The organism is Ruegeria sp. L12 (genome assembly GCF_056531745.1).
Window position 1 is genome coordinate 1 of the sequence record NZ_JBQFMH010000004.1, and the last position, 57,671, is coordinate 57,671.

Annotated in this window: 50 protein-coding genes (1 of these 50 running past the window's edge); 15 read left to right on the forward strand and 35 right to left on the reverse strand. The window is 59.3% G+C overall.

The features are described from left to right. Nucleotides 1-444: 444 nt before the first annotated feature. Genes ACR0K9_RS07780 through ACR0K9_RS07790 form a run of 3 tightly spaced genes read right to left on the reverse strand, consistent with a single transcriptional unit; the run spans nucleotide 445 to nucleotide 3,487 of the window. The gene (locus ACR0K9_RS07780) at nucleotides 445-1,515 is read right to left on the reverse strand and encodes a glycosyltransferase family 2 protein (RefSeq protein ID WP_480822094.1); all 1,071 of its coding nucleotides are present in this window, start codon (nucleotides 1,513-1,515) and stop codon (nucleotides 445-447) included. 1 nt (nucleotide 1,516) lies between these two features. After that, nucleotides 1,517-2,323, reverse strand: a complete 807-nt coding sequence (locus ACR0K9_RS07785; RefSeq protein WP_480535727.1) for a class I SAM-dependent methyltransferase — start codon at nucleotides 2,321-2,323, stop codon at nucleotides 1,517-1,519. 12 nt (nucleotides 2,324-2,335) lie between these two features. Continuing rightward, entirely contained in the window at nucleotides 2,336-3,487 is a 1,152-nt protein-coding gene (locus tag ACR0K9_RS07790; RefSeq protein WP_480535728.1) for a GSCFA domain-containing protein, read from the reverse strand. 220 nt (nucleotides 3,488-3,707) lie between these two features. Here ACR0K9_RS07790 and ACR0K9_RS07795 point away from each other — a divergent pair, with 220 nt between their 5' ends. After that, nucleotides 3,708-6,890 carry a glycosyltransferase family 2 protein gene (locus ACR0K9_RS07795; RefSeq protein ID WP_480822096.1) on the forward strand — a complete coding sequence of 1,061 codons (3,183 nt, stop codon included), beginning with the start codon at nucleotides 3,708-3,710 and terminating at the stop codon, nucleotides 6,888-6,890. Here the strand turns inward: ACR0K9_RS07795 and ACR0K9_RS07800 are convergent. From ACR0K9_RS07800 to ACR0K9_RS07835, 8 genes are all read right to left on the reverse strand, one after another. Beyond that, entirely contained in the window at nucleotides 6,887-7,942 is a 1,056-nt protein-coding gene (locus ACR0K9_RS07800) for a glycosyltransferase family 2 protein (protein WP_480822098.1), read from the reverse strand. The two genes, ACR0K9_RS07795 and ACR0K9_RS07800, sit on opposite strands and share 4 nt — an antisense overlap. Before the next feature lie 103 nt (nucleotides 7,943-8,045). Continuing rightward, complete coding sequence (locus ACR0K9_RS07805) at nucleotides 8,046-9,035, reverse strand: C45 family autoproteolytic acyltransferase/hydolase (RefSeq protein ID WP_480822100.1); 990 nt, start codon at nucleotides 9,033-9,035, stop codon at nucleotides 8,046-8,048. 8 nt (nucleotides 9,036-9,043) lie between these two features. Continuing rightward, nucleotides 9,044-10,492 (reverse strand): biotin carboxylase, encoded by a 1,449-nt coding sequence (locus ACR0K9_RS07810; protein WP_480822102.1) that lies wholly within the window; start codon nucleotides 10,490-10,492, stop codon nucleotides 9,044-9,046. A gap of 17 nt (nucleotides 10,493-10,509) precedes the next feature. Continuing rightward, the gene (locus ACR0K9_RS07815) at nucleotides 10,510-13,242 is read right to left on the reverse strand and encodes an aminotransferase class I/II-fold pyridoxal phosphate-dependent enzyme (protein ID WP_480822104.1); all 2,733 of its coding nucleotides are present in this window, start codon (nucleotides 13,240-13,242) and stop codon (nucleotides 10,510-10,512) included. A 42-nt stretch (nucleotides 13,243-13,284) separates the two neighbouring features. Further along, a complete protein-coding gene (locus tag ACR0K9_RS07820) occupies nucleotides 13,285-14,253 on the reverse strand; it encodes a carbon-nitrogen hydrolase family protein (RefSeq protein ID WP_480822106.1) in 969 nt (322 codons plus the stop codon). Nucleotides 14,254-14,383: 130 nt separating this feature from the next. Then, nucleotides 14,384-14,734: a hypothetical protein gene (locus tag ACR0K9_RS07825; RefSeq protein WP_480535738.1), complete on the reverse strand. Its 351-nt coding sequence runs from the start codon at nucleotides 14,732-14,734 to the stop codon at nucleotides 14,384-14,386. After that, a complete protein-coding gene (locus ACR0K9_RS07830; protein WP_480822108.1) occupies nucleotides 14,731-15,204 on the reverse strand; it encodes a VOC family protein in 474 nt (157 codons plus the stop codon). Before ACR0K9_RS07830 ends, ACR0K9_RS07825 begins: the two co-directional genes overlap by 4 nt. Nucleotides 15,205-15,341: 137 nt before the next feature. Continuing rightward, on the reverse strand, nucleotides 15,342-15,908 hold the full coding sequence (locus tag ACR0K9_RS07835) for a cupin domain-containing protein (RefSeq protein ID WP_480822110.1): 567 nt from the start codon (nucleotides 15,906-15,908) through the stop codon (nucleotides 15,342-15,344). Nucleotides 15,909-16,058: 150 nt separating this feature from the next. Between ACR0K9_RS07835 and ACR0K9_RS07840 the strand changes: the two genes are divergently transcribed. Continuing rightward, a complete protein-coding gene (locus ACR0K9_RS07840) occupies nucleotides 16,059-17,336 on the forward strand; it encodes a 4-aminobutyrate--2-oxoglutarate transaminase (RefSeq protein WP_480822112.1) in 1,278 nt (425 codons plus the stop codon). A gap of 2 nt (nucleotides 17,337-17,338) precedes the next feature. Beyond that, nucleotides 17,339-18,814, forward strand: coding sequence for an NAD-dependent succinate-semialdehyde dehydrogenase (locus tag ACR0K9_RS07845; protein WP_480822114.1), 1,476 nt, complete (start codon nucleotides 17,339-17,341; stop codon nucleotides 18,812-18,814). A 53-nt stretch (nucleotides 18,815-18,867) separates the two neighbouring features. Here the strand turns inward: ACR0K9_RS07845 and ACR0K9_RS07850 are convergent, their stop codons facing one another. The 5 genes from ACR0K9_RS07850 to ACR0K9_RS07870 form a co-directional block, all read right to left on the reverse strand. Further along, complete coding sequence (locus ACR0K9_RS07850; RefSeq protein ID WP_480822116.1) at nucleotides 18,868-20,073, reverse strand: MFS transporter; 1,206 nt, start codon at nucleotides 20,071-20,073, stop codon at nucleotides 18,868-18,870. 81 nt (nucleotides 20,074-20,154) lie between these two features. Continuing rightward, the gene (gene ggt / locus ACR0K9_RS07855) at nucleotides 20,155-21,903 is read right to left on the reverse strand and encodes a gamma-glutamyltransferase (RefSeq protein WP_480822118.1); all 1,749 of its coding nucleotides are present in this window, start codon (nucleotides 21,901-21,903) and stop codon (nucleotides 20,155-20,157) included. A 73-nt stretch (nucleotides 21,904-21,976) separates the two neighbouring features. Then, nucleotides 21,977-22,408 carry a universal stress protein gene (locus ACR0K9_RS07860; protein WP_480535747.1) on the reverse strand — a complete coding sequence of 144 codons (432 nt, stop codon included), beginning with the start codon at nucleotides 22,406-22,408 and terminating at the stop codon, nucleotides 21,977-21,979. Then, the gene (locus tag ACR0K9_RS07865; protein ID WP_480535748.1) at nucleotides 22,405-25,026 is read right to left on the reverse strand and encodes a TRAP transporter permease; all 2,622 of its coding nucleotides are present in this window, start codon (nucleotides 25,024-25,026) and stop codon (nucleotides 22,405-22,407) included. The genes ACR0K9_RS07860 and ACR0K9_RS07865 overlap by 4 nt, the downstream gene beginning before the upstream one ends. 108 nt (nucleotides 25,027-25,134) lie before the next feature. Beyond that, nucleotides 25,135-26,097: a TAXI family TRAP transporter solute-binding subunit gene (locus ACR0K9_RS07870; protein ID WP_480535750.1), complete on the reverse strand. Its 963-nt coding sequence runs from the start codon at nucleotides 26,095-26,097 to the stop codon at nucleotides 25,135-25,137. Nucleotides 26,098-26,316: 219 nt separating this feature from the next. On the opposite strand from ACR0K9_RS07870, the gene ACR0K9_RS07875 reads away from it, so the two are divergent. The 3 genes from ACR0K9_RS07875 to ACR0K9_RS07885 are packed head-to-tail and all read left to right on the forward strand — an operon-like array spanning nucleotide 26,317 to nucleotide 30,076. Next, complete coding sequence (locus tag ACR0K9_RS07875; RefSeq protein WP_480822120.1) at nucleotides 26,317-28,707, forward strand: ATP-binding protein; 2,391 nt, start codon at nucleotides 26,317-26,319, stop codon at nucleotides 28,705-28,707. After that, nucleotides 28,704-29,321: a response regulator transcription factor gene (locus tag ACR0K9_RS07880; RefSeq protein ID WP_480822122.1), complete on the forward strand. Its 618-nt coding sequence runs from the start codon at nucleotides 28,704-28,706 to the stop codon at nucleotides 29,319-29,321. The genes ACR0K9_RS07875 and ACR0K9_RS07880 overlap by 4 nt, the downstream gene beginning before the upstream one ends. Then, nucleotides 29,318-30,076, forward strand: coding sequence for a phosphate/phosphite/phosphonate ABC transporter substrate-binding protein (locus tag ACR0K9_RS07885; RefSeq protein ID WP_480822124.1), 759 nt, complete (start codon nucleotides 29,318-29,320; stop codon nucleotides 30,074-30,076). The genes ACR0K9_RS07880 and ACR0K9_RS07885 overlap by 4 nt, the downstream gene beginning before the upstream one ends. 4 nt (nucleotides 30,077-30,080) lie before the next feature. On the opposite strand, the gene ACR0K9_RS07890 is transcribed toward ACR0K9_RS07885, so the two are convergent. The 11 genes from ACR0K9_RS07890 to ACR0K9_RS07940 form a co-directional block, all read right to left on the reverse strand. Continuing rightward, entirely contained in the window at nucleotides 30,081-30,533 is a 453-nt protein-coding gene (locus tag ACR0K9_RS07890) for an SRPBCC family protein (protein WP_480822126.1), read from the reverse strand. Between the two features lie 107 nt (nucleotides 30,534-30,640). Then, nucleotides 30,641-31,450 (reverse strand): XdhC family protein, encoded by an 810-nt coding sequence (locus ACR0K9_RS07895; protein WP_480822128.1) that lies wholly within the window; start codon nucleotides 31,448-31,450, stop codon nucleotides 30,641-30,643. 11 nt (nucleotides 31,451-31,461) lie between these two features. After that, nucleotides 31,462-32,652: a vWA domain-containing protein gene (locus tag ACR0K9_RS07900; RefSeq protein WP_480822657.1), complete on the reverse strand. Its 1,191-nt coding sequence runs from the start codon at nucleotides 32,650-32,652 to the stop codon at nucleotides 31,462-31,464. Beyond that, nucleotides 32,652-33,518: an AAA family ATPase gene (locus ACR0K9_RS07905; RefSeq protein ID WP_480822130.1), complete on the reverse strand. Its 867-nt coding sequence runs from the start codon at nucleotides 33,516-33,518 to the stop codon at nucleotides 32,652-32,654. The genes ACR0K9_RS07900 and ACR0K9_RS07905 overlap by 1 nt, the downstream gene beginning before the upstream one ends. Nucleotides 33,519-33,623: 105 nt before the next feature. Further along, nucleotides 33,624-36,041, reverse strand: a complete 2,418-nt coding sequence (locus tag ACR0K9_RS07910) for an aerobic carbon-monoxide dehydrogenase large subunit (RefSeq protein ID WP_480822132.1) — start codon at nucleotides 36,039-36,041, stop codon at nucleotides 33,624-33,626. Further along, entirely contained in the window at nucleotides 36,038-36,568 is a 531-nt protein-coding gene (locus tag ACR0K9_RS07915; protein WP_480822134.1) for a (2Fe-2S)-binding protein, read from the reverse strand. The genes ACR0K9_RS07910 and ACR0K9_RS07915 overlap by 4 nt, the downstream gene beginning before the upstream one ends. A gap of 12 nt (nucleotides 36,569-36,580) precedes the next feature. Continuing rightward, complete coding sequence (locus ACR0K9_RS07920) at nucleotides 36,581-37,414, reverse strand: FAD binding domain-containing protein (RefSeq protein WP_480822136.1); 834 nt, start codon at nucleotides 37,412-37,414, stop codon at nucleotides 36,581-36,583. 140 nt (nucleotides 37,415-37,554) lie between these two features. Continuing rightward, a complete protein-coding gene (locus ACR0K9_RS07925; protein ID WP_480822138.1) occupies nucleotides 37,555-38,637 on the reverse strand; it encodes an MHYT domain-containing protein in 1,083 nt (360 codons plus the stop codon). 77 nt (nucleotides 38,638-38,714) lie between these two features. Continuing rightward, nucleotides 38,715-39,713: an ABC transporter substrate-binding protein gene (locus tag ACR0K9_RS07930; RefSeq protein ID WP_480822140.1), complete on the reverse strand. Its 999-nt coding sequence runs from the start codon at nucleotides 39,711-39,713 to the stop codon at nucleotides 38,715-38,717. Next, a complete protein-coding gene (locus ACR0K9_RS07935; protein ID WP_480822142.1) occupies nucleotides 39,692-41,059 on the reverse strand; it encodes a sensor histidine kinase in 1,368 nt (455 codons plus the stop codon). The genes ACR0K9_RS07930 and ACR0K9_RS07935 overlap by 22 nt, the downstream gene beginning before the upstream one ends. After that, nucleotides 41,049-41,717 (reverse strand): response regulator transcription factor, encoded by a 669-nt coding sequence (locus ACR0K9_RS07940; RefSeq protein ID WP_480822144.1) that lies wholly within the window; start codon nucleotides 41,715-41,717, stop codon nucleotides 41,049-41,051. The genes ACR0K9_RS07935 and ACR0K9_RS07940 overlap by 11 nt, the downstream gene beginning before the upstream one ends. A gap of 109 nt (nucleotides 41,718-41,826) precedes the next feature. Here ACR0K9_RS07940 and ACR0K9_RS07945 point away from each other — a divergent pair, with 109 nt between their 5' ends. The 4 genes from ACR0K9_RS07945 (at nucleotide 41,827) to ACR0K9_RS07960 (ending at nucleotide 46,047) form a co-directional block, all read left to right on the forward strand. Continuing rightward, entirely contained in the window at nucleotides 41,827-42,807 is a 981-nt protein-coding gene (locus tag ACR0K9_RS07945; protein WP_480822146.1) for a Bug family tripartite tricarboxylate transporter substrate binding protein, read from the forward strand. A gap of 67 nt (nucleotides 42,808-42,874) precedes the next feature. Then, entirely contained in the window at nucleotides 42,875-43,357 is a 483-nt protein-coding gene (locus ACR0K9_RS07950; RefSeq protein WP_480822148.1) for a tripartite tricarboxylate transporter TctB family protein, read from the forward strand. A gap of 1 nt (nucleotide 43,358) precedes the next feature. Beyond that, nucleotides 43,359-44,870, forward strand: coding sequence for a tripartite tricarboxylate transporter permease (locus ACR0K9_RS07955; protein ID WP_480822150.1), 1,512 nt, complete (start codon nucleotides 43,359-43,361; stop codon nucleotides 44,868-44,870). Further along, entirely contained in the window at nucleotides 44,860-46,047 is a 1,188-nt protein-coding gene (locus tag ACR0K9_RS07960) for a CaiB/BaiF CoA transferase family protein (RefSeq protein WP_480822152.1), read from the forward strand. Before ACR0K9_RS07955 ends, ACR0K9_RS07960 begins: the two co-directional genes overlap by 11 nt. Nucleotides 46,048-46,066: 19 nt before the next feature. Here ACR0K9_RS07960 and ACR0K9_RS07965 read toward each other — a convergent pair whose 3' ends face one another. The 3 genes from ACR0K9_RS07965 to ACR0K9_RS07975 are packed head-to-tail and all read right to left on the reverse strand — an operon-like array spanning nucleotide 46,067 to nucleotide 49,574. Further along, nucleotides 46,067-47,557 carry a heme biosynthesis HemY N-terminal domain-containing protein gene (locus ACR0K9_RS07965; RefSeq protein ID WP_480822154.1) on the reverse strand — a complete coding sequence of 497 codons (1,491 nt, stop codon included), beginning with the start codon at nucleotides 47,555-47,557 and terminating at the stop codon, nucleotides 46,067-46,069. Nucleotides 47,558-47,567: 10 nt separating this feature from the next. After that, nucleotides 47,568-48,806 (reverse strand): COG4223 family protein, encoded by a 1,239-nt coding sequence (locus ACR0K9_RS07970; protein WP_480822156.1) that lies wholly within the window; start codon nucleotides 48,804-48,806, stop codon nucleotides 47,568-47,570. Between the two features lie 54 nt (nucleotides 48,807-48,860). Beyond that, nucleotides 48,861-49,574 carry a uroporphyrinogen-III synthase gene (locus tag ACR0K9_RS07975; protein ID WP_480822158.1) on the reverse strand — a complete coding sequence of 238 codons (714 nt, stop codon included), beginning with the start codon at nucleotides 49,572-49,574 and terminating at the stop codon, nucleotides 48,861-48,863. Between the two features lie 97 nt (nucleotides 49,575-49,671). Between ACR0K9_RS07975 and tsaD the strand changes: the two genes are divergently transcribed. From tsaD to ACR0K9_RS07995, 4 genes are read left to right on the forward strand one after another with little or no spacing between them, the layout of a single operon-like run. Next, entirely contained in the window at nucleotides 49,672-50,769 is a 1,098-nt protein-coding gene (gene tsaD, locus ACR0K9_RS07980) for a tRNA (adenosine(37)-N6)-threonylcarbamoyltransferase complex transferase subunit TsaD (protein ID WP_480822160.1), read from the forward strand. Continuing rightward, nucleotides 50,766-51,728 (forward strand): NAD(P)H-dependent glycerol-3-phosphate dehydrogenase, encoded by a 963-nt coding sequence (locus tag ACR0K9_RS07985; protein ID WP_480822162.1) that lies wholly within the window; start codon nucleotides 50,766-50,768, stop codon nucleotides 51,726-51,728. The genes tsaD and ACR0K9_RS07985 overlap by 4 nt, the downstream gene beginning before the upstream one ends. Nucleotide 51,729: 1 nt before the next feature. Next, nucleotides 51,730-51,999: a YciI family protein gene (locus ACR0K9_RS07990; RefSeq protein WP_480822164.1), complete on the forward strand. Its 270-nt coding sequence runs from the start codon at nucleotides 51,730-51,732 to the stop codon at nucleotides 51,997-51,999. Then, the gene (locus tag ACR0K9_RS07995) at nucleotides 51,999-52,421 is read left to right on the forward strand and encodes an EVE domain-containing protein (RefSeq protein ID WP_480822166.1); all 423 of its coding nucleotides are present in this window, start codon (nucleotides 51,999-52,001) and stop codon (nucleotides 52,419-52,421) included. The genes ACR0K9_RS07990 and ACR0K9_RS07995 overlap by 1 nt, the downstream gene beginning before the upstream one ends. Before the next feature lie 225 nt (nucleotides 52,422-52,646). Here ACR0K9_RS07995 and ACR0K9_RS08000 read toward each other — a convergent pair whose 3' ends face one another. From ACR0K9_RS08000 to ACR0K9_RS08015, 4 genes are all read right to left on the reverse strand, one after another. After that, nucleotides 52,647-52,988: a DUF2853 family protein gene (locus ACR0K9_RS08000; RefSeq protein WP_480534848.1), complete on the reverse strand. Its 342-nt coding sequence runs from the start codon at nucleotides 52,986-52,988 to the stop codon at nucleotides 52,647-52,649. Between the two features lie 145 nt (nucleotides 52,989-53,133). Next, nucleotides 53,134-53,880 carry an extensin-like domain-containing protein gene (locus ACR0K9_RS08005; protein ID WP_480822168.1) on the reverse strand — a complete coding sequence of 249 codons (747 nt, stop codon included), beginning with the start codon at nucleotides 53,878-53,880 and terminating at the stop codon, nucleotides 53,134-53,136. Between the two features lie 14 nt (nucleotides 53,881-53,894). Then, on the reverse strand, nucleotides 53,895-55,283 hold the full coding sequence (ahcY, locus tag ACR0K9_RS08010) for an adenosylhomocysteinase (protein ID WP_480822170.1): 1,389 nt from the start codon (nucleotides 55,281-55,283) through the stop codon (nucleotides 53,895-53,897). A gap of 102 nt (nucleotides 55,284-55,385) precedes the next feature. Next, nucleotides 55,386-55,703 (reverse strand): hypothetical protein, encoded by a 318-nt coding sequence (locus tag ACR0K9_RS08015; protein WP_480534854.1) that lies wholly within the window; start codon nucleotides 55,701-55,703, stop codon nucleotides 55,386-55,388. Between the two features lie 207 nt (nucleotides 55,704-55,910). On the opposite strand from ACR0K9_RS08015, the gene ACR0K9_RS08020 reads away from it, so the two are divergent. Next, nucleotides 55,911-56,504 (forward strand): HD domain-containing protein, encoded by a 594-nt coding sequence (locus ACR0K9_RS08020; protein ID WP_480822172.1) that lies wholly within the window; start codon nucleotides 55,911-55,913, stop codon nucleotides 56,502-56,504. 451 nt (nucleotides 56,505-56,955) lie between these two features. Here ACR0K9_RS08020 and ACR0K9_RS08025 read toward each other — a convergent pair whose 3' ends face one another. Further along, on the reverse strand, nucleotides 56,956-57,671 hold the 3' end of the coding sequence (locus ACR0K9_RS08025; RefSeq protein ID WP_480822174.1) for a reductive dehalogenase. Its footprint extends 2,494 nt past the window's final position; only the last 716 of its 3,210 coding nucleotides appear in the window; its start codon lies beyond the right edge, outside the window; it ends in the stop codon at nucleotides 56,956-56,958.

Sequence of the window (57,671 nt, forward strand, 5' to 3'; positions counted from 1 at the left end):
CATCAAAACGCGGCGTAAATTGAAACTACAGCGAGCCTGAGCCTCCAAAGCCAATCAACCGCTCGTGTTCCAAATCATTTGATGACAGACAAGCGTCGATGCGCTGAGCTTGTTCAATGGGCGAGACACTCATCCACCTCTCTATCCACCCTCCATATATAGTATACGGTGGGGCGTGGTGGAACACGGTGAAACAGTTAAATCACTGAAAAACAATCATCCTGTGAAATTCTGGTACATGATGAAACACCCTGAAACAAGGATTAGATGCCTCTCCTGGGCACCAAATCCCCAAAAGAGAATAACGACCGGTTTTCCGAATGCTTGACTTCAACAGGCAACACATCGGGATTGGTTGTGCATCTGTTTGGCAATACATCGCTATCGCAAAATACTCTTAGAAATCTGGAGCTTGGAAAAATCAATGACGCGCGACGCCAAGCTTTAAGCGTCGCTGTCTTCCGAAAAATATTTGTCGTCAATCCATTCCCGCAACTCGCGCACTTCCGGCTGATCCGCGATTTCGGCGATCCGCGCCTTGTGGCGCGCCACACACAGCTGATGCAGTCGCGCTGTTTCCGGATCGCTGAGCAATTCGGCCCCGGCAGTGCGCGCGGCAGGCAGTTGAGGTGCGATCCAGTTTTCCGATGACCCGCCCCGCATCCGAACGCGGTAATATTTGCGGTTCACTTTGCGCCATTTGGCGACCGCGTCGCCACGATCCATCTTGACCATGAACGAATCCACAGATCGCAAAGCATGGTGGTTCAGCGCAACCAGATCATAAGCGCCCCGGCAATCGTAGCTTTTGAGCTTTTCATCCGTCATGAACTCTTCCGGCACGGGGCGGGCCGATCCGTCCAGCCAGATCACGTCATTCTCTGTCCCGGGTCGCAATAAAGGGCGATGGTTCGTGGGGCGTTCGAACGCCCCGGTGCCGTTCAGAATGGTCTTTACGCCGCGCACAGCTTTCCATCGCCCGGGCCGGGGATTTTCGTGCACTTTGAAGTTCTCGGTTATCCAGTGATCTTCAAACTTCTGGTGGCCGCTTGAGGTGAAGTTCAGTTCGCTCATCGACAGGGCGTGAAACGGACCGGCGGCGCGCAGCAAGTCGGTGAAATGCCCTTGGCCCACGCGAATATTGACGAACTCATCGACGTCCATTGAGATGATATAATCGGACCGCCTGACCACTGGCATTTGCAACGCGTATTTGATCGCGATGGGATGATAGTATGTCTTTTCCATCATCACAGCGGGGTTCTGCAGATGGGTAACCACACCCCTCTCATCCAACCGGTCGAGCAACAGATCGGTACCATCGGTGCAGTGATTGGTGAAAATCACAAAGTTCTTAATGCCGATGGATTTGTGAAACGCGAGCCACTCGAGAATGAAGGGGCCCTCGTTCTTCATCACGGTAAAAACCGTAACTTCGGGGTCATCCAACTTGTGCGAAGGGTCGGGCATATCGCGGTTAGCTATGGGCACGGGGGCTGAGCTGTCTGCTGCCATCCTAACCCTCCTCGGGTGCGGCAATCCGGTATCCCAGATTGCGTAGGCAACGGGCAGCTTTGCTACGCAGATCGGGGCTCTGCCGCAAGAAGCGCGTCATGCTGCGCGTCATATGGCTGCTGGCAAGCACCTCGTCATACTTCGCCTCCAGCACATCAAGCGGCATTCGATTGCTGTCCTTGAACAGCGCAGCCCGGCCTTCAGCATCGGGGCCGATGAAGATCGGAGTGATGTGCCCGCCCCCAAAGGCCACCGCGTGTTCGGTTCCGCAGCTCTCAAGATAGGACAGGGCGTTCTGGACGGCCGGATAGATGATATGGGTATCGTCGAACACCACGATGCATTGCGCATTCGTCACCGTCAGCACATTCAGAAAATCTGCAAAAGCCGCGGTGATCGTGTGCTCTCCGTCGATGAAGGCCAGATCAAACCGATCCACAGGCGGGTCCGAGCGCAGCGACGCAGAGGTTGTCTCACGCGTGGACAATTTCTGCATCTGGCTGTCGCTTGCATATTGCCTCAGCCCGTCCAGCATATGCTGGGTGGTAACATGCTGATACTGGTCCAGCGCCCCCCGCTCATCCGGGGTCATGTCGGGCCGCAGGTCGATCGACAGCGCGCTGAGGCAATCGTCGTCCATCACATGCGGCTGAAGGGATTTACCCAGATACGAGCCAATCTCGAGATACCGGTATGGACCATCTTTGGATGCAATTTCTTGCACGTTGATCAGAGTGCGCGTGCCGCGAATACCGACCTGTCCGCGCAGTTTGAAATCGTCAATCGACAGCGTGTTCGGCGCAACCATCGTCAGCGTACCTCAGCTTTCATCCGCAGCATCGACCAGTTCCTGCGCAAGCTTCAAAAGCGCTGTGTTGATGGCAGGCTCGCTGTCGAATTCGCCCTTGTCGATCAGGGTCTGCAACCTGCCCCAGCGTTTGGCCAGGATGCAGCGCGACATGGCAGGCGGGAACAGCTCGGCCTCGGCACCGGCTTGCGCCCAGGCTTGCAGCAACGAAGGTTTGGGGGCATCCCCGTCCACGCACCAGGTGTGCTCGAACAGGGTCATGATAAAGCGCAGAGGGGCCTGTTTCGGATGCCTCCGGTCGGCGACATAGGGCAGTTTGAAGACGTCAGTGACGATCTCATAGGACGGCCAGTAATGCAGAACGCCCTCGTCTTTGAACTCGCGCACGACTTCATCCAAAGCCACGCGCAGAACACTTTTCGAGACCGAGTTCGATGTCAGGCACGAGTTATCCCGGAATGTCGCAATCAGCGGGATCGGTGACAGGGTGAACAGGATCTTGGCATCCGGGCGATGCTTTCGGATCAGATGGTAGATTGCGCGCAGATTGTCCTTGTTCTCTTCAACGGTCGAGACGCGAAACTTATGCCGTGACGGGTCATAGACATCCTTGGGAATGGTGCGCCAGAACACATTTCCGGTGACCTCATCATACCAGATTTCCGACAATCCGAACGTCAGGATAAATACATCGGTTTCGTCAAAAATACGTTTGGTTTCCGCCTGAACCTCTGGGTCATAGCCATAAGATTCAGCCTTGTAGCCATGCCAAAGCTCTCCTTCGAAAACCTTGTTTTCCCACGCCCACTCGAATTGCTGACGGATCACAAAGGAATTCACCATACCTTCGCCACAGGTCACCACATAGGCGTCCTTGGCTTCTTCGTCCTTGTTCAGGACCCGGTAGTTCCGGCGCGACAGCCATTCCGAGATATTTGCGGCAAAGCAGCTGCCAAATGCCGTGATCTGCGTGTCCGGGGTGATAAACGGCTCTTTCGGGGTCCAGCCCTTCAACACGTATTTTCCCACCGCTTCTGCCGGGATCATCCGCGCCACGGTCGGATTGGCATTTGTGTGTTCACCCCGAAACCATGTTCTGAACTCGGGCGTGTCTTTGTTCGTGCGTTGAAAGTTGAAATGCCGCGCACGGTTCGATCTTGCCATATCACCCTCAGGTCGGTTGCTCTGGCGCTTATCGTTGGCTGAAACTGCACCTTCTTGTCGCAGCCATATCTACCCACAACACCACGCGAATTCTAGCAATGTTTTGTTGCCCGCCTTTTCCCTGAGGCTTGCTGGACGCACCCGGTCTGATCCAATAGAGTTGTCAAAAATCCGGTCGGTGGACACCCATGACGACCAAGGCGAGGTTTCAGAGCGGAACATGACAGACCTTCACCAAATCGGCATGCTCTGGATGCGCGGATCGCTGAGCTTTCTTGAGCAGCTCTGCGTTCAGTCCTTCTTAGATGCCGGGCATCACACCATCCTTTACACATACGAGGATGTCGACCGCGTGCCCGATGGAGTCGAGTTCCGCGATGCCGCCGATATCCTGCCCGAAACCGGGTTCCTGGTGCATGAGCGCACCGGTTCTCCGGCGCTGCATTCCGATCTGTTCAGATATCATATGCTGTGCGGTGCGGACCGGATGATCTGGGCCGATACGGACGCCTATTGCCGCAAGCCTTTCGTCACCGAGACCGGCCATTTCTTTGGCTGGGAAAGCAAGAAACACATCAATGGCGGCGTGCTGGGCCTGCCCCGCGACAGCGAAGCGCTGCAATTGCTGCTGGACCATTGCTCGGATGAATTTGCCATCCCCACATGGTATGGCAAGAAATACGTCCGGGAACTGGAAGAGAAGAAGGCCGCGGGCAACCCGGTTCATGCGGGCGAACAGCCATGGGGTGTCTGGGGGCCGCACGCGGTGTCGCATTTCCTGCACAAGACCGGCGAACACCGCTATGCCTTCCCGCAGGAGGGGCTGTATCCCTATACATTCAAGGACCGGCGCAAGATCGTCAAACCCAACAACAAGATCAGCGATTACGTCACCGACAACACCTATTCGGTGCATCTGTACGGTCGACGGATGCGCAAGTTTCTGGCGGAACACTACAAGGGAGTGCCTGATCCGACCGGCCTGCTGGGGCAATTGCTGATCAAGCACAAGATCAACCCGTTGAACGCGCCCTTGCGGGACTATCCCAACCCCGACCCCAACAGCGCCTTCGCAAAAGTGTTCAGGGAAGAGATCGACGGTAAACAATATACGGCGGCCACGCCCGCATCCGACGACGCTGCCCCCCTGAAATCTGTTATCGGTGTGACGACCATGAAGAACGAAGGGCCCTATATTCTGGACTGGGTGGCCTATCACCTGTGGCTGGGCTTCACTCATTTCCTGATCTACACCAACGATTGCTCGGACGGCACGGATGAGATTCTGGACCTGCTGGCGGAACGTGGGCTCGTCACCCGCGTCGACAACCCGGCGCGCATAGACAAGGGCGAGCGACCGCAACGTGTGGCGCTGGCGCTGGCGCAGGATCATTCGATCATTCAGGCCGCAGATGCCTATATGGTGTTTGACGTGGATGAATACATCGACATCCACACGCCCGAGGGCACTTTGCGGTCCCTGATGGAGGCAACCGGGAACCCCGAATTGATCGCAATGACCTGGCGGTTTTTTGGCTGTTCCGGCGTGGCCGATTTCGACGACAGCCCGGTGCCGCAGCAGTTTGACCGTTGCGCGCCGCAGAAAGTGCGGGTGCCGCATCACAACTGGGGCTTCAAGACCTTCGCCCGCAGGCCGTCGAGCTATTCGAAATTCGGTATCCACCGCCCGCTGGAACCGGTCTCCGGCGCCATGCCTCATTGGGTCAACGGATCGGGGCGCCAGATGCCTGATCGCTATCGCGAAAAGGGCTGGCGGTCGTCACTGGAAAGCTGGGGCTATGATCTGGTGACGCTGAACCACTACTCGATCCGCTCGCTTGACAGCTATCTGGTCAAACGCGACCGGGGCCGCACCAACCACATCAACCGCGAGCAGGGCATCGGGTATTGGAACATCCACAACCGCAATGATGAACAGGACGACTCGATTCAGGCGCACTTCGAGAAATCCAGACCGATGCGCGATGATCTGCTGTCGGACCCACGGCTGGCCAAATTGCATGAGGCAAGCTGCAACTGGCATCGTGCCAAGATCAATGCACTGAAGGATCAGCCCGAGTACAACCGGCTTTACCAGACTCTGGCGCAGGATATCCTGTCCCACAGTGTCTCGGACGAGGTGCAGCCGGACTTTGCGTCGCTGTCCCATACCGCACTGACCGGTGAACCCTTTGTCAGCGACAAACCCGAACCCGCACTGCCTGAGGATACGCCGCCAGAGGAACAACCGGTTCTGCAATCCTCGGGCCATCCCATCCTGCTGGGGGATGACGCGCAAGAGGCGTATGAGAGCATCCGGAAACGGGTCGAGACGCTGTTCTCGCCGCTCAAACCCGCCGCCCCACTGTCACGTGACAAGATCACGCTGGTGACGACGATGCGGAATGAGGCCCCCTTCCTGCTGGAATGGGTTGCCTATCATCGCTCAATCGGGGTGACGGATTTTCTGATCTATACCAACGACTGCGCCGACGAGACGGTCGAGCTGCTGGACCGATTGCAGGCGCTGGGATATGTGACGCGGCTGGATAATCCGTTCAAGGCGGACAAAGGGCAAAAGCCGCAGCGCGGCGCGTTGAACCACGCAATCACCCATCCTTTGATCTCGGATGCTGATTGGTACATGTGCATGGATTGCGACGAGTTCATCAATATCCATGTGGGCGACGGTACCCTGCCCGAGCTGTTTTCAGCGATGAATGAACCGAACCTGATCTCGATGACATGGAAGCTGTTCGGGAACGCCGGCGTCACTGATTTCGAAGACGCCTGGGTCATCGAAACCTTTGATCGCTGTGCGCCGCAGTTCATCCCAAAGCCCCGTATGGGGTGGGGATTCAAGACGATGGTCCACAAATCCGCGCCCTACGGCAAGATCGGCGTACACAGGCCGCTGGACCTGGATCAGGACCGTTTGTCCGAGGTGCGCTGGGTCAACGGATCGGGGCGCGAGATGCCGGAACAGGTGCATGCCTCGAACAGCTGGCGGTCGACCAAGCGGTCGCTGGGCTACGATCTGGTCACGCTGAACCACTATACCTTGCGCTCTGCCGACAGCTATCTGGTCAAGCGGGATCGCGGCCGGGTGAACCATGTCGATGAGGATATGGGCGGTTACTACTGGGATCGCCGGAACTATAACAGTGAACGCGACGCCCGCATCCTGCAACGGGTGCCTCGGGCCCGAGACGAACTGGACCAGATGATGGCGGATGCCGAGATTGCGGCGCTGCACAAAGCGGCGGTTGAGACGCACAAACGCAAAGTGGCCGAGTTGAAGGCCCTGCCCGAATATGCGCACCTTTATGAAAAGATTTCGGCGCCGGATCAGCCGGATGCGATTTTCATGCCCGAACGGACCGAAGCCGAAGTGGCGGACTAGCCATCCCGCTTGCGTGCCTGTTTCTCGGCATGGATGGCGCGGCGGATCGACATGAGCTGGCTCCACATCTGACGCTGGGCAGTCATCGGCAGGACCTGCGTGGGGCCGATCTGACACAGGCGCGCGTGGGTGTAGAACATCTCTGAATCCTGCATCAGCGTTTTGATGCGTTGGTGCCGCCACGCGACGGATCGGGTATGCAGCTGATCCAGTTCGGGGTCGGCGCGCAGCTCGGCCATGCCTTGCGCAATTGCATCGGCATGGCGCAGGATCGCGGTGTCTTCAACCTGATTGAAATCGCGGTCGATCCAATAGGCCAGATCAATCGGGTCTTCGCTGTGATTGGGACGGCCCCGTTCGGCCTTGACCAGATAGTTCTCGACCGAACCCAGAGCGTAATGGTTCAACTGTGCCATCCCATATCTGGGCACGACGCTGGGAATGACGGTGCCGGGTATGGCCGGGGCCGGATCGCCATTGCCGTCGACCAGATTGAAGTCCGCGCCGTCCTGCAGCCGGGGCCGGTGCACGCCCAGCCGATCCAACCGCTGGTCGGCCTTAAACAGGGTCTTGAACTGCACCGCGCGCCACGGCCACAGCAGCGTGTCGGGGGCTGCTCGGGTGAACAATCCGGTTACCGGTTGATCCTGAAAAGCAACTTGCCGGTTATGCCCGAACATGCGCCACGGCACCGCAAACCCGTCCGCATCGGGCCGTGCGGCAATCAGATCGGCGATCTGCCCGCTGCCTTCGTGAATGCAAAGAAACTCGTCCACGTCCGAAACGAGTATCCAATCGGCCTGCTCCACCAGCCGGTGGTTCAACGCACGGTTCAGCGCCCGCCACTGCACCGTCTTCTTGCCTTTGCGCGGGTTGGGCTTGTGGCAGACGATTTTTAGCGTGTGCAACCGATCCAGAATCGCGTCGGTGCCATCCTCGCAATCATTGCTGAAAATCAGGAAATCCGTCACGCCGATGGCACGGTGATAGGCGATCCATTCCAGAATGAACGGCCCTTCGTTGCGCATGGAGGTCACGATCAGGCAGCGCATGGGTCACATTCCGTTCAGCAAGTTAAAATCGCCGAAAATCAAGGACTTTCGACGCTCGATCCCAAGGATTGCACAATCGGGCACATTCGGCCAGAGGCGCAGGTCAATACGCGGCTTCTGCCGTGTCCGGCAGCAACAGGCTCAGCTCACCTTCGGGAAATTCATCGAACGACAGGTCCCACGATGCCCCGGGCCACAGCAATTGAAGCTGCTTTCGTGTGGGGCGATAAACAGCCGTATAAAGCGTTCCAAAACCGGATTTGAAAGCGGTCGAATACAGCGGCGGGCGTAGGAAGGCGTCGATAAAGCGCCTTTCGCTTTCCGGGTACTGGTTCAGGCGGTTCAGCAGAAACCGTTCACGTTCCACCGTTGCCGTAAACCGTGCATGTTTGGACCATTCAACATGGCCCTGATGATTGGTCGCCACCGGCACGTCCGAAATTTGCGGGTGCCGGTCAGGTGCCAGATAGACCGTGCTGTGATTGTGTTTCGCATCCAGCACGGTGACGTTATAGCTCATGTGGCAGGGAATGCGGCACAGGCAATCAACCGCCTCGGCCGTGGTTTCGCAGGTTTGCAGCACATAGCGCAGGATCAGCGGAACACCGAACCCGTCCCCCACCTCGCGCCGCCCGCCGAAGGTAAGCGAGACGGTCAGACCCGCATCGTTGATCCCATCGAGCAGGCCCAGAACACCGTCACTCATCCCGATGATCCCGCGCCCGTCCCAATGGGTCTTCAGCAGCGCCGCATCGAAGGTCTTCGGGTGGTAGTCGTAGTTGCGCACCAGAATCGGCGTCTTGCCGCGCCAGATCGCCTGACTGCAGCCAGACAGGTATTTCGGCGGGCAGTAGAAGCTGAGAAACCGCGCCTGACTGTCCTTGCCTCCGACCAGCTCGACCACTTCTTCGTAAAGCGGCAGGATCTCGGGCATATGCTTTTGCAGCGCGCGCAGGCATTCGCGATAGGTAGGGCGGGCCGAATACCCCTCTTGCGCCCACCATGTGCGGTAGGCGGGCCAGTATTCGGCAAACAGCCCGGCCAGCTTGGGACCGGGCTGCGCCTCGTCGATTGAGCGAAAAACAAGCGCCATGGGGCTTTCTACATGATTTTAAAGGCGGGGTCTTGCATCGGCTGCGCGGCGGGCAGCGGTTCAGCGGTATAGGCCGAGGTGATGCCGTGAATCCACTTCTTCGACTTGTCTGTCAGTTTGAAGCCCTTGGTCATCGACCGCCCACGCGTCACCAGAATGCCCAGATCGGCCCCTTCATAGCGGTAGTCACCGGCATTCGAAATGCGCAGGAAGAACGCCTCATTCTCGCCCACCGCGCGGCGGTGATAGTCGAACCGGTCGAACACCACACGGCCATCTTCGAGCATCTTGTAGATGCCCGATTGTGGGGCCTGCGTAATCCTGTCGACACTGTCATCGGTGTGTTTGATCACCATCTGCGACCAACTGTCGATCATGTCCGGGTCGGCCCAGCGCGCATTGAGTTCCTCGACATCCAGCTCGAAGGGTTTCTTGGAGAACTCCAAAAGGTGGAACAGGAACAGCGGCGCATCGGCATGGGCAAAGGCCGCGTGGTTGGTCATGGAACTTGCCCCGGTGATGCGCGGGTTCAATTCACCCAGCCACAGCTCATCCGTTTTCTTGTCGATCAGGAAGTCGAGCTCGAAATAACCGCGATAGCCGGATTTGCGCAGCTCTTCCCCGAACTGAAAGGTCAATTGCCGCGCTTGTTCGCGGGCCTTGGGCGGGAAGGCGGTCGAGAAGATTTCATTCCCGCACCAGCCGCCGCGATAAGGGGTAAGTTCCTTGAAGCCCACAAGCTCGGTCATCAGCGGGCCCACGATGGTGCCTTCGGATGTGGCGCAGGCCTCGATCGCCGCCCCGCGACAGTCGATCCGCTTCATGATCTTGATCTCGCCTTCGCCGACGATCTCGTCTTTGTGCTTGTTGAAATCGGCCTCGGACTTGATGAAGAACGTGGTGTGACCACTGTCACCAAAGGCGGATTGCAGCACCAGATCATGACCCAGCCCGGCCTTGTCGCAGATCTTTTTCAGATGATCATAGCTTTTGACCACACTCAGCGTGTTGGGCACGGACGGCACGCCCGCCTTGTTGCCGATGCGGACGGTTTCGATCTTGTTGTCGCATTTGGTACGCAGCTTGGCCTTGGGGAACCACAGTTGCCCGCCCAGTTCCTTGACCAGCTTCTCGGTCGTTTCATCAAACATCAGGAAGACAAACTTGGGCTTGCCGCCGCGCCGTTTGACCAGATCGATGATCTCTTTGTGCTGCAGCAGATAGTTGTTGATGTCTTCGATGGACTGGAATTCATCATGCGGCATTTCAGAAGGCACAAACACGTTCGGATGTCGCCCGTCAAAGCAGTCCATGTAGCAAATGTAGGTGAAATTCATCACCCATTCATCCAGCCCCAACAGGTTGAAATTGGTCGCCGATACAAAATAGATCGGGTCCGTGTTGGTATGAAAATACCGGCGGATTTCCGAGATGTTCTTCAGCACCTTCTTTGGCATATGGTCCTCCCAGTCCCTTATGTTTTCTTGACTGATTTCAAAGCGTCTTCTGTAAAGATGCGCAGGCCCAGATCAGCGCGGAATCCGTGGATTTCCGAGACGTCCAGTTCCTGCATGAATTTGAGGATTTCGGGGCTGATCACCTGCCCCGGCACCAGAATGGGAAAGCCCGGCGGATAAGGGATCACGAAGGTGGCCGAGACCATCTCCTCGCCCGCTTCCAGCCGGTTCAGCATGTCCTTGTCGGGCTCAACGTAATCACAATTGTCTTCGTCATAGGACAGGAAGAACGCGGTGCGGATATCCCCTGCCTCGGTGCCCTGTTCGCAGCGGAACGCGTCGTGGAAGCGGCTGAAGTCAGGCAGCGGCGGGACATGCTCGCTGAGGTTCCTGACGCGTTTCTCAAAGGCGCGCTTTTCCATCTTGGACGCGTCGTCCATCAGGTCGTCCAGTTCCTTGGCGATCTCGACCAGCACCTCGATCAAATATGCGACCGAACTGCGCGTGGTGCCGATATTCGTCATGAACAGCACGGTATTGCGCGAGGTCTTGTTGATCTGGATGCCGTATTTATCCATCAGGATCTTGGTCTTGAACGTATCGCCATCCCAACCGGTCGCACCCACATGCAGGGTGATGCGGGTGGCATCCAGAACGAATTCGTCCTTGGCCCAGCAATCCCAGACGTCGGCCCAGCCCTGATCGGGATCGAAATAGCTGGTCATGCCGCTTTCGCGATACTGTTCGGGGATCATATCGCCCGCCGTGACCAGCTTGAAATACTTCCTCAGCAACGGATGCGTCGTCACCGCCCGGCGGATCGCCATGGCGCTTTCGACCTGCCGCTGGACGAACTCGTATCCTTCAATCTCGACCTGCCTGCGTCCCACATCCAGCGAGGCGATGATCTGATAGTTGGGCGAAGTCGAGGTGTGGGTCATGTAAGCCTCATGAAAGGCCTCCTCTACCGCGCCCTTGAACTGCTGATCGTTGACGTGAATCATCGAGCCCTGCCGCAATGCGGTCAGCGTCTTATGGGTCGATTGCGTCGCATAGACCCGCACCCGCGCATCCGGTGGCGCGATCAGACGGGTATCGAGCCAGGCGTCATCACCCTTGCCTTCCAATTCCTTTTGCTGCGCCGCGTAAGCCTCGGCATGTTCGGTGGTGCGGAATTCCTCTCGCAGAATATTCGCTGAACGCATCGCGGTGCGCACGCGGGTGTTCGGGGCAAAGCGCGCATAGCCAAACCAGGCTTCGTCCCACAGGAACACGAGGTCCTTCTTGATCGCCAGACATTCCTGCATCACCCGCTGCACGTTGTAGACGATGCCGTCGAAGGTGCAGTTGGTCAGCAAAACCATGCGCACCCGGTCCAGTTTGCCTTCAGCGCGCAGGGCCAGCAGTTTATGTTTGATTTCACGGATCGGTACCGCGCCGTACATCGAGTAATCGTGCAGCGGATAGCTGTCCATGTAGACCACGCTCGCCCCCGCCAGCACCATACCGTAATGGTGTGATTTATGGCAGTCACGGTCGACCAGCACGATGTCACCGGGCCGGACCAGCGCCTGCACTACGATCTTGTTGCAGGTCGATGTTCCGTTGGTGGCAAAGAAGGTCTGTTTAGAGCCAAAGGCGCGAGCGGCGGCTTCTTGCGCCTCCTTTATCGGACCTTTGGGTTCCAGCAGCGAATCCAGCCCACCCGAAGTGGCAGAAGTTTCAGCCATGAAGATGTTCGATCCGTAGAACGCCCCCATGTCCTGAATCCAATGGCTGCGGCTGATCGACTTGCCCCGGCTGATCGGCATCGCGTGGAACACGCCGGTGGGCTGTTTGGAGTATTCCTTGAGCGCCGTAAAAAACGGCGTCTTATAGCGCCGCTGCACTCCGCGCAGGATGTTCAGGTGCAGTTCCAGGAAATCTTCCTGATTGTAGAACACCCGCCGGCACAGACCCAAATCAAGCCCGGCGATATCTTCGGCCGAACGATCAGTGATCAGATAAGCGTCCAGTTCCGGGCGCAGCATTCCGATCCGGCGGCAGGTCTCTGGCCCAAATTCCGAGGGTGACAGCGCATCAAGATCAGCGCCTTCTCCATAAAGGCTGATATACCGGCCCAGAACATTGGTTTCGTTCTTGGATTTCAGACTCAGGCCCGGGCGGACGATGACCGCCTGCACATTCTGGTTGAACAGAACCCCGATCAGCGCGTCCTCGACACTGGGAACCACAACGGTTTCATAGATGAACTGGTCCTCGCTGCGGCGCATCCGTTGCAGGCTGGATTGCAGGAACCGCTCCTGATGCTCGTTGACATTGTCGACGATCATTACTTCGAAATAAGGACGGCCCAGCGCCCGGGCTTCGTGGCTTTGGGTGGACTCGTCCTCGAACTCGTCAACCTCTGTCTCATCCGCAATCAGCGGGATCGAGCGGCGACGATACGCCCCCGATGTCAGCGCCCGCGACACCCGGCGCACGGCGGTCGAGAAATCGCCAAAGTTGCCATGGTCCAGCAACCGGCGCAGATAGTCGAACGCCGATCCGCCCGGAAAGGCAAAATACATCTCGATCGGGGCCAGCGCTTGTAGCAATTGACGCGCCCGGTCCCGATCCTTTTCGCCGGCACCCTGATCAAGGGACTCGGCCGTTTCCCGCAGCACGCTCCATCGGTCTGCCCTCAGCTGTGAGGCGCTGTAGTAATCCGAGATAGTGTGGAGCTTTTCGCTGTCGGAAATGCCGTGCATGAAATTTTTTCCTTTCTGCCGATACCGAAAAGCTGCCCGGTATCAGTCTGTGCCAGAGCGCCCTTTGTAGAGATACAGGTTATCGGGCTTGGTCGCGGCGTCTTCAGTATATCCCAGCGCCGTTCTGGGGTCGGATGCGGCAACGCCCGCGACGTCACCTTTTTGCGGAATGCGCAACGGGCCCAGCGTGTGCAGATACGCATCCGCCCCACTGGTGCGGTCATAGACCGGGAACTCCGCCTCACGGTCGCGGAAGCTTTTGAGAACCTGCCCCAGACCTTTCAGCCCGACCTCACGCTGGCGGCGAACCTGATCCAGATCGATCTCGATGGGGAAGATATCCTCTTGCCCCGCGGATTGGTGCAGCACAGTGGCCGATGGATCAACGACCAGCGAGCGGCCAACGCCCCCAGCGGCCAGACCGTTCACGTCGAAGACGTAACACTGGAACTGTGCAGCGGTGGCCTTGGCGATCGACAGCTCGGCCTCGCGGTCAGTGGTGCCGGTCAGGACCGGATGCAAAAGAACCTCAACCCCCTGAGAAGTCAGGTGCCGCGTTGTTTCGGGGAACCAGATATCATAGCAGATCGACAGGCCGAACCGACCCACATCCGGCACGTCAAAGATGCAGAAATCCGTGCCCGAGGCGACATTCTGTTCATAGGGTTTGAACGGGAACATCTTGGAGTATTTCGAGACGATCTCACCATCCGGGTTGATCACCACCGAAGTGTTGAAAATCCGCCCGTCCTCGTGCTTTTCGAACATCGAGCCGGGGATCAGCCAGATCCCGTAGCGCCGCGCCGCGTCCTGAAAGCGCGACAGGTCGTCATTTGGAAAGGGTTGGGCAAACCGGTCGAGCGGACCATGAGGTGCCAACTCGCTGAACAAGGCCATCTGGGTCCAGGGGAACCGAGCCATCATGATGTCGATCCGATGCAACATAGCGTCGACATTCGACTGCAGCGCGCCGACATGCATCTGGATTCCGGTTATCGCAAAGGGGGTCATTTTTCGTTTCTTCTCATTTTCTCGCCGATTGCGACCGCCGCTATGATCCGGCGTTCTTCATCGGAACACAAAATCGTGTATTCACGCAAGCCCGCTGTCCTCAGGCCATGTATTTCGTAAGATTCCAATCTCATAGAGCCTCTTCCTCGGCTGTATCTTCCGCCAATTGTTCCACGAAATCGATATCGTTGCGGACCCAGAAGAACCGGAAGCCACAACTGCGCAGCCATTTTTCAAGGCGGTCCAGGCTGGACCATTCCCGCCGAAGACCGCGGGTAGATTCGACCAGCGCCCATTGTCCATCGACCAGAAAATACACCGTCCAGGTGTTGGGATGCGTCGAGTGGTTGGCAAAGCCGCCGCTGACCACCTCGCGCGCCGTGCGCACCGCGACAGGGTAGTCTCCGATACGGTTTTCAGCCGCAAGTATCGCCAGATCGTTTTGACGGATCGTGAATGTGGGGAACGGGGCGACGCTCATGCAGCCTCGGTCTGTGCGGCATCGAGCAGCGCCTTGCGCCGTTCATTGATTTCCGCAGGTTTTAGGTTTTCGATACGGGTCGCAAGCGTCCAGACATGACCGAAGGGATCGGCGATTGTGGCGCAGCGCTCGCCCCAATAGGTATCGGTCGCCTCTGCAATCAGGCTGGCGCCGCTTTCCAGCGCGGTCGCGAGGGTCGCGTCGGTGTCTTCGACATACATGTGATGCCCAACCGGTGTGACCGTGCCCGGAACGGCGGGACCATGCGCACCCCAACCGGCGGTGACAAACAGCATGGAATTGCCGATCTTGATGGTGGCAAATCCCGGAGCCTCTTCCACGTCACAGGCCTGAACCTTCGCGCCAAAGGCGCTTTCGTAGAACCGCAGCGCTGCGGGTACGTCAACAACAACAAGCGACGCGGTGCAGGTACGATAGCCACGGGGCAGCGTTGCAGGCTTCTTCTTCATTCCGGTCCTCTCCGAATTGGGCGACGGTCGCCCTGAATGACTTGCAGGAAATTCCCGCACTATGCACCATACTGTGTCTCATTCTGAAGGACTCTGCAACACTATGATGCATAGTGCTGAATTTACACTCTCAATGCTCAAAAAGTTGGCGGTGTGCAGGCGCTGATGATCCGGCAGACCTCGGGGCCGACCTGCCGGAACCGGTGCGGCGTGCGACTGTCGAAATAATAGGCATCACCCGGCCCCAGAACCTTGCGTTGATCGCCCACCGTCACCTCGACCCGGCCCGATATGACGATGCCGCCCTCTTCCGCCTCATGGCCGTACATCACGCGACCGGTATCGGCGCCCAGATCATAGGTTTCCTGCAGGATCATCATCGCGCGCCCGTGCAGGTTTGATCCAACCTGCCGCAGCGACAGCCCGCCCTTACCGATCTCTGTCAGCTCTTCGGCGGCGTAGAACACTGTTTGTTCCGGCTCGATCTCGAACGAGAAAAAATCAGACATGCCAATCGGTATGCCCTGCAAAATCCGGCGCAACGCACCGACCGAAGGGTTCATCTTGCCGGACTCGATCAGCGAGATGGTCGAGTTCGGAACATCCGATTTCTTGGCCAACGCCCGCTGCGACAGGCCCGCCCGTTCACGCAGGGTGCGCAGGCGCAATCCAAGGGTCAGATCATCCTGACTGGTGTTTTTCATGTTCAGTATCCGCAACACTTCGAGAGTGCCGGGACCGTAAATCAAGGGCTTATGATTCACAAGAAACAGGCTTTCACCCGCCAACCCAGCCACTACAGTCACGCGGTCAGACATGCGGGCGCCGCGCCCCATAACCGGAAAGGACGCAAGATGCTGAATGCTCAGATTGCTGAACGCCGCAACACCTCGATCGCGCAGGGTGTGGGAATGCAGACGCAGGTCTATGTCGACCGCGCCGTGAACACCGAAGTCTGGGATGTCGAGGGCAAGCGCTATATCGATTTCGCCGCAGGTATTGCCGTTGTGAATACCGGGCATTGCCATCCCAAGGTGATGGAGGCGGTGCAAAAACAGGCCGCCAATTTCACCCATACCTGCCATCAGGTTCTGCCTTACGAGAACTACATCCGTCTGGCCGAGCGCCTGAACGAGAAGGTTCCCGGCGATTTCACCAAAAAGACCGTCTTTGTCACCACAGGTGCCGAAGCGGTGGAAAACGCCGTTAAGATCGCCCGCGCCGCCACCGGGCGTCCGGCTGTCGTCGCCTTTGGTGGCGCTTTCCATGGCCGCACCTTCATGGGCATGTCGCTGACCGGCAAGGTTCAGCCCTACAAGGCGGGTTTTGGTGCGATGATGCCCGACACCTATCACGTCCCGTTCCCGGTTGAGCTGCACGGCACCTCAACCGAGGATTCGCTGGGTGCGCTGACCAAGCTGTTCAAAGCCGATCTCGATCCGGGCCGCGTGGCTGCCATCATCATCGAGCCGGTACAGGGTGAAGGTGGCTTCTACCCCGCTCCGGCCGAGTTGATGCGTGGCCTGCGTACGCTTTGCGACGAACATGGCATCGTTCTGATTGCCGATGAGGTACAGACCGGCTTTGCCCGCACGGGCAACTTGTTTGCGATGGACGCTTATGATGTTTCCGCCGACATCACCACCATGGCCAAAGGTCTGGCGGGTGGGCTGCCTTTGGCCGCTGTCACCGGACGCGCCGAGTTGATGGACGCCGCGCATCCGGGCGGTCTGGGCGGCACCTATGGCGGCAACCCGCTGGGGATCGCCGCCGCCCATGCGGTAATGGATGTGATCGAGGAAGAAGACCTGTGCGCGCGCGCCAACGAGCTGGGCTCGCGCCTGAAACAGCGGTTGGAATCGATCCGTTCCCGCACGCCCGAGATCGTCGACATTCGCGGTCCCGGATTCATGGTCGCGGCTGAATTCAACACCAGCGATGGCAGCGCGCCGAATCCGGACATGGCCAACACTGTGCGCGTCGAGGCGCTCAGGCGCGGATTGATCCTGCTGACATGTGGCGTATATGGGAATGTAATCCGTTTCCTCGCACCGCTGACCGTGCAGGACGAGATTTTCGCCGAGGCGATGGACATCATCGAGGCCTCGATCGACGCTGCCAAAGGAGCCTGAACATGCTGGATACCAAAGTGACCAAGCTGGAGCTGAAAGATCCCAGCCTTCTGGAAACCCGCGCCTATATCAACGGCGCATGGGTTGAGGGTGAGGCGACCTTCCCGGTTCACAATCCCGCTACCGGCGATCTGATCGCCAACGTGACCGATATCAGCATCGAGGGCACCAAGCAGACCATCGATGACGCGTATGCTGCGAAAAAGGACTGGGCCGCCCAGACCGGCAAGGAACGCGCGGCAATCCTGCGCAAGTGGTTCGATCTGATGGTCGAAAACGCCGATGATCTGGCCACGATCCTGACCGCCGAGATGGGTAAACCCTGGCCCGAGGCGCGCGGAGAAATTCTGTATGGCGCGTCCTTCATCGAGTGGTTCTCGGAAGAGGCCAAGCGCGTTTATGGCGACGTGATCCCCGGCCATCAGCGCGACAAGCGCATCGTGGTGCTGAAACAGCCTGTGGGTGTGGTGGGCTCGATCACCCCATGGAACTTCCCCAATGCGATGATCGCGCGCAAGGTTGGCCCGGCGCTGGCGGTGGGTTGCACCTTTGTGGCGCGCCCCGCAACACTGACGCCGCTTTCCGCTTTGGCGATGGCGGTGCTGGGCGAACGTGCGGGCATTCCGGCAGGCGTGTTCAACGTAATCCCGGGCACTGACAGCTCGGGCGTGGGCAATGAGCTTTGCACCAATGACAAGGTGGCCAAGATCACCTTCACCGGTTCGACGCGCGTGGGTCAAATTCTGATGCGTCAGGCGGCGGGCACGATCAAGAAAATGTCGCTGGAACTGGGCGGCAACGCGCCTTTCATTGTGTTCGACGACGCCGATGTGGATGCCGCCGTCGACGGCGCAATGATCGCCAAGTTCCGCAACAACGGTCAGACCTGCGTCTGTGCGAACCGCATCTATGTACAGGCGGGTGTCTATGACGAATTCGCCGCCAAGCTGGCTGAAAAGACCAAATCCCTGAACGTCGGTGACGGCTTCGGCGATGGTATCACCACAGGCCCGCTGATCAATGACGCAGCCGTCGCCAAGGTCGAGGAACATATCTCGGACGCGTTGTCCAAAGGCGCAACCGTGACGCTGGGTGGTAAACGCTCGGATCTGGGTGGCACCTTTTTCGAACCCACGGTTCTGACCGGCGTGACCCGCGATATGGTGGTGGCGAAGGATGAAACCTTTGGCCCCGTCGCGCCCCTGTTCAAGTTCGAAGAAGAAGACGACGTGGTCGCGATGGCCAATGACAGCGAGTTCGGTCTGGCCTCGTATTTCTACAGCCGTGATCTGGCGCGCGTCTGGCGCGTGGCTGAGGCGCTGGAATCGGGCATGGTGGGCATCAACACCGGCCTGATCTCGACCGAGGTCGCGCCGTTTGGGGGCGTCAAACAGTCCGGTCTGGGTCGTGAGGGTTCGAAATACGGGACCGAGGATTTCCTTGAGATCAAGTATCTTTGCATGGGTGAGATTCAGTAATCTCCCAATACCTTGAAACTCTAACGCACCCGCAGTCTGCGGGTGCGTTTTTTTCAGACCGAAGCGTGTCCGCGCAAGCGAACCACCAGCGGCATCATCGCCAACACCAAAACGGCTGAGAAGAAGAAGGGTGCGCCGGGCAGATAGATACCTTCACCATCGACCGACGCCTGAAACAGCCCGGTCATCACCAAAGGTGACAGCACTGCCGCGACAGACGACAGCGAGGCGATGACCCCCTGCACCACGCCCTGCCGGTCTTCATCGGCCTGGTTCGAGGCCATTGCCGTCATCAGCGCAGGTACAAGATCCGACAGCGCGGCCAGCAGAAGAAAGATCACAAGCGCAGTAATTGTTGCCGTGAAGCCAAATCCAATCATTCCAATCAACGCGGACGTCATCCCCATCATCAAGGTGCGGTAATCGCCAATCCATCTGATGAAAAGGGGCATCAGTCCGCCCTGAACCGCCGCCAGCAGCACCCCGTATGCGGCCAGGGACAGACCGATATAAAGCGTCGACCAGCCAAAGACCTCGCGAATCCAGAACGCCCAAAGGGTCGGATAGACCATGTTGGCGAACTCAAAAATGAAAATGCATAGCAGCGGCACCGCCAGACCCGGAAAGCGGAAAGCGTCAAAGATCGATTTGAACGGGTTCAGGTCGCGCTTGCCGAAGGGGCGGCGTTTTTCGGGCGTCAGGCTTTCGGGCAGTGCGAACACACCGAACAACGCATTCGCCGCTGACAAGGCCGCCGCGATCCAAAAGGGCGCGGTTATGCTGACCTCGGCTGCGATGCCGCCGATGGCCGGGCCAAGAACGAATCCGATCCCGAAGGCCGCACCGATGAGGCCAAAATTCGCGGCCTTTTCGGTGGGTGAGGATATGTCGGCGATGTAGGCCGTCGCGGTGATGTACGTTGCCCCCGCAAGCCCCGCAAGCGTACGCCCGAGCAGAAGCAGCCAGAACGTATCAGCCAGCGCCATGATCACATAATCCAGCGCCAGCATGACCAGCGCTGCAATCAGGATCGGCCTGCGACCGACGGCGTCTGAAATGCTGCCGACAATGGGGCCACACAGGAACAGCGCCCCGGCATAGGCGGCCATCAGCAGCCCGCCCCAAAAGGCCCCTTGCCCGGTATCACCCGCGCCAACGCGATTCATCAGATCGGGCATGATCGGGAACACGATACCGATGCCGATGGCGTCGATCATCAGGGTGATAAGGATGAAGGTTATGGCGCGGCCTTTGAACATACCGCCCTATCGGATGGGTAGCTTCCTAAAGCAAGGGAAAAGGGCTGCGCGACAGTCAAGCAGCCCTTCCTGTTGTCAGCGCTACTGCCCCATCGCCACGCCTTCACGACGCGGATCGGCGGCGCCGATCAGTTGCCCATCCTTGATCAGGATCGCGTGCAGCCCGCTGTTGAGATCGACCAGCTTGACCTCATGCCCTTTGCCGGTCAGCGCATCGGCGAATTCGGCGGCGGCGGTTCCCTGCTCCAGATCCATCGACGACCCGTTGCGATGCACGAAATGCCCCGTTTCGACGGCATCCTGCGGGTCCATGTCCCAATCGACGATCGCGATGATGGTCTTGGCCACATAGTTGATGATGCGGCTGCCACCGGGTGAACCGATCAGCAAATAAGGCTCACCCTCTTTCATCACGATGGTCGGCGACATCGAGCTGCGCGGGCGTTTACCACCTTCGACACGGTTGGCCACCAGACGGTCACCATCTTTGGGCGCGCGGTCAAAATCGGTCAGTTCGTTGTTCAGCAGAAAACCCCGCACAAAGACGCGGCTGCCAAAGGCGGTTTCGATAGTCGTCGTCATCGACAGCGCATTGCCGTACTGATCTCGGATCACGATGTGACTGGTGCCGGGTCGGTCGGGGTTCTGCGACGGCGCAAACAGCGCGGTGTGGTCACGCGGCGGTTCACCCGCCTGGCGTTTCTCACTGGCTGTCTCCGGTTCGATCATTTCGGCGCGCAATTTCAGGTAATCCGTATCTAGCAGGCCCTTGACCGGCACATCGACAAAATCGCTGTCGGCCATGTAAAGCGCGCGGTCTGCATAGGCCAGCTTGGCCGCCTCGGCATAAAGATGCGCCATCTCGGCGTTCCAGCCAGTGCCTTTGAGGTCGAAGTTACTCAGAATGCCCAGAATCTGCCCCACGGTCAGACCACCCGAGGTCGGCGGCCCCATGCCGCAGACGTCATAACCGCGATAATCGGCGCAGACAGCGGGGCGGATCTTGACGCGATAGGCAGCCAGATCCTCAAGCGTGATGTTGTTTTCCACCTTCGATGTAGCGTCGACAGCGGCCACGATATCCTCGGCAATCGGGCCGTGATAAAACGCATTCGCACCCTGATCGGCCAAAATGCGCAGGGTCTCGGCAAAATCGGGGTTCTTCAACAAGGTGCCCGCCGCCAGCGGACTGCCATCTTCATTGAAGAAATACGCCTTGGCACCGGGAAAAACATCCAGCCCCCAATTGCGGTCGACGGTCGATTTGATCGAATTCGCCATACGCGGCGAGACCTCGAACCCGTTTTCGGCCTGTTCAATGGTCGACTGAAACAGCGAGGCCCAGTCTGTCTTGCCATACAGGTTATGGGTTACTTCCATCAGGCGCAGAATGCCCGGCACGCCGACGGCCTGACCGCCCGAGATCGCCTCGCCAAACGGCATCTTTTCACCATCGGGCAGCAGAAACCGCTCGGGCGTGGCCTTTGCAGGCGCTTTTTCCCGTGCATCAAAGGTTGTCAGCGTTTTCGAGGACGCGTCCCAATAGAGCAGGAATGCGCCACCGCCGATGCCTGACGATTGCGGCTCGACCAGATTCAGCATCAATTGCACGGCGATCATCGCATCCGCAGCCGTGCCCCCCGCAGCCAGCACATCATACCCGGCTTTCGCGGCAATCGGGTTGGCGGCGGACACCATGAATTCGGTGCCGGTGACCGAGTCCTTTTCGTCCCAGCCATAGCCCAGTTCCGGTGCAGGGTCCTGCGCACTGGCCATGCTGGCGATGGCCCCGAAGGCCAGCGCCGCTGTTGTCTTCAGCAGGGTTTTCATAGCGATCCACCTTTGAAAGAGTTCTGGAAACCGAGGCACTCGTTACAAAACCACTTTCAAACCGCCATTGTCACTATCTGACGACGTAAACGGACGCGTTTGAATGTCGGATGACCCGTGATGCGTTTGGACCGAGAAGATAGTCCTTGAGGTCCGGCTTATGGGCCCCGATGACGATGAGGTCAGAGCCCGCACCTTCGGCGGTCTCAAGGATTTTCTGATAGGCGGTACCGGTGGCAACGACGTGGCGGATGCCGGCATTGCGGTCTTCACCCAGAGTGTCGGCGCAGAGCGCGATCAGCTTTTCATGCGCCGCCTCCACCGCCTTTTCGTGGAATTCGGGCTGGAAAAAGCCCGAGACCCAGCTTTCGCCGAAATCCGGCAGAACCGTCACCACATCCAGCTGCGCGCCGTCCAGATCGGCCAGCACCGCTGCCCGTTCCAGAACACCCGCATCCAGATTGTCGTTGCTGATATCTACGGCACAGAGGACAGATTTGATCATGATGTTACGACCTCTTGTTCATTGGTGCGGGCGGCGCGACCGCGTTGCAGGAAGGCGATCAGCCCCAGCAACAGCAGCGCCGGGATGAAGATCAGCTCTTTCGGGGGCTGGCTTTGCGGAGCCTGAATGCTGGTGATGCGGACCGCCTCGTCGGCGTAATAGTCGAACATATCCAACTCATCCGCCACCGGCGTGCCAAACAGCGGTTCATCCAGCTTGACCAGCCCGTCCTCTTCCAGCGTCATCAGGCCCAGAGCGTCGATGCGCGCGGCACCATCAGCCTCGTCTCCGATTGTCAGGACCACGGTGGTTTCGGTCATGTTGCCGGTGTCGAAATCCGGGCCTGCGACCTCGATCCGCATGGTGCTGCCCGGTGTGGCATCACCAACGGCCTGTGTCAGCTGCGCCGGTTCGATCTGTGCGAAGGGTGGCGCGATGCGGTTCATGAAAAAGTCGGGACGGAATAGCGCAAAGGCGATCAGGATCAGCGCGACGCTTTCATAGATGCGGTTCTTGGTCAGGAACCAGCCCATGGTGCCGGCGGTGAAGATCAGGATCGCGATGGTGGCCGACACAGCCACCAGAATGCCCTGCACCCAACCAACATCGATCAGCAGAAGATCGGTGTTGAAGATGAACACGAACGGCAACGCCACGGTGCGCAAGCTGTAGAAGAACGCGGTAAAGCCCGTGCGGATCGCATCCCCGCCCGAGACGGCGGCGGCGGCAAAACTCGCCAGGCCCACGGGCGGTGTCACATCGGCCATGATGCCGAAATAGAACACGAACAGATGAACCGCGATCAGCGGCACGATCAGACCGTCCTGCGCGCCCAGTTCCACAACCACACCGGCCATTAGCGAGCTGACGACGATATAGTTCGCCGTGGTCGGCAGACCCATGCCCAGGATCAGGCTCAGCAGACCCACCAGCGCCAGCATGGCGATCAGGTTGCCGCCCGACAGGAACTCGACCAGATCAGCCATCACCTGACCCACGCCGGTCAGGGTCACAGTGCCCACGATCACACCCGCGGTGGCGGTGGCCAGCGCGATGCCGATCATGTTGCGCGCCCCGTCGATCAAGCCGTTCCACAGGTCGGTAACACCGGCCATGAAGGCGTTCGCGGTGTCGCTTTCGCCGCGGAAGATCGACTTGAGCGGCTTCTGTGTCAGCAGGATCACGAACAGCAGCGAGGTTGCCCAGAAGGCCGACAGACCGGGCGATTTCTGCTCGATCATCAGGAAATAGACCAGCACAATGATTGGCAGCAAGTAATGCAGTCCGGCCTTGTAGATCTCGGCAATCACCGGCAGTTCGACCTCTTTGGCATTGGGATCATCGGGGACCAGATCCTCGACCCCCGCCGCCAGTTTCAGCAGGAACAGATAGGCCAGTACGATCAGCGCCGACAAAACCAGCCCCGAACCCTCTGGCACGATCGCGATGATCGCCTTGATCGGGTACTGTACGCCATAGCAAAGCCCGGCAAAGCCTACGAAGAACAAAGCCATGCCGCCAATCGTGCGGCCCATCGAGACAACGCGGTCGCCCAGCGTCGGCATGTTCCGCTTCACCGCCTCAAGGTGGACGATATAGACCAGCGCGATATAGGAAATCGCCGCAGGCAGGAACGCGTGGGTGATCACCTCGACATAGGAAATGCCCACATATTCCACCATCAGGAAGGCCGCAGCGCCCATCACCGGCGGCATGATCTGGCCGTTCACGGAACTGGCCACCTCGACCGAGCCCGCTTGTTCGCTTGAAAAGCCCACCCGCTTCATCAACGGAATGGTGAACGTGCCGGTGGTCACAACGTTGGCAATCGACGAACCCGAAATCAGGCCGGTCGCCGCAGACCCCACCACAGCCGCCTTGGCCGGACCGCCGCGCAGGTGACCCAGCGCGCCAAAGGCCATCTTGATAAAGTAATTCCCCGCGCCCGCCTTATCCAGCAGCGCTCCGAACAGCACGAACAGGAAAACGAACTTGGTTGAAACGCCCAGCGCGATGCCAAAGACACCTTCGGACGTGATCCACATATGGCTCATCGCCTTTTGCAGGCTGGCACCTTTCCAGCGGATAACCTCGGGCACCCAAGCGGACGAGCCGAAGAAGACATAGGCCAGAAAGATCGTTGCGATGATCGCCATCGCCGGACCCAGCGCGCGGCGTGCGGCTTCGAACAGCAGCAGCAGACCGGCAAGCGCGAACCACTTGTCGGTGTCGTCCGCAAGGCCACCGGCATCGACAATTTTCTGGTAGAAGAAATAACCATAGAGCGCCAGAAACGCACCTACGATACCCATGATCCAGTCCTGAACCGGGATATAGTTACGCGGGCTGGATTTGAGCGCCGGATAGGCCGCAAAGGCCAGGAACATCGCAAAGGCCAGATGGATCTGGCGCGAGTTGTTCACCACGCTGCCCGGCAGCAGATAGTTCGACAAAGGCGAGGCGAGCACCACCTGAAACACCGACCACAGTACAGCTACAATCGCCAGAAAAAGCCCCACATTTCCTGCTGGATTACGCCCACCCGCATCGGATGAAGCGACCAGATCCTGAAGTTCTTCTTCGGATAAAGGGCGATTGCCCTGTGTGTCGGAACTCATATTAAAAACTCCCCGTCCTGCAGCCTTGGTTTTTATGGCCGTCTTGTCACCGGTTTCTCCCGGATATGAACCGGGGCGCCCCTGAAGGCGCCCCGCGTCAGGTCTGGCTTACTGAATCCAGCCTTTTTCCTTGTAGTATTTCTCGGCACCCGGATGCAGCGGAGCCGACAGGCCATCCGCAATCATCTCTTCAGGCTTGAGGTTGGCGAAAGCCGGGTGCAGCTTTTTGAAGTCATCGAAGTTTTCGAAGACCGAGCTCACAACCGCATAGACCGCATCTTCGGAAACGTCTGCCGAGGTCACGAAGGTCGCGCCCACACCAAAGGTCTGGGTGTCGCCATCCGAACCACGGTACATACCACCGGGGATGGTTGCGGTACGGTAGAACGAGTTGTCGTCAACCAGCTTGCTGACCGCGTCGCCGCTGACATTCACCAGAACCGAGTCGCACGCGGTGGTTGCTTCCTGAATCGAACCCGAGGGGTGACCGACCGTATACACCATCGCATCGATCTGGTTGTCGCACAGAGCTGCCGACTGTTCAGCCGCTTTCAGTTCGGTCGCCAGTTCGAAATCACCAGTGGTCCAGCCCATTTCGCCCAGCAGAACCTCCATGGTGCCGCGCTGACCGGAACCAGGGTTACCAATGTTGACGCGCTTGCCCTTCAGGTCTTCGAAATTGGTGATGCCTGCATCGGCACGCGCCACTACCGTGAACGGCTCCGGGTGGACCGAGAACACGGCGCGCAGGTTCTCAAACGGGCCGGCCTCTTCGAATTTCGAGCTGCCGTTATAGGCGTGGTACTGCCAGTCCGACTGGGCCACACCAAACTCAAGCTCGCCTTCGCGAATGGTGTTGATGTTGTAAACCGACCCCCCGGTCGATTCCACCGAACACCGGACCCCGTGCTCTTTCCGGCCCTTGTTGACCAGACGGCAGATCGCGCCACCCGTCGGGTAATACACACCCGTAACGCCGCCGGTTCCGATCGTGATAAACTCTTCTGCATATGCCGCTGGTGCCATCAGGGCCGCCGCGGCAAATGCGGTAATTGAGGATTTCTTGAACACTTTGACACTCCTGTTGTCAGTCTTTTTTGATCTGTTGGGGCGCCTGAAACCGTTCAGAACACAACAGAAAAAATCGCACTGGAATCAGGCCCCCCGATGGTAAAGAGGAAAGCGAAACCAAACAGCAGGTGTCTATACGGTAGATTACGTATAGGGTTGGGTTAAATGGGGTTCACATCGGGGTCCCCGCCCAATTGCAGAGACGATCCGGACTGAAGATTGGACACCACAGCGCAACAGGACATACGTCGGGATCAAGCCGGGTCTTCGCGCAGGCACAGGTCGCTGCGCGCCACACTGGCCCTGTGTCTGGCCGGGCTGCAGTTCATCGCTGTTTTGACTGTAACGCTGTCGACCTTTGTCAGTTCGGAAAACGCGCTGCTGCGGCAATCGCGCACCTCACTGAACGAGGTCAGTGTAAATGTCATCGGTCAGGTTAAGAACTTCCTGAACCCGGCACGGCAGGCGCTGGATGCAACCCGGCGTCTGGCGGAAAACGATGTGCTGAACATCAATGACACCGCTGGGCTGGAAAGCCACTTTTTCCAGCAGTTGCAGGTCGCACCGCAACTGGCAGGGCTGTATCTGGCCGACGACAGCGGTCGTTTCGTCTATGTCATGCGCACCGAAGAGCCGGGGCGCTATCGGACCAAGGTGATCCCGCCCTTTGAATACGGGCTGAGCGAACATCCCGCCGACTTCCAGTGGCGCAATGATCGTTTCACTTTGCTTGAGACCGCAGAAACGCAGACCGACACTTATGAGGCCCGCTCCCGCCCGTGGTTCAGAATGGTAAGCGAGACGAAGGCGCCGATCTGGACTCAGCCCTATATTTTCTACTCAGCGCGCCAGCCGGGGATCACCTATGCGGTCCCGGTGCTGGATCAGGCCGGAAACATCCGGGCCATTCTGGGGGTCGATATCCAGATTGATGCGCTGTCGGGCTTTTTGCTGGATATCTGGTCGGAACGGCGCGGTGCGGCGCTGGTGCTGAACGAAGACGGCTCGGTTCTGGCCCATCCGACGCTGGTTCTGATTGAACAGAACGGGGGGCTGGACACCCTGGAACTGCCGATGGTGGACCAGATCGACGACCCGCTGGCCCGCGCGGCCTTCGGTACGTTGCCGCACACCAGCATGGCCGGGGTCGAAGGCCCCGTTCATACGGATTTCGAACTGCGTGGGCAGGATTATGTTGCCATGCTGATCGAAGTGTCTGAGCCCGGCTTGCGCTGGTTGATCGGGCTTTATGCCGCCGAAGACAATTTCATCGGTGAGATCAAGAAAAACCGTGTGCAGGGTATCTGGATCGCCATATCTATCGCCATCCTGACCGGAGCCGTTGGTCTGGCACTGGCCGACCGGATCTATGCCCCGGTACGCACCTTTGCCAGTCAGACCCAACGCCTGTCCAGCGGCGAAATCACGCCCGATGAGGGCTTGCACAGCCCCTATCGCGAACTTGAAGATACCGGCGCAGCGCTGGCGCAGGAAGTTCGGCAACGGCAACGCTTTGAAACTGCTTATGGCCGCACCTTCGATCTGGCCTCGCGCGGGATGGCGCAGATTGCACCCGAAACCGGACAGTTCCAGCGGGTGAACGAACAGCTCTGCGACATCATGGGGTACAGCCCGGACGAGCTTGAAATGATTACGCTGGCGGACATCCTGCCGGAAGACGGCCAGCAGATCGCGGTGAAGTTCCGCGAAACGCTGCTGCAGGATTCCGAGTTCATCGCGGAAAACCAGTTCATCCGCAAAGACGGATCGACCATATGGCTGCGCGTGAATGCAATCCTGATCCGCGATGAAAACGGTGTGCCGGATCACGCGGTTGCCATCATCGACAATGTCAGCGACCGCAAGCAGGCCGAGGACGAAGCCAGCCGTCTCAGCCGCGACCTGTCCCATGTGGCGCGGGTCAATCTGATGGGCGAGATGGCCTCTGGGCTGGCGCATGAGCTGAACCAGCCGCTCAGCGCGATTTCCTACAATGTCGATGCGGCCAAGATCACGCTCGATGAAATCGGTGACCCTGATCCCGAGCTGAACGAAATTCTGTCCGACATAGACCGACAGTCGCGTCGCGCGGGCGACATCATCCGCGCGCTGCGCGAGGTGGTGCGTAAAGATCGCGGTCGGCAGACCGCATTCGAGCTGGGCGGGCTGATCCGGCAAACCGTCACGCTGATGGAGGCCGAAGCCAAGCTGCACGACATCAGACTGACCTACGCCGAAACCGCCCTGCCTCAGGTCATCGGCAACCGGACCCAGATCGCTCAGGTACTGGTCAATCTGCTGCGAAATGCTATCGATGCGCTGGCCCGTGTTCCGGGTGGGGCGGGCCGGATCACAATCTTCACGCTGGTCAGCGAAGAATGTGTCGAGGTCCGGGTCCAGGACAACGGGCCTGGTGTTAACGAGGATGTAACCCTGTTCAATATGTTTGATACCCAAAAAACCGACGGGATGGGATTGGGCCTGTCGATCTGCCGAACCATCGTCAAAGCCAATGGTGGCCGTATCTGGCACGACCCGACCGAAGGCAGCGGTGCGCGGTTCTGTTTTACCCTGCGTCGCAGCGACCGGGCCGAGGACGGCATGTCATGACAGCAGAACCGCTTATCGTTTTTATTGTGGACGACGATGACGATGTGCGCATCGCCCTGTCCCGCTCGCTTGGTAAGCGCGGCATGAAGGTGGCGCATTTCCCCGACGCTCAGTCCTTTCTGGATCAGGTTGACGAAGATGCTGCGGGCTGCCTGATCCTGGACTATGGTATGCCCGGGATGGACGGGCTGGAGTTGCAGGATCATCTGGTCCGGCAGAACTCGAGCCTTCCGATCATCTTTATCTCGGGGCACGGTGGAATTCCTGAATCGGTGCGCGCCACCAAAGCAGGGGCGATTGATTTTCTGGTCAAGCCGTTTGACCTGAGCGTGCTGATCGAACGTATCGAAGCCGCCTGGGAGGTAGGCAAAGACCTGCGTGCAGAAAAGGCGCGGCGGCAGGTGCTGGAGGACAAGCGCGGCCTGCTGACCGAACGGGAAGAGGAAGTGCTGCAGCATATCCTGACCCATCCTGCCCGCACCTCAAGCAAAGAGATCGCCGCCGAACTTGGCATCAGCCCGCGCACGGTCGAGATACATCGTGGACGTATTCAGCAGAAGGTCGGGGTAAAAACCACCATTGAGCTTTATGAGTTGTTCGGACATATGCAATGATCGCCAACCTGATGATGTATGCCCGCCCGCAGCTTGAAGGCGCGCATGAGCGGTATTGGACCCTGATCCGCGACAACCTGAGCCGTGCCGGCATCGACAGCCCCCAGCACCTGTCACAACAGGCCGATGAATTTTCTGTATGGCGGCACCCCGATCTGGTGCTCAGCCAGACCTGCGGCATGCCCTATCGCTTGTGGCTGCATGACAAGGTGCAGCTTATCGGCACACCGGATTACGGCCTTGAAGGATGTTCGCCGGGCTATTACCGCAGCGCTCTGGTCGTGCGCGCAGATGATCCGCGCGACGATCTGACTGCGTTTCGGGACGCAAAGTTCGCCTACAATCAATCTTTTTCGCAATCAGGCTATGCGGCGCCCTATTGGCACTTTGCCCCGCACGGGTTCTGGTTCAGCAACCGCCTGCAGACCGAAGGCCACTTGAACTCGGCCCGCGCAGTTGCCGAGGGCCGGGCCGACATCGGTGCGCTGGATGCGGTATCTTGGCGTTTGATCTGCGCGCATGAGGATTGGGTAGCAGGCCTGCGCGTGCTGGACTGGACCGATCCCACGCCTGGGCTTCCCCTGATCACATCGCAGCGAAACGACGCAGTCGCCATCTTTGCTGCGGTCCAATCTGCGATTGATCAACTGGAACCGCCAGACCGAACGGCGCTGGGGCTCTGCGGGATCGTGCGCATACCCAAAGCGCGATACCTCGCCATCCCCAACCCGCCCGAACATGATCAGAGGCTCTGACCCGTCAAGAGACCGTTTGCTCTGACACCACCTCTCCGAATCTGGTGAAGAACTTGCCCGACAGTTTCTTGGCCGTTCCGGCAATCAGGCGACTGCCCAATTGTGCAATCTTGCCACCGATATCGACCTTGGCCGTATAGGCAAGGATCGTTTCGTCGCCATCTTCGGTCAATGTCACGTCCGCCCCGCCTTTGGCAAAACCGGCGGCACCGCCCTTGCCTTCGCCCATCAGCGAAAAACCGTCAGGTGCATTTGAAGTGTCCAGCGTCACCTCGCCCGAGAACTTCGCCTTTACCGGTCCGATTTTCAGCACGACCTTCGCCTCAAGCTGATCCGGACCCGCTTGCGTCAGCTCTTCACACCCGGGAATGCACTCACGCAGCACATCCACGTCGTTCAGCGCCTGATAAACCACATCACGCGGAGCGTTGATGCGGATTTCGTCACTCAGTTCCATTCGTGTTTTCCTTTGATCAACAACATCTTGGATAAACGCGCAGCGCCTCTTCCGCCGCCTCTTTTGCGCTCAACTCAGGGCGCGCGGGCCAGATCGCCCGTACAATACTACGCCATCTTTTCATCATCACGGCTCTCCTTCACGATATCGGTGTTTCGCCAGCGCACGATCTCGACCAGGATCGAAAGCGCAATCTCATGGGGGTCGACCGCATGGATATCCAATCCGGCCGGCGCCTTGAGCTGCGCGACCCGGCCCTTGTCCAGACCGTTTGCGATCAGCTTGTCGCACAGCACCTGCGCCTTGCGGCGACTGGCCACCATGGACACGCGCAACGCCCGGGACTCCAGCGCCGCTTTCAGTGCCGCACCATCCCCATTGCCCTGCGAGGCGACAACAACGAAATCCCGTGCCTCAAGCCCCAGCGCAGGCAGATTATCCGGGTCAAATCCGATCTGGTCCGGTGCCTCTGCGCCGAAGGGCAGGCAGACCCGAAAACCCGCCAGAGTGCCATGCGCCGCCAATGCGTCAGCGATGGGAGAGTCACCAAAGATCACCAACCGCGGCGCGTGCTGATAGGGCTCGACCAGCAGGTCCACCGTCCCGCCGCTGGGGCATCCGCTTTTGTAGATCTGCACGCCGTCAGGGTCTGTCATGGCCACCACCTTGTCCGAAGGTTTCACGCGGATAATGTCGGGTTGACCACTGTCCAGCGCGGCGTTGGCCGAGGCCCGAACAGCGCGCTGAACGCAGGCCCCGCCCAGATGGCCCAGAATCCGGCCATCCCGCGTGATCGCCGCCTTGGCCCCGGCCTTGGCCGAGGTCACATCTGCCGTACGCAACACGGTTGCGACGCAGAAACTCTTGCCACTCTGGCGCAGCTCTTCGATTGTGTCGAATATGTCGAAACCGGGCATAACGGGTCCTTTCACAACTTGCGAAACTGAGGTTCCAGCGCCGCCAGCGCCTCAAGCGTATTGGCAGGCAAGTGCGCATCCAGATGGGGCTGTGCAGCCTGCATCGCAGCAGCAACCGGTTCATAACTGTCCCACCCTCTCAACGGGTTTAGCCAGACGATCCTTCGCGCCTTGCGCCGGATACGCGCCAAAACCGCACCCAGCGCATCCGGGTTGGAACTGCAATACCCATCCGACAGGATCAGCACGATGGTTCGCCCGTTCAGCGCCCGCGCGCCGTAACCGTTCAGAAAACTCTCAAGACTGCCCGAAATATCGGTACCGCCACCAAACCCTTCGGCCATCAGCGACAAACGCCCCGCGGCGCGCAGCGTATCGTGATCGCGCAGCGCATCCGTGACCCGCATCAGACGGGTGTGAAAGAGGTAGGCATCCGCCTGCGTATCAGCGCCGATCAATCCTTTGAGAAAGGCCAGAAACACGCGGGAATACACCGTCATTGATCCGCTGACATCACACAGCGCGACGATCCGCATCGGGCGCGGCGGCCGTGCGCGGCGATACAGATCAATCGGCTCTCCGCCCCGCGACAGACTGGCCCGCTGGATGCGTCGCATGTCCAGAATTGGCCCCCTCAAAGCGCGTTTCCGTCGTCGCGACCGGCGGTCCCGAATGGCCCGCGCAATCTTCATGGCAACCATTTCTGCTTGTTTTAGACTCTTATCATTCATCAACTCCCGCAAGTCCCGACGCGACAGGTTGGCCGTTCGGGTCGCAATCAGCGTCCCGTCCATCCCCTCGGCCTCGTCGTTGCCCGGATCAGGAGTGGTAGCGGCCTGATCGGACTCCGTTCGAGTGTCGTCCTTGACCTCATCCGGGCTCTGCCAGATCATTGGCTTCGCTGACTGAACCCGAACATGTGCATTTTGCGCCAGGCCTGCACGCTGATTTCCCGCGTTGAACCAATAGGCATCGAACAGTTCATCGAAGCGCCGCCAGTCCTCGGCGTCCCCGGCCAACAAGGCGCACAATGCCTGACGCGCCTGGTTCGCATCGGTCGCCTCAACCACCGACAACGCGGCCAGAGCATCTCCTGTCTCTTTCGACCCGACACGCAGCCCGTTCAGGCGCAAATGCGCGATGAACCCCGATATGCGGTCCGACAGGCCCATGGCCCGAGACGGAAAGCGCGTCACCTGCATCATGCCACCTTCCCGATCAGACGATCCATCACCTCGGGCGGGGCTGCATCATAATCCGCGGCCGTCTTTAGCAAACAAACCAAAGTCGCCTGCACCTCGTCCCGGGACTTCACCAGATCATTGACCCCCAGCCCGGACAAGGCCGCCGCCCAATCCAACATCTCGGCTATGCCGGGGGTTTTCTCCAGATCCTCCTTGCGCAGCGCCTGCACGACGCCAATGATCTGCCGCGCCAGAAGCCCTTCAATTGCGGGCATCCGCGCCCGCAGGATCGCCATCTCGGTTTCACGCGACGGATAGTCGAGGAAACTGTACAAACACCGACGCCGCAGCGCATCCGACAAATCACGCGTGCCATTTGCGGTCAGGATCACGATAGGCCGCACCCGCGCCGAGATGGTGCCAAACTCAGGAATGGTGATCTGAAAGTCCGAGAGAACCTCCAGCAAATATGCTTCGAATTCCTCATCCGCCCGGTCAATCTCATCAATCAGCAGAACCGGAGGCTTGTCTTCCGAAATAGCCTCTAACAAAGGCCTTTTCAGCAAAAATGCGTCTGAAAACAGTTGCGCTTCATCCACCCCGCCCTGCGCCTCACTGGCGCGGATGGCCAGCAGCTGACGCTGATAGTTCCACTCATAGATCGCATGGCTGGCATCCAGCCCCTCATAACACTGCAACCGGATCAACCGCGTATCCCGCCACGCGGCCATAGCCTTGGCAACCTCGGTCTTGCCCACACCGGCAGGGCCTTCCAGCAATAAGGGCCGCCCAAGCTGCTGTGCCAAATGCAAGGCCATCGCCAACCGATCATCGGCAACATAGCCCTGCGCGGCCAGCCCGCTCTGCACATCACTCAAAGTCAAAACCAGGATCCTATCTTCATCTGGCCAAAAATATCCCGGGGGAGGTGCGGAGGAGGCAGCGCCCCCTCCGCTCGGTCGGACCGGCATCTGCCGGTTCGAAACCGATTACCCGTGCATCCCCAACCCATTGGCGATTTTCCAGATCCGCCAGTGATCATGCGGCATATGGCTCTGCACCAACCCGAAAGGTCGGAACGCATCATGCACCGCATTCGAGAACGCAGGCACGCCCCCCACATTCGGGCTTTCCCCGACACCCTTGGCACCAATCGGATGATGCGGTGAGGGCGTCACCGTGTGATCAGTGGTGTAGTTCGGCGTCTCCCACGCAGTGGGCAGGAAGAAATCCATCAGCGTACCGGTCTTCACATTGCCCATCTCATCATAGGCGATCTCCTGCCCCATCGCGATGGCCAGCGCCTCGGTCACGCCGCCATGGACCTGACCTTCGATGATCATCGGATTGATCCGGGTCCCGCAATCATCCAGCGCATAGAACTGCCGGACCTCCCATTCTCCGGTATCCACGTCGATCTCCATGACGCAGACATAGGCCCCGAACGGGTAGGTCATGTTCGGCGGATCATAATAGCTGACCGCTTCCAGACCGGGCTCCAGCCCCGGAATGGCCTGATTATAGGCGGCGAAGGCGATCTCTTTCATGGTCTTGAACCGCTCGGGCGCGCCTTTGACGGCGAACCGGTCCACATCCCATACCAGATCATCGTCATGAACCTCAAGCAGATAGGCCGCGATCATTTGCGCCTTGGCACGGATCTTGCGCGACGCAATCGCTGTGGCCGCGCCCGCCACAGGGGTCGAGCGTGAGCCATAGGTCCCCAGCCCATAAGGCGCGGTGTCGGTGTCGCCTTCCTCCAGCGTGATGTCATCGGCGGGCAGGCCGATCTCGCTGGCGATGATCTGGGCAAAGGTCGTGGCATGGCCCTGCCCCTGACTGATCGCACCGATACGCGCGATGGCCGAGCCGGTCGGGTGGATGCGGATTTCACATGAATCGAACATGCCCATCCCAAGGATATCGCAGTTCTTCACCGGCCCGGCCCCGACGATTTCAGTGAAATGCGTCAGGCCGATCCCCAGCAGCTTGCGGGTCTTGCCAGCTTTGAAGTCTTCGATCCGCTGCGCCTGTTCCGCCCGCAGACCCTGGTAATCCACCGCTTTCAGTGCCTTGTCCCAGGCTGTGTGATAATCGCCCGAGTCATATTCCCAGCCCAGCGCCGACTGATACGGGAACTGATCCGCCCTGATAAAGTTGATCCGGCGCAGCTCGGCGGCGTCCATGTTCAGCTTGATGGCCAGAACCTCGATCATCCGCTCGATGAAATAGGCGGCCTCGGTCACCCGGAAGGAACAGCGATAGGCCACCCCGCCCGGCGCCTTGTTGGTATAGACGCCATCCACGGCCAGATAGGCAGTGGGGATGTCATACGACCCGGTGCAGATATTCATGAACCCCGCCGGGAACTTGGACGGATCGGCGCAGGCGTCGAACCCTCCGTGATCCGCCGTGGTATGGCACCACAGGCCGGTGATCTTGCCATCTTTGGTGGCGGCAATCTTGCCCTGCATCCAGTAATCGCGGGCAAAGGCGGTGGCCATCAGGTTCTCCATCCGGTCCTCGACCCATTTCACCGGCTTGCCGGTCACGATCGAGGCCACGACCGAGCAGACATAGCCCGCATAAGCCCCCACCTTGTTGCCAAACCCGCCGCCGATATCGGGGCTGATCACCCGGATATTGTGTTCGGCAACGCCAGAGATCAGCGACACAACCGTGCGGATCGCGTGCGGGGCCTGAAACGTACCATAAAGCGTCAGCTTGCCGGTCACCTTGTCCATCGACGCCACGCAGCCGCAGGTTTCCAGCGGGCAGGGATGGGTACGGTGGTAATAGACCATCTCTTCGGCGACCACGTCCGCCTCGGCCAGAACGGCTTCGGTTGCGTCCTTGTCGCCCTGCTCCCACGTAAAGATGTGGTTGTGATGTTTCCGGGGTCCGTGCGCGCCTTCGGTCTGGCCGTCAAGGTCTTCGCGCAGCACCACATCGGATTTCAACGCCTCGAACGGATCGGTGAGGACAGGCAGTTCTTCGTATTCCACCTCGATCAGTTCCACCGCATCTGCTGCGATGTAGCGATCCTCGGCCACCACATAGGCAACCTCCTGACCTTGGAACAGCACCTTGCCGTCCGCCAGAACCATCTGCTTGTCGCCGGCCAGCGTCGGCATCCAGTGCAGGCCCAGCGGTGACAGGTCTTCGGCGGTCAGAACAGCGATCACGCCGGGCAGCGCCAGGGCCGCCTCTTTGTTCACACTCACGACACGCGCATGGGCATAGGGCGAGCGCACGAAGTCGCCGAACAGCATCCCGTCCAGCTTGATGTCATCGACGTAATTGCCCTTGCCTTGGGTAAAGCGCACATCCTCGACGCGTTTGCGGGCGCAGCCCATGCCTTTGAGGTTGGCGGCGCGTTCTTCGGGGGTCATGGTTTGATCGTTCATTCCGCAGCCTCCACTTTTGTTTGCCCTACCGCTTCGCTACTTGAGGGCTCCTGAGCGTTCAGCATGTCTGCCGAAGCCGAGATCGCCTTGACGATGTTCTGATACCCTGTGCAGCGGCACAGGTTCCCGGCCATGCCAAAGCGGATGTCCTCTTCGGTTGGGTTCGGGTTTTCCTGCAGCAAGCGATGCGCGCGGGTGATCATGCCCGGCGTGCAGAAACCGCATTGCAGCCCGTGATGTTCGCGGAACATTTCCTGCAGAACACCAAGGCTGCCGTCATCATTGGTCAGCCCTTCGACGGTGGTAATGTCGGCGCCGTTCACCTGCGCCACGAAGGTGGTGCAGGATTTGACGGATTTGCCGTCGATATCCACGGTGCAGGCCCCGCAATGGCTGGTTTCGCAACCGATATGAGGGCCGGTGATTTTCAGGTCTTCCCGCAGGAAATGGATCAACAGCGTGCGCGGCTCGGCCAGACCTTCGACCTCGCGTCCGTTCACGGTGAGTTTGACGTGCATTTTCGACATTTTTATCTCCCCTCAACCTGCGCGGCATTGCGCGCGGTCGATGGCGCGGCGCAGCACCACGGCGGCCACATGTTTCTTGAATTCGACGGGTCCGCGGTTGTCCTCGACCGGGTCAATCGCATCGAGCATTGCCGCCACGCAGCCGTCAACATCCCCGCCCACCAAGGCGCTGCTGGCACCTTCGGACCAGATCGGTGTGTCGGCCAGATTGGTCATCGCGACCGAGGCTGTGCCATTGCCAACCATCACCGCAGCGGCGGCAGTCGCATAATCGCCGATCTTGCGCTTTTGTTTCTCGTAAGCCTGACCAACGCCTGCAGCCGGCATCGGGATCGAAATGCGGGTCAGGATTTCCTCATCCTCGCGGGCGGTGAAATAGGCTGCCTCATAAAAATCACGCGCCGCCACGCTGCGCGCGCCATCCGGGCCGGACAGATCGAACGTCGCATTCAGGCATTGCATCAACCCCGGCATGTCATTTCCCGGATCGCCATTGGCCACGTTGCCGCCGACGGTGCCCATATAACGCACTTGCGGGTCGGCGATCTGCAACGCTGCCTCGCGGATCAGCGGAATCGCCGCGGCCAGCTCGTCATGCGTGATCAACTCATGCTGCGTCACCATCGCGCCGAGTGTCACGGTGTCAGAGCCGATCTCGATGCCCTTCAGCTCATCTATGGCCTGCAGATCGACCAGATGGCCCATCTCGGCCATACGCAGTTTCATCATCGGGATCAGGCTGTGCCCACCCGCGATCACGCGCGCCTCGTCTCCATGTTCCTGCAAAATGCCGATGGCCGAGGCGATGTCGCCTGGCCGGTGATACTCAAAACCGGCTGGTATCATGTTTTTCCTCCCTGGGTCCGGACAAAATGCCTTGGGGGACCTGAGGATCAGGAAAGGGCGAGGGGTTCAGCGGTTCCAGCCAGCGGAAACGGGGCGCGCAGCTTGTTTCACCAGTTGCGAATAAGCTGCACGAGTTGCGATTAGAGGCCCAGCGCCTCGCGAATGTCGGCAAGTCGCGACCGGCTGACCGGCACCTTTGTCAACGCATCCACGCCGTCGAAATAGCAGGTGCCGTTGTCCTTGTGCCGCTCGAAGCCCGAGACATGTTTGGGGTTCACCAGATAGCTGCGATGCGCGCGCAGGAAGCCCTCTGGTATCAGGCGGGACTCGGCCTCGGTAATCGACCAGGGACAGAACAGTTTTTCGGCCCCAATGTAGAGGACGGTATAGTGTCCTTCGGCCCGGATGGCGGCGATGCTGGCTGGTTCGGTGAAATAGGTCTGGCCTTCACGCTCGAACGGAACGCCAGCGCGCAGGGTTGCTGGTTCGGGGGTGGGTACCGGCGCGGGCTGTTCCGTTGGTTCGATAAACGAGATGCCGGTCAGCAGAAACCCACCGCAGATCAGAAAGACCGAAACGGTAACACCCATCGCCAGAACCTGATTGTCCAGCGCTGGCCCTGCGCCGCCAGCACTGTCGCTGGCAACAAAATCGGTCAGACCGGTGGCCACGAAATGCATGGTGAACACGGCCAGCCCGAAGCAGATTGTGCCCAATAGGATGTTGCGCTGCGTACGGTTGCCATAAGCGACCCAGATGGCCGCCACCGACAGGACCACAGAGGCCAGCGTCGACAGAGCAACGTCCAGCACATTGTAGACCGGGCGACACAGCTGCATTCCGGCCATGCCGATATAGTGCATCGCCACGATCCCAAGGCCCACGATCACCCCTGACCCGATCATTGTCCGGGGCGTGCGCCGGCGGAAATGCAGTAGCAACAGCGCCAGCCCGACCATCAGGATCGCCGCCAGCGCGGATATCAGAGTGATCAGAGCGTCATAATAAAACAGAATCGGCAGCTGCAGGCCCAGCATGGCGACAAAGTGCATCGACCAGATGCCGCCGCCCAGAATGACCGCCGCAAATGCAACCACCAGCTTGCGCCGCTGACTGTCCAGCCGGGATGCACCATGGGTCAGATAGAGGCCGGTGAATCCTGCCATCAGCGCCACAGCCAGTGACGCCGCCACCAGCCAGGCGTTATGCGAATAATCCAGCATTTGGGTTCGAACGCCCTCCCCGACGCGAGGGTGACGTTAGCAAACCGGATCGCACGGGACAATCAGGGCAGACATCACTATTGGATAACCGCATTTTCCCAGGCCGAGATGAACTTTCTGCGTTTGAGAACATCCAGATAGGTCAGCAAAGCCGGGTTCAGGCCGATTGCCTCCTGCTCGCTCTCACCCGATTGCGAAAGCACAGGCAGCGGCGTCGTCTTGGGAGATTGCGCCATGCCGGTTATCAGGGAGCGAACAAACAACTCAGCAACATCGGGTTGCTGCGTGGCATCAAGGGCCATGACGGTGCGCATCATCGTGGTTTGAAAATCAGACGGTAATACGATCTCAAGCGCGTGTTTGCCTTCGGCCTGAACCGCCGCATAGCTGCCCAGCACGTTATAGGCGACCAGTATTGTCCCGTCTGCCAGATCGCGGATCATGTCGCCAGAACAGCAATACAACCGGACACCCAGACTGCCCATCACCTCCATCAGGCGCCAATAGGTTTCTGACGCGCGGGCATCTTGCGTGGCGAACAGATAACCCAGTCCGGATTGGCGCACATCATAGGTTCCGACCTTGCCACGAAACGTCTCGGGCCGTTCGCGCAGCGCTTCGATCAGGCCTTGACGTGTTTGCGGAACAGGCTGATCCGCAAAGGCGGCCCGATTGACCACAATGGTGGCAGGTTCAGAGGTGAAGGCGAACAGGCTGTCGTGCCACTGCGCCCATGCGGGGACGGTCATACCGTCCAGCGGCAGCGCGTAACCGTCATTGGCCAGTTTCAGCTGCAGATCCATCGCACTTGAGATGACGACATCGAACTCTTGGGGTGTCGCGCGCACGCGTTCATAGATATCTGCAGTGCCAGACACCAGATATTCGACACTAATCTGGGGATTCTCTACGATAAATGCTTCGATGAACGGCGCGAACAGAATAGTGTCGGTGCTGGAAATGACGCGCAACGGTACGCCATCGGCACCTTCATTGAATAGCTGACGATCCTCCCAGTCCTCGGCTGTTCCCACATGCGGCAGCAGCAACAGGATCAGAGCGATAAGATAACGCATGCGCCGCCCTCTGGTTGGTTGGTCAGAACAAGCGCACCGCCATGCGCGGTTGCCACGTCCTGCACGATGGTCAGCCCAAGGCCCGAGCCGATGGTCCCGGCGGCGTTCTGGCCGCGCTCAAACCGGCGGGTCAGCATGTTAATCTCATCGGGCGGAAACCCGGGGCCCGAGTCCATGACGCTGATCTGGACCTGAGGGCTTGTGGTGACATTGATCTCGACCGTGCTGTCGGGGGGTGCGTATTTCAACGCGTTGTCGACCATGTTGCGCACCGCATTCTGCAGCAGGATCGGGTCACCCGAATACCGCACAGAAGCATCGCCCGTCAGAGACAGTGACAGGTCCTTCATCTCGGCGATGGGCGTCAGGCGTTGCACAAGCTCTTGGGTCAGGGCAACAAGGTCAAGCTCCTCTCGTTCCAGATGATCGGCCCGGAAGGTGATCATCGCATGATCCAGCAATTGCCCCGCCGCACGAGAGCTTTCGTCGATGGCCCGTACCATCGCACGCAGGGCTTCGCGGTTTTCCTTGCGTTCGACCCGTTGCAGGGTCGCCTCGGCATAGGACCGGACGGTTGCCAGAGGTGTCCGCACCCGGTGCGCCGCCTCGGCAATGAAATCCTCGGACTGGCTAAGCGATTGATCCAGCCGCCCCATCAGGGAATTCAGCGAAGACACCAAAGGCGCCATTTCCTTGGGCACCGGTTTTCGAAATGGGCTCAGGTCCTGCGGACCGCGACGGGTCACCGATGTCGTCAGCTTGTTCAGCTGCCCGATGGTTGCGGTTGTGACCCAGAAAGACAGGGCCGCTGTCAGCACAAAAAACCCCATCCCCAGAAACGCCGCATTGCGCGAAATCTGATCCAGCGTTTCCGCCAGCGCATCCTGTGTCTGCGCAAGCGCAACCTCGATCTCTGTCTGGCGGCCCAGACCGACCAGAGTGCGGCTGGCGTTGACCTGCCGAACGCGCTCGCCCCGCAACTCGCGAGCACCAAAGAACCAGTTGCCATCGTCTGCGTTGTGGGCAAGCTGAAGGTCCTCGTACCCCGATATGAACGCGCCATCCTGAAAGATCGCATAGAAAACACGGTCATCCGATGGGGTCGCCAGCATGGAAAATGCGGCATAAGGGATATCGATCTCCAGTTGCCCGTCGCGCAGCGCCGCCGCGTCGAGGATCGATGCCGCCGAGGCACCAAGGATGTTGTCCTGCCCCTGCTGCGCCACTTGTGCTGCATAATTTCGGACCGCGAAGAACAATAGAACGGCCAGCAACGCCGCGCCGCTGATCAGTGCCAGCACCAGACGATTTCTGAGTGATCCTGAAACTGCCGGGCTAACCGTCATGGTCCAGCCTGTAGCCCAACCCGCGCAGGGTGGTGATTTTCAACTCGGAGTTTTCAAGGTGCTTGCGCAACCGGCCCACATAGACCTCGATCGCGTTGTCCGAGACGTTGTCGTCGAAAGAAAACAACCTGTCGGCCAATTTCTGTTTCGAAAAGACCTGACCGGGGGCGTTGATGAAAAGCTCCATCATCCGCAGCTCGCGATTGCGCAGGGATATCGTTTCGCCCCGGACGCTCAGATGACCGGCCACCGGGTCGAACACGATCCCGCCAACCTCGATCCGCGACCTGGCGATACCGGAATTGCGGCGCAGGACAGCGCGGCAGCGGGCCTCAAGCTCGGCGTGATCAAAGGGTTTGGTCACATAATCATCTGCCCCCAGATCCAGCGATCCGATTCGATCCGAAACCTGACTGCGCGCGGTCAGAACAATGACCGGAGTGTCTGGATCACGGGCCCGGTGACGTTGCAGAAAGTCCCGCCCATCTCCGTCGGGCAGCATGATGTCCAGCAGGATCAGATCATATTCCTCGATCTCGGCATAGGCCGTCGCATCGTCCAATTTCGATGCGTGATCAACAACATGTCCGTCCTGACGCATACGGGTACACATGGCGTTTGCAAGATCCAGGTTATCTTCGACCAAAAGGAATTTCATGAGGGCCGGGGCGTATCCTAACGCGTGACAGGTTGATGTCAGGTTCGTGTGTTTAAACTTCGGAGTAATCTGAGCCGCCCCGCGGCCGGATGTCAAATGGGAGGACATCATGACTACATTCACACTGGGCCGTCGCGCCCTGATCGCAGCGGTGGCTGCTATTGGCCTGACCGGACCTGCGCTGGCGCAGGATCAGGTGATGGACAGCATCCACTTTCTGATCCCCGGCGGCGCTGGCGGCGGCTGGGACGGCACCGCGCGCGGCACCGGAGAGGCCCTGACCAACGCAGGGCTGGTCGGCACCGCTTCTTACGAGAACATGTCAGGCGGCGGTGGCGGTAAGGCCATCGGCTATCTGATCGAAAACGCCGAAAGCAATCACGGAACCCTAATGGTGAACTCAACGCCCATCGTGATCCGGTCGCTGACAGGCGTGTTCCCGCATAACTTCCGCGACCTGACCCTGGTGTCAGGCACCATCGGCGACTATGCGGCCATCGTAGTTGGCAAGGACAGCTCGATCAACTCGATGGCAGACCTGCTGGCAGCCTATGACGCGGATCCGGGCGCTACCGCAATCGGCGGCGGCTCGGTCCCGGGCGGCATGGACCATCTGGTTGCGGCCATGGTGATGGAAGCGGCTGGCAAGGACGCGCTGGGCGTCAAATACATCCCCTATGATGCGGGCGGAAAAGCCATGGCGGCGCTGCTGTCCGGCGAAATCGCGGCCCTGTCGACCGGTTTCTCAGAAGCGGTCGATCTGGCCAATCAGGGTGAGGTGAAGATTATCGGCGTCACCGCCGAAGAGCGTGTGGACGCAGCACCCGATGCCCAGACCATGAAGGAACAGGGGATCGACACCACCTTCGTCAACTGGCGCGGGTTCTTCGCAGCCCCCGGACTACCCGAAGATAAGCTGGCCGCTTATCAGGACGCCATCACCAAGATGTACGACACGCCCGAATGGGAAGAGGTGCGCGCCCGCAATGGTTGGGTGAATATCCACAACTCGGGCGCTGATTTTGAGGCTTTCCTCGAAGATCAGGAAAAGCAGATCAGCGATCTGATGAAGAAACTGGGCTTCCTCTAAAGGCGGCTTTGGCAGAGCGGACAACCGCTCTGCCCCCACAAACAACAACAATATGGGAGGGGACACCATGGCGCTGGATCGCTGGATCGCGCTTGTTCTGCTGGGGATTTGTCTGACCTATGGCTATGCGGCCTGGTTCACCATGGACGGCAGCCTGCCCCCTTTCATGCAACGAAACCCGATATGGCCCAGCACCTTCCCAAAGGTTCTGTCCATTCTGGGGATCATCGCCACGACAATCATCCTGCTGGGCTTTGAGAAGAGCGAGTTGAAAGAGGCAGAAATCGATTACCGACGTCTGGGCGAATACCATTTGGGTCAGGCGGTTTCCCTGCTTGTATTGATGGTCGTCTACGCCTTGTGCCTGCGCCCGATCGGCTTTCTGATCGCAACCTCGGCCTTCCTGATCATCGGGTCCTACATTCTGGGTGAGCGCAAGTGGCATATCATGCTGCCCGTCGCCCTGATCGCGACCGGATCAGTCTGGTATCTGGTTCAGCAAGTTCTTGGAATTTACATGCGCCCCCTGCCGGGCATTTTCGGAGGCTGACATGCTCGAAGGACTTCTGATTGGCCTGCAAACGGCATTCTCACTCCAAAACCTTCTGATGGTCGTGGCCGGCTGCCTGATCGGCACGTTTATCGGCATGTTGCCCGGATTGGGCCCGATGTCGATTATCGCGATCATGATCCCGGTGGCGATTTCGATGGGCGACCCCTCGGCGGCGCTGATCCTGTTGGCCGGGGTCTATTACGGCGCGATTTTCGGGGGGTCGACCTCGTCCATCCTGCTGAACGCGCCGGGGGTCGCGGGCACCGTGGCCTCAAGCTTTGACGGCTATCCGATGGCGCGGCAAGGTAAGGCCGGTAAGGCGCTGACCATTGCCGCAATTGCCAGTTTCGCCGGTGGTACGCTGGGTGCGATCCTTTTGATGGTATTCGCCCCAGCCCTGTCCTCAGTCGCACTGTTGTTCCATTCCGCCGAGTACTTCGCGCTGATGGTTGTCGGCCTGTCTGCCATCGCCGCCTTCGCGGGTTCGGGTCAGGTGGCCAAGGCGCTGATCATGACCATCCTCGGCCTGATCATGGCCACCGTTGGCGAGGGTGCGCTGTTCAACCTGCCGCGCTTCACCATGGGCATCATGGACCTGCAATCCGGTTTTGGCTTCATCACACTGGCGATGGCGATGTTCGCCTTGCCCGAGGCGCTGTTCCTTGTCCTCAAGCCCAAGGACCTGCAGGGGGATGACGGTGAAATCAAAGACCTGCGCATCACGAAAGACGAGGCGAAAGCCATCGCGCCGGTCATAGGACGCCAGTCAACGCAGGGCTTCTTCATCGGCGTCCTGCCGGGTGCGGGCGCGACGATTGCCAGTTTCCTCGGCTATGCAGTCGAACGCAATATTGCCCCAAAAGAAGAGCAGGAAGAGTTCGGCAAGGGTTCGATCAAAGGCCTTGCCGCGCCAGAGGCGGCGAACAACGCGGCCTGTACCGGGTCTTTCGTGCCGCTGCTGACTCTGGGTATTCCCGGTTCCGGCACCACCGCCATCCTGCTTGGCGCGCTGATCGCTCTGAACGTCACACCGGGCCCGCGCCTGATGATTGATGAGCCGCAGATTTTCTGGGCAGTCATCATGTCGATGTTCATCGGCAATCTGGTCCTGCTGATCCTGAACCTGCCGTTGATCCCCTACATCGCCAAAGTGCTGGCCGTTCCGCGCAATTATCTGATCCCGTTCATCCTGTTCTTCACCCTGATGGGGGCCTATATCGGCCAGAACAACGCCACCGAACTGTTGATACTGGTCGGCTTCGGGGTCTGTGCGACGGCGCTGAAATTCGCGGATTACCCGCTCGCCCCCTTGCTGATCGGTTTTATCCTTGGCGGCATGATGGAGGACAATTTCGCACGCTCCATGCAGCTTTATGACGGTATCGCGTTTATCTGGGAACGTCCGATGACGTTGGGCCTGCTGGTCATTGCAGTGCTGCTGGTTCTACTGCCAAGCTACCGTGCACGTCGCGCACGGGCACGGGCGACCGGGATCGCAGATGGCGACTGAGCCACTTTCAGGGGTCCGCGTCCTTGACCTGACCAATGTTCTGGCGGGCCCCTATTGTTGCTATCAACTGGCGCTGATGGGCGCCGAAGTCATTAAGGTCGAACGCCCCGGCAGCGGTGATCTGGCCCGTGTGCTGGGCGCGGACCCCAAGCGCAACAAGGCCGGAATGGGTATCAGCTTTCTAGCGCAGAATGCCGACAAGAATTCGGTCACTCTGAACCTGAAGGCCGCGCAGGGCAAGGAGCTGCTCAAAAAGCTGGTGCGAACTGCCGACGTTCTGGTCGAGAACTTTCGCCCCGGCGTGATGGAACGGCTGGGGCTGGGTTATGAGGCATTGCGCGATAAAAACCCCAACCTGATCTATTGCGCGATCAGCGGCTTCGGTCAGACCGGGCCGCGCCGCGACGATCCGGCTTATGACCAGATTGTTCAGGGCCTAAGCGGCGTTATGTCGATCACTGGCACGCCCGATACGGCACCTTACCGGGTTGGCTATCCTCTGGCCGATACGGTTGGCGGGTTGACTGCAGCCTTTGCGATCAGCGCGGCGCTGAACGCCAATCCGCGCGGAGCATTTCTGGACGTTGCCATGACCGAAGCCGTTGTCTCGACCATGGGATGGGTCGTGTCGAACTATCTTCTGGGGGATGTCTTACCGGGTGCGCATGGCAACGAAAACACCACCTCGGCCCCTTCGGGAACCTTTGCCACATCTGACAGCCCAATCAACATTGCGGCCAATCGGGATGAGCAATGGCAAGCTCTGGCAAAACATCTGGGCCGCGCCGAATTACTGACCCATCCCGACTATGAAACCCGCGAAGATCGCAAGCAAAACCGTCATGCCCTGAGGCACGAGCTTGAGCGCACGCTGACCACCCGTCCGTCCGCTGACTGGGTCCGTGAACTGAACGCGCTTGGCGTTCCAACAGGGCCTGTATTGACTGTGCCGCAGGCTTTGTCGGACGCGCAATTGGCCGGGCGGGGACTGATCGGTGCCCTTTCCGTGCACGGTGAAGACATGGATCTTACGGGTAGCCCGGTGGTCATGGATGGCGCGCGCAGGATGCCACAGACCTCCCCACCCCAGCTCGGAGCCGACAATGCGGCGATCTGGTCCGAGCTTGGCTTGTCGGACGCCGATATCGACGCCCTGAAACAAGAGGGAATTATATGAGTGAGGCTGTCGTGGCGTGTTAAGCCCGCTTCTCGTTCTCAACCTCAACCGGCTCAGCCTGCACCTCGATCACCTCTTCCGCCTCCGGCTCTTCGGCGTCTCCCGGTTCTTCTTCGACTTCAGACTGATCCTCAAGCGCGCCGACAATCAACGGCAACATATGCACACCCGTCGCGCTGGCGATTTCAGGTGTCTGCGGCGTTTGCCAGCTGAGCGTATCGAAGCTGCCACAGTTCTGACAGACCGGACCCCATTCGGGCTGAATGTCATGACAATTGTCACAAACCCATTGCGGCCCGCGCGGCGCGTTCAGCGCCTTGGCCAGCCATCCCTGCACCACCGCGTCCGAGGCACCTTCGCCCCGTTCAATCGCCGCCATCAACGTATAGGCACGTGCATCGCCCTGCGTTTCAACCACATCGCCCAGCGCACGACGCGCCTCGGGGAAGTCTTCGGCCACGATGTTCAGTTCTGCCACGATCAGGCGGGTTTCCATGTTTTCCGGGTGAATGCGCGTCAGCGCTGTGAAACGCTTGATCCGCTGCTCCGGCGATTCCTCGGGCGCAATCTCGGCAAAGGCATGGGCCAGATCAGGATGCGGCTGCACCTCCCACGCTTTCTTCAGGATCTTGGTCGCCGCACGCGCCTTACCCTTTTCGATATAGGCCCGTGCCGCCATCGCCGCGGCAGGCACCAGATCAGGTGACAAGCGGTTGGCTTCGATCGCGTGCTCTTGCTGTTCGACAGTAGCACCTTCTGCCAGAATCTCCTTGGCCTCCGACAGCGCCAGAACCGCATCACGCCGTTTGAACACATCGCGCGGCAAATGGCCCGCTTTCAGCTTCGAGGTCAAAGTCGAGCGCGCCCCGGCCCAATCCTGCGCCTTGGTCTGCAGGTTCAACAGGATATCCTGCGTCTCTTCATGGCGGGGTTTCAGCGCCAGCGCCTTTTCGGCCAGCTTGCGCGCGGTGTCGTCATCACCTGAGGCGAGCTTTTGCTTCATGATCCCGCGCACACCCACGAACCGGGTTGCGTTGTTGGTCACCAGTTTCTTGTAGGTCTCTTCCGCCTTCTTGGTGTCGCCGGTCATCTCGGCGGCCTGCGCCACCAGAAGGTTGGTCAATTCGGGCTTGTTCAACAGCTTCTCGGCCTTGCTGGCCTTGGTCATCGCCACACGCCCTTCGCCCGAGGCCAGCGCCATCAGCCCATCAGCCAGCGCCTGATAGCCGCGCCGCTCGCGGCTGCGGTCGAAATATCGCGACAGGGCGGTTTCATCGCCGTTGAGGAATTTCAGCGTCGCCACCAGCAGCGTCAGCAGCTTGAAGAACAGCCAGACCGCAAACACCAGCACGCCCAGCGCGATCACCGATTGCAGCGGCCCCAGCGTGTATTCGGTGCCCGCGACGGTGATCTGCACCCCGCCGCTGGTTTCCATCAAATACCCGGCGCCTATGGCCAGCAGGCCGATAATCGCAACAAAAACAAGGATCTTTAACAATGACCACAGCATGGCAGGTCCTTCAGTTCGAGTTCAGGCTAGACGCCAGCGTATTCGCAGCTTCAACAGCCGAAAGCCGCGTTTGTGCCGCCTGCGTCCAATCCGCCAACGCGGTCTGCGCCGCTTCGGGCAAAGAGTTCAAATCGCTCAGCGCTTTGGACAGATCACCATCCGCAAGCGCCGCCTGGGCACGCGACAGGATGGCATCCGGATCGTCGCCCTCTTGCGGTGTCACCGAGCGGGCGCCGGTCTGGCGCTGCAGGAACGCAACCAGGCCTGTGCCCTTATCCGCATCGCGGGCATCCGCCAGCGCTGAGCGCGCAGCTGGCGCGAAAGAGGCCCGCAGGGCCGAGAGCGTCTCAACCCCGTTATCGGCAGCTGCGGCCAGCGCATCAGGTATTTCAACGCCACCTGCCTTCAGCTCGCTGACCAGTTCTGAATAGGGCTGGCCTGCGTCCAACTGACCATGCAACCGCGACAGGATTGCGGCATTGGTCGCCGCGCGCGCTTCGGCCGAGGCTTTGGCCTCAAGCGCCTGTGCATCTGCAACCATCTTTTCTACTTCGCTGCGCTGTGCCGCCAGCGAATCCTGAAGTTTTTTCAGTTCAGCCTCAAAGGCGGCGGCGGTTTCAGACGAAACGCCCGCCTCGATCGGATTCGCTTCAAGTGCCGAGAGCCGGTCGCCCAACGGTCCGACCTGACCGGACAGCGTATCGACACTGGATTTCACCGTGCTCAGTTCGTTTTCAACAGGCGAAAGCTTATCCGAAAGCGCCTTGATCTGATCCGTCAGGCCCGAGATATCCGGGCTGTCGCTCAGGGATTTGGCCAGTTTGGCAATCTGGTCCGATTGATCCGTCAGCTTGGCCTCAAGCGCGGCAATAGCGTCCGAGCTATCCGTCCCCTTTGGCGAAAGCCCGCCATTGCCCACCACAAACCCGATCCCCGCAGCCACAACTCCACCGATCAGAGCGGGAATAAACCCGCCGCGTTTTTCGACGGTGCGCTCGATCACTTTCTCTTCGACGGCTTCGGCTTCGGCTTCGGCTTCGGCTTCGGCTTCGGCTTCGGCTTCGGCTTCGGCTTCGGCTTCGGCTTCGGCTTCGGCTTCGGCTTCGGAAGTCACCTCGTCTGCTGGGCTCTCGGCGTCAACGGGATTGTCATCCGAAACAGCCGTGCTTTCGGCATCGGTGGCCTCTGCCACATCTTCGACACTGGGGTCTTCGACCGGTTCCTGATCGGGTTTTTTCTTATCAGCCACCGCCTTATTCCCCTTATCGATTCCAAATACACATGAACAACAGACCCACCCAAGTTAATCCGCACCCGGCGCGCCCTCAACCCGCATCGCATGTTTCACAAGTTTTTTAACGGCTTTCTGCATTTTGTCCGGGTTCGGTTCACTTGCAATCTTCAACCGTTCGAAAGCCAAGGATTTAAGGGGTTCCGCCGCTGCTTCGCTGATCGCCGCCAGCCAAAGGGGGGCTGATCCTGCCCAGACATCGGCAAAATGTCGCGCCGAGCGGGGCGAGAAAAGCGGCGCTATGACCGGTTGGTCCCCCTCGGCAGCCAAAGATGCCTCATCGCTCAACGGCAGCAGGTGCTGCTGGTAAACCGGTTGTTCGCGGGTGGTCAGGCCCGAGCCGGTCAGCCGTTCGGCAATATTGCCGCGACTGTGTTCTCCGCGCAGATGCAGCAGCGGGCTGCGCGGCCTGAGACGCAGCAGGCTGGCGATCAGTTCCTCGGCGGTTGCGCCTGCCATTTGGGCCGTCCAACCGGCGGATCTGGCAGTATCGGTTGTCGCCGGGCCCACGCACCAGGCAGGCAAATCCCGATCCACATCCAGTGCCACCGCCGCGTTGACACCGTTGGCCGAGGTAAAGATCAAGCCGCCGACTCCGTGGGTTTCAACCGGAACCGCCAGGGGTTTGATCTCCAACAACGGTGAAATGAGGGGCGTGACCCGCGATCTGACGCGGTCCGGCAGATGCGCGACAAACCTGTCAGAGGCGGCGCGAGGGCGGGTCATCAACAAATACAACTATCGGCGCCTTCGGCCTTGGGATTGTTTGCATCTGCGCAGGGTGATACCCCGCTTGCCAATCATGATGCAACGGATCGGACCAATGGTGCAAACACTTACAGTCCTGGGACTGGAAAGCAGCTGCGACGATACAGCCGCAGCAGTCGTGCGCCAGAGCCGGGGTGCGCTGCCTCAGATCCTGTCATCCGTGGTGCATGGGCAGACAGATCTGCACGGCGCCTACGGAGGTGTGGTTCCCGAGATCGCGGCGCGGGCACATGCGGAAAAGCTGGATATCTGCGTCAAACAGGCTCTAACACAGGCCAATATTGGACTTGGTGATCTGGACGCCGTCGCCGTTACCGCCGGGCCCGGCCTGATCGGAGGGGTGATGTCGGGCGTCATGTGCGCCAAAGGTCTGAGCGCCGCAACCGGTCTGCCGCTGGTCGGCGTGAACCATCTGGCAGGTCACGCGTTGACCCCGCGCCTGACCGACGGCATTGCGTTTCCCTATCTCATGCTGCTGGTGTCAGGCGGGCATTGCCAATACCTGATCGCTCATGGCCCGGACCACTTCACGCGATTGGGCGGCACCATCGATGATGCACCCGGCGAGGCGTTCGACAAAACGGCGCGCCTGTTGGGTCTGCCCCAGCCGGGTGGACCATCCGTCGAGGCCGAAGCCAGAACCGGAGACCCAAAGCGGTTTCGCTTCCCACGGCCTTTGCTGGACCGCCCCGGTTGCGATCTGTCGTTTTCCGGGCTCAAGACCGCGCTGATGCGGATGCGGGACCAGATCGTGACTGAGAAGGGCGGCCTGACCCGGCAAGACCGGGCCGATCTGTGCGCAGGATTTCAGCAGGCCATCGTGGATACCCTGGCCGAGAAAACCCGACGCGCGATTGCGCTTTATCTTGAGCAGGCCCCTTCAGATCCGGTCATTGCCGTGGCCGGAGGCGTGGCGGCCAATACCGCGATTCGTGCTGCGTTAGAGACTGTTTCGTCGGAAAACGGAGCCCGATTTACGGCCCCGCCTCTAGCCTTGTGCACCGATAACGCCGCGATGATCGCTTATGCAGGGATCGAGCGGTTTCGCACCGGCGCGCGGGATGGGCTGGGCCTGACCGCCCGGCCCCGCTGGCCACTGGACCAGACCAGCCCGGCGATGCTGGGCAGTGGCAAAAAAGGGGCCAAGGCATGAGCGTTTCTGTTCTGGGATCGGGGGCGTTTGGCACGGCTCTGGCAATCTCGCTTGCCGGCAACGAACCCGTCACCCTGTGGGCCCGCGACACGGAACATGCACAAGCGATGGCTGCGAATCGCGAGAACAGGGCGCGGCTGCCGGGCGTCCCTCTGCCGGATGCGATCCGCGTGACATCTGACATGCAGGACGCCGCGCAGAGTGACGTTCTGCTCATGGCCGTTCCGATGCAAAAGCTGCGCGCGGCGCTGCAAGGTCACACCGATACACTTTCGGGCAAGACTCTTGTGGCTTGTTGCAAAGGGATCGAGCAATCCTCGGGGCTTGGGCCAATCTCGGTGATCACCCAGACAATCCCGGATGCGCATCCGGCGTTGTTGACCGGTCCCAGTTTTGCCGACGATATCGCCCGGGGGCTGCCGACTGCCTTGACGCTTGCCTGTGCGGATGTCGCATTGGGCGCTTCCCTTCAGCAAGAGCTGACAACCACCAATCTGCGCCTCTATCGCACCTCCGACACGGTTGGGGCCGAGCTTGGCGGCGCGTTGAAGAACGTCATGGCGATCGGATGCGGGGCCGCAATTGGGGCGGGCCTTGGCGACAGCGCCCGGGCCGCCCTGATTACACGCGGATTTGCTGAAATGCAGCGCTTTGCGGCCCTGCGCGGCGCCCAGCCGGAGACGTTGATGGGGCTGTCCGGATTGGGTGATCTGGTCCTGACATGCTCATCCGAATTGTCCAGAAATTACCGTTTTGGCCTGTCTTTGGGTCTAAATCAGCCCTTTGCCACTGCGACCACCGTCGAAGGTGTCGCCACCGCGCAAGCCATGTCAGACATCGCCGCCTCTGAGCGGTTGGATATGCCCATCAGTACGACAGTGGCGAAACTCAGCAGCGGCGCCTACAGTGTGACCGACGCGATTCAGGCCCTGCTGGGTCGCCCACTCAAGGAGGAATAATATGCTCATCGCCCTGATCGCCCGTGACAAACCCGGTGCGTTGCAAACCCGGCTGGACAATCGCGCCGCTCATCTGGCCTATATCGAGGAAACCGGCGTTGTGGCGCAGGCCGGGCCGCTGCTGGATGGCGATGCCATGATCGGCTCTCTGGTCATTCTCGAGGTCGAAGATCTGGCCACTGCGCAGGGCTGGGCCGACAATGATCCTTATGCCAAGGCGGGGCTGTTCCAATCGGTTGAGCTGATCCCGTGGAAGAAGGTCATAGGCTGATGGCATATTGGCTGTTCAAATCCGAACCCTCGACCTGGAGCTGGGACCAGCAGGTCGCCAAGGGCGATGCGGGTGAGGAATGGGATGGCGTCCGCAACTATCAGGCGCGCAATTTCATGCGTCAGATGCAGGTCGGGGATCGCGGGTTCTTTTACCATTCGCAGAAAGACAAGGCGATTGTCGGCATTGTCGAGGTTTGTGCAGCAGCACATCCCGACAGCACCACTGATGATGAACGCTGGGAATGCGTGGATATCAAGGCGGTGCGCCCGTTCACCACGCCCGTCTCGCTGGATCAGATCAAGGCCGAAGGGCGATTGGATGAGATGGTGTTGGTCAAAAACTCGCGCCTTTCGGTGCAGCCCGTCAGTGATGCGGAATGGGCGTTGATCTGCGCCATGGGCGAAACTGCGGCGGACTAGGAAAGCAGCAGATAAAAGGGAAGGCCCTGACAGTGCAGAACCTTCCCTACCCCACGTGCTCCCAACTCACCACACGTGTATAGAAATCTCTGGTTCTGACCGTCCTGGTCACAGGTTCACCCTAGCCGAATTTCGACCTGCGGTTCAAACGCCAAGTCCTTAAATTACGTCTCAAATACAAAACGCCCGCCGGGTTCGACGGGCGCTCCAAATCTGGTGCCGAGCTCAACCGTAGACGGATTCTTTGCCGAAATGCTTGGTCAGCATGTAATAAACGACGGCGCGGTACTTGTTACGCTCGGACATGCCATAGGTTTCCATGGCCTTGTTGATCGCCTCCATCAGTTCCGGACCGTCGGACAGGCCCAGCTTTTTGATCAGGAAGTTGTTCTTGACCGTCTCAAGCTCACCTTCCTGGCTGGCTGCCACTGTCGATGCATCGGCATCATAGATGGCCGGACCGCAGCCGATGGTAACCTTGGTCAGCAGGTCCATATCAGCATCGATGCCGCATTTGGATTTCAGATCCTCGGCATATTTGGCGATCAGTTCGTCGCGTTTTCCCATTAAGCAGTCTCCCGTAAAAACAGATGTTGCGGCGTTATGTTCAAATCCTTGAAACAGGTGCCCGCAGCCTAGCCATATGAAGACAGCGGACAAAGGGAAAAATCCTGTACATTCCCCGTAAGCGGATTTGGCCGTTGGCTGGTGGTTACCGGCAATAGCCCCAGCCAGGGCCTTGCAGATGGAAGTGATCGGCGTGCAGGCGGTTGAAGTTGGGGCCAAGCACCACACGGAACCAGTCACAGGCACCCTGCCCGATCCGGTGCAGAAACTCTGCTTCGGGGCCGGGCGTGGACCAGTCATCAATCAGCATAAGGCTCCGCCCATCCCTCAGTTCCACCCCCACAATGTCGATCGAGTCAGCGGTGGCATGGCTGCTCCAGCCGTTGCGCGCGCCCTGTGCGGTACGCATTCGTCGGCAGTTATAACTGCCGATGTGCCGCAACGACCGCACGTCGGTGCCCAGAATATCCCGCGCGGCAGGCTGCACCACATGGTGTTCCCACATGGCCAGACGCAGAGAGGTGGTGCAGCGGGTCTCGACCCGTCGGATATTGGCAGTCACCAGTCCAGTCAGCACACCCCGACCGGCGATACCGCAGTTCTGGTCGACGACCATATCCTCCAATTCAGTGAACCCGACCCCCGCGCCGGACAAAGCTGCCCGACACTGTGCTTCATCCGCCAGCGCCCGGTTCAACTGGAGTGCAGTCACCGGTGTCACCGGGGCCGTCACGCGCAGGTCGCGCAACGGATTCCAGTGCGCCGGCACCGGGGATTGCGGATGCGCCAACAGCCAGTAGCCTCCAGCGCCAACGACAAACAGAAAAACAAGAAGCGAAAAAAAGGACGCCGCCAGCTGCGAAAACCGGCGGCGTCCAGAGGGTTCGGTCATACCCGGTTCAGCGATCAGTAGCGGTAGTGCTCGGGCTTATAGGGGCCTTCGGGTTTCACCCCGATATAGGCCGCCTGTTCGCTGTCCATCTGTGTCAGCTTGACACCGATGCGGTCAAGATGCAGGCGCGCGACTTTCTCATCCAGATGCTTAGGCAGGATGTAGACGTCGTTGTTGTACTGGTCACCTTTGGTGAACAGCTCGATCTGTGCCAGAACCTGGTTGGTGAAGGACGCCGACATCACGAACGAAGGGTGCCCGGTGGCGTTGCCGAGGTTCAGCAGGCGGCCTTCGGACAGCAGGATCAGACGATTGCCCGAGGGCATCTCGATCATATCAACCTGTTCCTTGATGTTGGTCCATTTGTGGTTCTTCAGGCTGGCCACCTGAATTTCGTTGTCGAAATGGCCGATATTGCCAACGATGGCCATGTCTTTCATCTCGCGCATATGCTCGATGCGGATCACGTCCTTGTTGCCGGTGGTGGTGATGAAGATATCGGCGCTGGCAACTTCGTCTTCCAGCAGGGTGACTTCGAACCCGTCCATGGCTGCCTGCAGCGCGCAGATCGGGTCCACCTCGGTCACTTTCACACGGGCGCCTGCGCCGCGCAGCGAGGCCGCCGAGCCTTTGCCTACGTCTCCGTAACCGCAGACGACGGCAACCTTACCAGCCATCATGGTGTCGGTGGCGCGGCGGATACCGTCGACCAGCGATTCCTTGCAGCCGTATTTATTGTCGAACTTCGACTTGGTGACCGAGTCATTCACGTTGATCGCCGGGAACGGCAGGTGGCCGTCTTTCACCAGCTGATACAGGCGGTTCACACCGGTGGTGGTTTCCTCGGACACGCCCTGAATCTGGTCGCGCATCTTGGTGAACCAGCCGGGGCTTGCTGCCATGCGCTTGGCGATCTGCTTCTTGATCACTTCTTCCTCTTCCGAACCCGGAACGGGGATGATGTCTTCACCCGCTTCCGCGCGGGCACCCAACAGGATGTACAGCGTCGCATCGCCGCCATCGTCCAGGATCATGTTGGGGCCTTCGGGGAACAGGAAGGACTTGTCCAGATAATCCCAATGCTCTTCCAGGGTCTGACCCTTGATGGCGAAGACCGGAATGCCGGCCTCGGCAATCGCCGCCGCGGCGTGATCCTGGGTCGAGAAGATGTTGCACGACGCCCAGCGCACATCCGCGCCCAGCGCGACCAGCGTTTCGATCAGAACGGCGGTTTGGATGGTCATATGCAGCGAACCAACGATCCGGGCACCGGTCAGCGGCTTGCTGTCACCGTATTCGGCGCGCAGGGCCATCAGGCCCGGCATTTCCGTTTCTGCGATATCCAGTTCCTTGCGGCCGAACCCGGCCAGCGAAATGTCCTTAACGATATAGTCCCCGGCCATCAGGTGCTCCATTCCGGTAAATCTTGATCCGGGCTGCCCCTAGCATTCCTTTGGGCAGGTGGCAATGTGGATGGCCGGAAACGGGAATCTACGCCTTGAAAATCAGCTTGGCGTACCTTCAACCTTGATCTTCGGGATCGCTTGGAAAAAATCCGTACCAACGGCGACAATACAGCTGATGCCGTTGGCTTGCGTGACCAGAACGGTGTAACTTCCCGTTTCCTCTGAGGTCCAGACCTCCATCACAGACTGCGCACCCCGAGATTTCTGCAGGCCGCCAAAGGCCAATTCCTCGGCATAGTTATCCTGCAGTTTGGAAATCAGGTGCTCTCGTTCGGCACAGTTATTCTGAGCAAAGGCGGGCGGCGCAGTGGCAGCCATTCCAAAGGTCAGGGCGATTGCAAACAAACGCTTGAACATAGCAAGCTCCTTTCGATACGTGTTTCGTTTCGAGAGGGGCGCAACTGAAAGGAGTCAGCACCCCCCTCAGTCCTTGATGTCGGGATCGATCGGTTCTGTTTCAAAGCACGAATGCTCAAGAAAACGTTGGCAGCTGGTGATCCTGACAGGTACATCCTAGCACAAAATTTAGTTTTTAATGTGTTCAACTTCACAAGGTATGGCAGAATGGCAACACAACCCAGAGCGTGGCAAAGGATGCTGTCAGGCCGCAGGCTGGACCTGCTGGACCCGACGCCGGTGGATATCGAGATCGAAGATATCGCCCATGGTCTGGCCTTTGTGGCGCGCTGGAACGGGCAGACAGCGGGCGATTTCGCCTATTCCGTGGCCGAACATTCGCTGCTGGTCGAAGAGCTTTTTGGCCGGATTGCGCCGAAAGCACCGGTGAAATGGCGGCTGGCGGCCCTGTTACACGACGCGCCGGAATATGTGATCGGAGATATGATATCCCCCGTCAAATCCGCCGTTGGCCCGGATTACGGTGCATTGGATGATCGGCTTGCCGCCGTCATTCACATCCGGTTCGGATTACCTGCTGCAGTGCCGAAAACGGTGAAACGGCAGATCAAGAAGGCCGACAAGATCAGCGCCTGGATGGAGGCGACGCAGATCGCGGGGTTTTCGGAGGCTGAGGCGACGAAGTTTTTTGGGCGTCCGGACAAGGCGGTAATAGAGGGTTTGACGATCACGCTACGCCCTCCGGTTGAAGTTCGAGAGGCGTATTTAGCGCGGCACGAAGCGTTGTTAACTCTGATATAGAAAACCAGTTTCTTCCAATGTCGGCTCTGAGCCCATACTGTAAATTTGACTTTCTCGCTGCGCGCGCTCGCAGCGCGTAAATCTCCGCAACCGCATCATCTTTTACGCGGCTGTGCGGCGCGAAAACCGGTCGTTCATGCATGCTGCAGCGAGAATTATTGCCCAAATTCACAGATGCAGAACTTTGCTGCCGTTGACTCTCCAAAATCGAAAGGCTGCTTTTCGAACTTGTCTACTGCAACGAAAATACCAAGGGAGGGTAGCTGCCAATCCCTACGATTGCCAACCAGTCAGGTCAGTAAGTTGGATGCCGACATTTAGTCGGACAACTCCCAGATTCCATTCAGCGGCGCCGCATTGCGGGACCGAGCGCGGCTCATTCATTGATCTGGCTACAGAGAACATCTGTTTTTGCACAAGCTTCGTTCTGGGTCGTTGCGGTCCAACTTATTTAGAGATCCAGTTCCAACACGCCGTCGGGATTGGCTGCGCGGGACTGGCAAGTGATGATCGTGTTTTTCTGCTGCGCTTTGGAGAGCACAAAATCGCGGTGTTCTACATCTCCTGAAATCAGCCCACACTGACAAACACCGCACAGCCCGTCGCTGCATTTCAGATCCACCGGAAGACCGTTTTCGATTAGCACCTCCGCGGCGGATTTATCCGCGGGAACAGCCAATTCCACTCCAGTTTTTGCAAGCTTCATGGTAAAGGCGGAGTTTTCATATTCCGGCGTCTCGGGCACGGAGAAGTATTCCAAATGCCGTGCCTCTTCGGGGAAGCCTGCGCGCTCGGCGGCGTGCATGACGGCTGACATGTAGGCCTCCGCTCCGCAGGTATAGACATGCCATCCCGGCTCGTAGCCCGCCATGATCGCATCAAGATCGGCGCGCGTTCCCTCGCTGGAAACATGCAGCGTCACGTGGTCCGCCCAGGGGAAGCCGGCGATATCTTCTAGCAGCCCCATCGTCTCCTTCGCGCGGCCAGAGTAGTGCAGCTCAAATTCCGCTCCACGTGCGTAGAGCTCGTGCGCCATTGCGATCATTGGCGTGATGCCGATACCGCCGCCCATGAGGAGTGTTCTGGTCGCGCTATGATCAAGGGGGAAATGGTTGATCGGTTTTGAGAAGAAGACGCGCCGTCCTTTCTCAAATATCCGGTGCAATA

Coding starts and splice junctions, on each gene's coding strand:
- ACR0K9_RS07800 (WP_480822098.1), bottom strand. CDS start 7,942: ATGCGCTGCCTGATCGTGACCTCCATGCGCAACGAAGGGCCGTTCATT.
- ACR0K9_RS07950 (WP_480822148.1), top strand. CDS start 42,875: ATGGCGCTGGATCGCTGGATCGCGCTTGTTCTGCTGGGGATTTGTCTG.
- tsaD (WP_480822160.1), top strand. CDS start 49,672: ATGGTGCAAACACTTACAGTCCTGGGACTGGAAAGCAGCTGCGACGAT.
- ACR0K9_RS08005 (WP_480822168.1), bottom strand. CDS start 53,880: ATGACCGAACCCTCTGGACGCCGCCGGTTTTCGCAGCTGGCGGCGTCC.
- ACR0K9_RS07885 (WP_480822124.1), top strand. CDS start 29,318: ATGATCGCCAACCTGATGATGTATGCCCGCCCGCAGCTTGAAGGCGCG.
- ACR0K9_RS08020 (WP_480822172.1), top strand. CDS start 55,911: ATGGCAACACAACCCAGAGCGTGGCAAAGGATGCTGTCAGGCCGCAGG.
- ACR0K9_RS07960 (WP_480822152.1), top strand. CDS start 44,860: ATGGCGACTGAGCCACTTTCAGGGGTCCGCGTCCTTGACCTGACCAAT.
- ACR0K9_RS07810 (WP_480822102.1), bottom strand. CDS start 10,492: ATGCCAAAGAAGGTGCTGAAGAACATCTCGGAAATCCGCCGGTATTTT.
- ACR0K9_RS08015 (WP_480534854.1), bottom strand. CDS start 55,703: ATGTTCAAGCGTTTGTTTGCAATCGCCCTGACCTTTGGAATGGCTGCC.
- ACR0K9_RS07820 (WP_480822106.1), bottom strand. CDS start 14,253: ATGACCCCCTTTGCGATAACCGGAATCCAGATGCATGTCGGCGCGCTG.
- ACR0K9_RS08000 (WP_480534848.1), bottom strand. CDS start 52,988: ATGGGAAAACGCGACGAACTGATCGCCAAATATGCCGAGGATCTGAAA.
- ACR0K9_RS07895 (WP_480822128.1), bottom strand. CDS start 31,450: ATGCCCGGTTTCGACATATTCGACACAATCGAAGAGCTGCGCCAGAGT.
- ACR0K9_RS07955 (WP_480822150.1), top strand. CDS start 43,359: ATGCTCGAAGGACTTCTGATTGGCCTGCAAACGGCATTCTCACTCCAA.
- ACR0K9_RS07930 (WP_480822140.1), bottom strand. CDS start 39,713: ATGCGTTATCTTATCGCTCTGATCCTGTTGCTGCTGCCGCATGTGGGA.
- ACR0K9_RS07830 (WP_480822108.1), bottom strand. CDS start 15,204: ATGAAGAAGAAGCCTGCAACGCTGCCCCGTGGCTATCGTACCTGCACC.
- ACR0K9_RS07945 (WP_480822146.1), top strand. CDS start 41,827: ATGACTACATTCACACTGGGCCGTCGCGCCCTGATCGCAGCGGTGGCT.
- ACR0K9_RS07975 (WP_480822158.1), bottom strand. CDS start 49,574: ATGACCCGCCCTCGCGCCGCCTCTGACAGGTTTGTCGCGCATCTGCCG.
- ACR0K9_RS07785 (WP_480535727.1), bottom strand. CDS start 2,323: ATGGTTGCGCCGAACACGCTGTCGATTGACGATTTCAAACTGCGCGGA.
- ACR0K9_RS07920 (WP_480822136.1), bottom strand. CDS start 37,414: ATGATACCAGCCGGTTTTGAGTATCACCGGCCAGGCGACATCGCCTCG.
- ACR0K9_RS07935 (WP_480822142.1), bottom strand. CDS start 41,059: ATGACGGTTAGCCCGGCAGTTTCAGGATCACTCAGAAATCGTCTGGTG.
- ACR0K9_RS07835 (WP_480822110.1), bottom strand. CDS start 15,908: ATGAAAAACACCAGTCAGGATGATCTGACCCTTGGATTGCGCCTGCGC.
- ACR0K9_RS07815 (WP_480822104.1), bottom strand. CDS start 13,242: ATGCACGGCATTTCCGACAGCGAAAAGCTCCACACTATCTCGGATTAC.
- ACR0K9_RS07805 (WP_480822100.1), bottom strand. CDS start 9,035: ATGGCGCTTGTTTTTCGCTCAATCGACGAGGCGCAGCCCGGTCCCAAG.
- ACR0K9_RS07850 (WP_480822116.1), bottom strand. CDS start 20,073: ATGTTCAAAGGCCGCGCCATAACCTTCATCCTTATCACCCTGATGATC.
- ACR0K9_RS07825 (WP_480535738.1), bottom strand. CDS start 14,734: ATGAGCGTCGCCCCGTTCCCCACATTCACGATCCGTCAAAACGATCTG.
- ACR0K9_RS07925 (WP_480822138.1), bottom strand. CDS start 38,637: ATGCTGGATTATTCGCATAACGCCTGGCTGGTGGCGGCGTCACTGGCT.
- ACR0K9_RS07985 (WP_480822162.1), top strand. CDS start 50,766: ATGAGCGTTTCTGTTCTGGGATCGGGGGCGTTTGGCACGGCTCTGGCA.
- ACR0K9_RS07880 (WP_480822122.1), top strand. CDS start 28,704: ATGACAGCAGAACCGCTTATCGTTTTTATTGTGGACGACGATGACGAT.
- ggt (WP_480822118.1), bottom strand. CDS start 21,903: ATGAAAACCCTGCTGAAGACAACAGCGGCGCTGGCCTTCGGGGCCATC.
- ACR0K9_RS07940 (WP_480822144.1), bottom strand. CDS start 41,717: ATGAAATTCCTTTTGGTCGAAGATAACCTGGATCTTGCAAACGCCATG.
- ahcY (WP_480822170.1), bottom strand. CDS start 55,283: ATGGCCGGGGACTATATCGTTAAGGACATTTCGCTGGCCGGGTTCGGC.
- ACR0K9_RS07860 (WP_480535747.1), bottom strand. CDS start 22,408: ATGATCAAATCTGTCCTCTGTGCCGTAGATATCAGCAACGACAATCTG.
- ACR0K9_RS07865 (WP_480535748.1), bottom strand. CDS start 25,026: ATGAGTTCCGACACACAGGGCAATCGCCCTTTATCCGAAGAAGAACTT.
- ACR0K9_RS07780 (WP_480822094.1), bottom strand. CDS start 1,515: ATGGCAGCAGACAGCTCAGCCCCCGTGCCCATAGCTAACCGCGATATG.
- ACR0K9_RS07995 (WP_480822166.1), top strand. CDS start 51,999: ATGGCATATTGGCTGTTCAAATCCGAACCCTCGACCTGGAGCTGGGAC.
- ACR0K9_RS07890 (WP_480822126.1), bottom strand. CDS start 30,533: ATGGAACTGAGTGACGAAATCCGCATCAACGCTCCGCGTGATGTGGTT.
- ACR0K9_RS07915 (WP_480822134.1), bottom strand. CDS start 36,568: ATGTCGAAAATGCACGTCAAACTCACCGTGAACGGACGCGAGGTCGAA.
- ACR0K9_RS07795 (WP_480822096.1), top strand. CDS start 3,708: ATGACAGACCTTCACCAAATCGGCATGCTCTGGATGCGCGGATCGCTG.
- ACR0K9_RS07965 (WP_480822154.1), bottom strand. CDS start 47,557: ATGCTGTGGTCATTGTTAAAGATCCTTGTTTTTGTTGCGATTATCGGC.
- ACR0K9_RS07910 (WP_480822132.1), bottom strand. CDS start 36,041: ATGAACGATCAAACCATGACCCCCGAAGAACGCGCCGCCAACCTCAAA.
- ACR0K9_RS07990 (WP_480822164.1), top strand. CDS start 51,730: ATGCTCATCGCCCTGATCGCCCGTGACAAACCCGGTGCGTTGCAAACC.
- ACR0K9_RS07845 (WP_480822114.1), top strand. CDS start 17,339: ATGCTGGATACCAAAGTGACCAAGCTGGAGCTGAAAGATCCCAGCCTT.
- ACR0K9_RS07900 (WP_480822657.1), bottom strand. CDS start 32,652: ATGCAGGTGACGCGCTTTCCGTCTCGGGCCATGGGCCTGTCGGACCGC.
- ACR0K9_RS07840 (WP_480822112.1), top strand. CDS start 16,059: ATGCTGAATGCTCAGATTGCTGAACGCCGCAACACCTCGATCGCGCAG.
- ACR0K9_RS07790 (WP_480535728.1), bottom strand. CDS start 3,487: ATGGCAAGATCGAACCGTGCGCGGCATTTCAACTTTCAACGCACGAAC.